We start from the raw sequence: 42,881 nt of genomic DNA, 5'->3' as shown, positions 1-42,881 counted from the left end.
CGACTCGTTCTGTGGTCTTCTAATTTTTTTAAAACAAAAAAAAAACCAGCACCCCCACATCCCCTACGCCGCCCACTAGCCCCCCCGCTTTTTTGTTGTCCGGGATATCCGTTATCAGGCGATCAGCTGGCCAAAACGGTCGACTTCATCGGCTGTCGTCGCAAAGCTGGTGACGAAGCGGTAGAGCAACTCGTCCTCGCCGATGTGGCCGTCAAAGCCATGCGGCTTGTGCCAGTCGTAGAAGGCGGCCCCCGCGGCCTGCAGCCCCTCGGCCTCGGCTTTCTTGATCACCGCGAAAACCTCGTTCGCCTGCGGCAGCCATGCCAGCTTGGCCGTGGCCGAATCCTCGATCGCGGCGGCAAGGCGTGCGGCCATAGCGTTGGCGTGGCGGGCGGTGTCCAGCCACAGTCCATCCTTGAAATAGGCCTCGAACTGCGCCGCGACGAAGCGCGATTTCGAAAACAGCTGGGCGGCGCGCTTGCGCAGGAAGGCCAATTCCCTGGCACGATCAAGATCGAACAGCACGACCGCCTCGGCGCACCAGCAGCCGTTCTTGGTGCCGCCGAAGGAGAGGATGTCGACGCCGCGTTTCCAGGTCATTTCGGCCGGTGTCGTGTCGAGTGCGACCAGCGCATTGGCAAAGCGGGCGCCATCCATGTGCAGGGGCACCGAATATTGTTTGGCGATCGCGGAGATCGTCTCGATCTCATCCAGGCCGTAGATGGTGCCGACCTCGGTCGACTGGGTGATCGAAACGGCCATCGGCCGTCCCCAATGGACGATTTCCGGTGCGAAACGGCCGATGGTCCTTTCCAGATTGGGCGGATCGATCTTGCCCAGCGCGCCATCGATGTCATGCAGGCGAGAGCCGCCGGAAAAATACACCGGCGCGCCGCATTCGTCCTCGATGACATGCGATTCGCGATGAGCAAAGGAAATGCCGCCCGGCTTGTTGTAAGCGGTGAGCGCCAGCGAGTTGGCGGCCGTGCCGGTGGCCACGAAGAACACCGCGACCTCGCGTTCGAAAATCTCACTGAAGCGCTGGTAGACTGCCCGGTCGAGCGCACCGTCGCCATAGGCGGTGGAAAAGCCGCCGGCATTGGCCGACAGGCCGGCGGCAATATTGGGATGGGCGCCTGCCCAATTGTCGGAAGCGAAGAACATGCATCTGCCTATGTCTTGGGAGATCGGGGCTTTGGGGAAATCAGCCTGAAGTTGACCGGTTTCGCGAGCGGACCGCAAGGGGCCAGGCGCCGGAAAAATGGTAAAGCCAGCCAACCGACAAAGCCCAGGTCGAAGACTGAAGCTTACGTTTTTCCTCAACTTCACGACATTTTCTGTCGCGGAAAGCCCAAGTTTTTTGTGAATCGGTCTTGTGTGCGTCCCAGATTTCTGCGATAAAAATTTAGGACAGTAGTGCTGTCTTATTTTGTCGCACAAAACGAGCTGGATTGGCGTATCATTTGGGCCTCTCCGGCTGTTGCCGCGAGCGACAGGTGGACAGCCAGACTCTGGCCTGTACGATTACCAGATGCGATCCATGCGGAAAGCCGCCTGGTTCGGCAAGGATTTCGCAAGACGTGCCACAAGGATCAGGGTGAGCCAAGCGCTTGCCGAGGCAAACCAGCGCCTGAATGGCTGGGAATGGAGGACAGGAGATGACGGACATGACGCACTCTGCGACGAACGGCCAGGCCGCGCAGACGAAAGCGGCAACCGTCAAAACCATGTCCCGGACCGATATTGGCCGAACCGCCAACGGCCTTTCCGCCCAGGGCCTTTACGATCCTCGCAACGAGCATGACGCCTGCGGCGTCGGCTTCATCGTCAATATGAAGGGCGTGAAGTCGCATCAGATCGTCAAGGACGGGCTGGCTGTGCTCGAAAACCTGACGCATCGCGGCGCCGTTGGCGCCGATCCGCTGGTCGGCGATGGCGCCGGCGTGCTGGTGCAGCTTCCCGACCAATTCTTCCGTGAGGAGATGGCGGCCCAGGGCATCGACCTGCCGCCGGCCGGCCAGTACGGCGTTGGACACTGGTTCATGCCGCAGGACGCGGCCCTTCGCGCCCATATCGAGGACATCATTGCCGAATCGGCGCAATCCGAGGGGCTTCCGCTCATGGGTTTCCGTGACGTGCCCGTCGACAATTCGTCGCTGTCGAAGGCGCCTGACATCGTGGCATCCGAGCCGTTCCATCGGCAGATATTCATCGGCCGCACGCCAGACATTACCGATGACGAGGAATACGAGGCCAGGCTCTATCTGCTGCGCAAGGTGATATCGGGCCGCATCTACGCCGAGAACGACAACAAGGACATCGGCGCCTATTGCGTGTCGCTGTCGGCGCGCACCATCGTCTACAAGGGCATGTTCCTGGCCTACCAGGTCGGCGCCTATTACAAGGACCTGATCGATCCGCGCTTCGAGACCGCGCTGATCCTCGTCCACCAGCGCTTCTCGACCAACACCTTCCCGTCTTGGAAGCTGGCGCATCCCTACCGCATGGTCGCCCACAATGGCGAGATCAACACCGTGCGCGGCAACAACAACTGGATGGCTGCGCGCCAGGCGTCGGTCGATTCCGAACTGTTCGGCAACAACATCTCGAAGCTGTGGCCGATTTCCTATGACGGCCAGTCCGACACCGCCTGCTTCGACAATGCGCTCGAGTTCCTGTTCCAGGGCGGGTACAGGCTCAGCCACGCCATGATGATGCTGATCCCGGAAGCCTGGGCCGGCAACAAGCTCATGGATGCCGATCGCAAGGCCTTCTACGAATACCATGCGGCACTGATGGAGCCGTGGGACGGGCCGGCGGCGGTGGTTTTCACCGATGGACGCCAGATCGGCGCCACGCTCGACCGCAATGGCCTGCGCCCGGCACGCTACATCGTCACCGACGACGACCGCGTCATCATGGCCTCGGAAGCCGGCGTGCTGCCGGTGCCCGAGGAGAAGATCGTCAAGAAGTGGCGGCTGCAGCCAGGCCGGATGCTGCTGATCGACCTGGAGAAGGGGCGTATCGTCTCCGACGAGGAGCTCAAGTCGGAGATCGCGACCAAGCATCCCTACAAGACCTGGCTCGCCAACACACAGCTCATCCTCGAAGATTTGAAGCCGGTCGAGCCGCGCGCGCTGCGCAAGGATGTCAGCCTGCTCGATCGCCAGCAGGCGTTCGGCTACAGCCAGGAAGACACCAAGCTTTTGATGTCGCCGATGGCGACAACAGGCCAGGAGGCGGTGGGCTCGATGGGCACCGACACGCCGATCTCGGCGATGTCGGACAAGTCGAAGCTGCTCTACACCTATTTCAAGCAGAATTTCGCCCAGGTCACCAATCCGCCGATCGACCCGATCCGCGAGGAGCTGGTGATGAGCCTGGTGTCCTTCATCGGGCCACGGCCCAACATCTTCGACCTGGTCGGCAATTCGCGCCGCAAGCGGCTTGAGGTGCGCCAGCCGATCCTGACCAATGGCGATCTCGAAAAAATCCGTTCCATCGGCCACACCGAGGACCGCTTCGACACCAAGACGATCGACATCACCTATGGCTCGGCCGAAGGGGCCGCGGGCATGCAGGGCGCCATCGACCGGTTGTGCGAGCGGGCGGAGGCGGCGGTCGCCGGCGGCTACAACATCATCATCCTGTCCGACCGCCAGGTCGGGCCGGACCGCATCGCCATACCGGCGCTGCTGGCTACGGCTGCGGTCCATCATCACCTCATCCGCAAGGGGCTGCGCACCTCGGTCGGGCTCGTCGTCGAATCCGGCGAGCCGCGCGAAGTGCATCATTTCTGCTGCCTTGCCGGCTATGGCGCCGAGGCGATCAACCCTTACCTTGCCTTCGACACGCTGCTCGACATGCACAAGCGCGGGGAACTGCCGAAGGAGGTGGACGCCTACGAAGTCGTCACGCGCTACATCAAGTCGATCGGCAAGGGCATCCTCAAGGTGATGTCCAAGATGGGCATCTCGACCTATCAGTCCTATTGCGGCGCGCAGATTTTCGACGCCATCGGCCTGAAGACCGATTTCGTGCAGCAATATTTCACCGGCACCGCGACGCTGATCGAAGGCGTCGGGCTGGACGAGATCGCGGCCGAGACGCTAAGCCGCCACAATGACGGTTTCGGCAACGACCCCGTGCTGCGCAACAGCCTCGAGGTCGGCGGCGAGTACATGTACCGCATGCGCGGCGAGGCCCATATCTGGTCGCCCGACGCTGTCGCCACCTTGCAGCACGCCGTGCGCCAGGGATCGTGGGAAACGTTCAAGGACTATTCCGCCCAGATCGACAGCGAGACGGCCCGCGCCCAGACCATTCGCGGCCTGTTCAAGATCAAGCTGGCCGGAGAAACCGGCCGCAAGAAAGCGGCGCTCGACGACGTCATGTCAGCGGCCGACATCGTCAAGCGGTTCTCGACCGGGGCGATGTCGTTCGGTTCGATCTCGCGCGAAGCGCACACGACGCTGGCGCGCGCGATGAACCAGATCGGCGGCAAGTCGAACACCGGCGAGGGCGGCGAAGAGGCCGACCGCTATCTGCCGCTGCCCGGCGGCGGCAAGAACCCCGAACGCTCGGCGATCAAGCAGATCGCCTCGGGGCGTTTCGGCGTCACGGCCGAATACCTCGTCAATTCCGACATGATGCAGATCAAGGTGGCGCAGGGCGCCAAGCCCGGCGAGGGCGGCCAGTTGCCCGGCCACAAGGTCGACGCGACCATCGCCAAGGTCCGGCATTCGACGCCGGGCGTCGGCCTGATCTCGCCGCCGCCGCATCACGACATTTATTCGATCGAGGATCTGGCACAGCTGATCTACGATCTGAAGAACGTCAATCCGGCGGCCGACGTGTCGGTCAAGCTGGTGTCGGAAGTCGGCGTCGGCACGGTTGCGGCGGGCGTTGCCAAGGCACGCGCCGACCACATCACCATTTCGGGCTATGACGGCGGCACGGGCGCCTCGCCGCTGACCTCGCTCAAGCATGCCGGCAGCCCTTGGGAAATGGGCCTTGCCGAGACGCACCAGACGCTGGTGCTGAACGGCTTGCGGTCGCGCGTCGCGCTGCAGGTCGACGGCGGCTTGCGCACCGGGCGCGACGTGATCATCGGCGCGCTGCTCGGCGCCGATGAATTCGGCTTCTCGACCGCGCCGTTGATCGCGGCCGGCTGCATCATGATGCGCAAGTGCCATCTCAACACCTGCCCGGTCGGCGTCGCGACTCAGGATCCGGTGCTGCGCAAGCGCTTCAAGGGCACGCCCGAGCATGTCATCAACTTCTTCTTCTACGTCGCGGAAGAGGTCAGGGAGCTGCTCGCCGAGATGGGCTACACCCATCTCGACCAGATCATCGGCGACACCGATCTTCTGGAAAAGCGCGACCTGATCGTGCACTGGAAGGCACGCGGGCTCGATTTCTCGAAGATGTTCTTCAAGCCGGATGCGCCGCATGAGGCCGTGCATTGGACCGAGCGGCAGAAGCACCCGATCGACGACGTGCTCGACCGCAAGCTGATCGAGCTGGCAAAGCCGGCGCTCGAGAGCAAGCTGCCGGTCAAGATCGAGGTCGATATCCGCAATGTCGACCGCTCGACGGGCGCCATGCTGTCGGGTGAAGTGGCCAAGCGCTTCAAGCACAAAGGCCTGCGCGAGGATACGATCCAGGTGAAGCTGACCGGCACCGCCGGCCAGTCGTTCGGCGCCTTCCTGGCGCGCGGCATCTCGTTCGAGCTTGTCGGCGCCGGCAACGACTATGTCGGCAAGGGCCTGTCGGGCGGACGCATCATCATCCGGCCGCCGGAAGGGGCCAAGATCGTCGCGGCTGAGTCCATCATCGTCGGCAATACGGTGCTCTATGGCGCAACCGAGGGCGAGGCCTACTTCGCCGGCGTCGCCGGCGAGCGTTTCGCCGTGCGCAATTCGGGCGTCGCCGCCGTCGTCGAAGGCGTCGGCGACCATGGCTGCGAGTACATGACCGGCGGCATCGTCGTCGTCATCGGCCAGACCGGCCGCAACTTCGCCGCCGGCATGTCTGGCGGCGTCGCCTATGTGCTCGATGAGGCGGGTGATTTCGCCGAGCGCTGCAACATGGCGATGGTCGAGCTGGAGCCGGTTCCGGAAGAAGACGATCTGATGGAAAGGCTGCTGCACCATGGCGGCGACCTCGATCACAAGGGCCGCGTCGACGTCTCCGGCGACATGACCAGCCATGACGAGGAGCGGCTTTACCAGCTGATTTCCAACCATGTGCATTACACCGGGTCGGTACGTGGCCGCGAGATCCTTGACGACTGGACGACATTCCGGCCGAAATTCCGCAAGATCATGCCGGTCGAATACCGCCGCGCGCTGATCGAGATGGAACGCATGCGCATGGGCGTGGCGGCGGAATAGATTTGGAATTGCCGGGGGGCCCAGGTTTCCCGGCCCATCTTCATCGATAGTTTGACCTCGTGCGAAAGGTTGCCATGGCTGCCTCAAGGGGTTAACGGGTGCGGCGAAAACCGTACCATCTGGACAGCAGGAACTGGACTATGGGCAAGGTAACAGGCTTTCTCGAAATCGACCGGCAGGTGCACAAGTACCAGCCGGCCTCCGATCGCATCCGGCATTTCCGCGAATTCACGCTGCCGATGTCGGACAAGGAGGTCGAGAAACAGGCCGCGCGCTGCATGGATTGTGGCATTCCGTTCTGCCACGGGCCGACCGGCTGCCCCATCCACAACCAGATCCCAGACTGGAACGACCTCGTCTACAATGGCGACTGGGACAACGCGATCCGCAACCTGCATTCGACCAACAATTTCCCGGAGTTCACCGGCCGCATCTGCCCCGCGCCCTGCGAGGAAGCCTGCACGCTGAACCTCGAGGACATTCCCGTCGCCATCAAGACGGTCGAGCAGGCGATCGCCGACAAGGCCTATGAAACCGGCCATATCAGGCCCTATCCGCCGGAAAAGAAAACCGGCAAGCGCGTCGCCGTCATCGGCTCCGGCCCTGCCGGCATGGCGGCGGCCCAGCAGCTTGGCCGCGCCGGCCACGATGTTCATGTATACGAGCGCGAAAGCCGGCCCGGCGGGCTGATGCGCTACGGCATTCCCGACTTCAAGATCGAGAAGCACTATATCGACCGGCGCATCGAGCAGATGCAGGGTGAGGGCGTGACCTTTCATTGCGGCGTCAATGTCGGCGTCGACAAGCCGGTTGCCGAGCTGCTCGCCGAACATGATGCGGTGCTCTATTGCGGCGGATCGGAAACGCCGCGCGCGGCCGGCATTCCCGGCGACGATCTCGGCGGCGTGCATGACGCGATGCCCTATCTGGTGCAGCAGAACAGGCGAGTCGGCGGCGAACCGATCCAGTCGGTGGCGTGGCCGTCGCATCCGATCATCGCCGGCGGCCAGCATGTGGTCGTCGTCGGTGGCGGCGATACCGCGTCCGACTGTGTCGGCACGGCCTTCCGCCAAGGCGCGGTGCGTGTCACCCAGCTCGATATCCGCCCGCAGCCGCCGGAGAAGGAAGACAAGCTTTCGGTCTGGCCGTATTGGGCGACCAAGATGCGCACCTCGTCTTCGCAGGCCGAAGGCGCGGAGCGCGAATTCCAGGTGGCGACGCTCGAATTCATCGGCGAGGAAGGCCAGCTGACCGGCGTCAAGTGCTGCGAGGTCGACGACAAGCGCAAGCCGATCGCCGGCACCGAATTCGTCATTCGTGCCGATCTCGCTTTCATCGCCATCGGCTTTGCCGGGCCGGCCGCGGCCGGTGTGGCGGGAGAATTGGACGGGCAGATGAAGATCGCCACCGACAGCCGCCGTTCCAGGAATGTCGAGGCCAATGACCGCGACTACAGGACCAGCGTCGACAGGCTCTATGCGGCCGGCGACGTGCGTCGTGGCCAGTCGCTGGTCGTCTGGGCGATCCGCGAGGGCCGCCAGGCGGCGCGTTCGATCGACGAGGCGCTGATGGGGTCGAGCGTCCTACCCCGCTGAGCCCATTTGAAAACTCTACTCCTGCGGCCATCTGAAGGCGTTTTCTGCGCTTCCGGTGCTCGCGTACTCAAATGTACGCTCCACTCCGGTTCTCGCAAACACCATCATATGACTCGCAGGAGCAAGTTTCGAAACGGCCTCAGAGCCGCTTTGCGATGCTAACGATTGATCGCGGTCGTGGTGTCGGTGGTGGCTGCGGCCTTCGGCGGCCAGGAGAAATCGTCGGCGCGGCCGGGCGATGCAATCGGTGCCTTGCCCTCGACCACAAGCTTTTCACCGGGCAGGTCCGGATTTGCCTTCGCCGGCGGTGCCGCGCCCAGCAGTTCGGAGCCACCGTCGAGTGCCGGATCGCTGAGCAGCATCGGCGCGGTGCGGTCGATGACGATGGGGGCCGCGGCCGGCGCCGGCGCCTCGACAGGGGCGCCCGCCGGAGCGGACGGCGTAACCACGCTTCCAGGCGCGGTCAGGCCGAGGATCTTCAGCAGCGGTTTTTCGGTGTAGAAGGCGAGCTTGCGCTTGCCCGCCCTCGAGACGTTGATGCCGTCATCGGCGCGCAGCCGCACCGGCTGGCCGTTGATGTCGGGGCCGCTGGTGACGAAAGCACCGTTCTCATCGACGAAGCCGTCCCAGACGTCGACGAATTCACCGCCATGGCTTTCAGCGGCCTGATGGTAGATGTCGTTGAAGGCCAGCATGTCGGAGGTCATCTTCGGCACCCGGAACGCCGGCATGCCGACCCATAGGAAAGGTACCTTTGCCTCCGCCATAGCTTTGCCGAACGCCTCGGTCCGGCGCTCATATTCCTTGGTCCAGGTTTCAGAGCGGGGTTGTTCGCGCACGTCACCCACCTTCATCTGCTGGCGGTCGTTGGAACCCAGCATGACGATCACGGCGGCAGGTTTTTCGGTCTCGATCAGCGATTTGATCTGTTCGGGCCAGTTGTAGAAGTCGTCGCGTACGAAGCCGGACGAGCCATTGCTGCGAACGACGATCCTGACGCCGGTATTCTCGGCAAAGGCGGTGTCGAGGCCTTCGGCGAGGCCGGCCGCCATGAAGTCGCCGACTACCAGGACGGTGCGGGCGTCCGGTGCCTTGTCGACCACCGGGATTTCCGGTTCCGCGGGCGGGCGAGGGGCGCGGGGTTTTTTCGCCTTGGGCCTGGGCCTTGCTTTCTGGATGTCCTGCGGCGGCTCGATGCGCTCGCTGCGGCGCGGGAACAGAAGGTCGCGCAGCGACCAGCCGCGGTTTTGCTGCTCCTGCGCCATGGCGGGCGCATGAAAGGCGCCAGCCACACCGACGGTGAGCACGATCACGGCCAGGATGAGCACCGGCATGCGACGAACAAGCCCTGCGATGCGCGCAGCCGAAGCCAATCGTTTCCTCCATCCCTTGGCGCAGCCCTTTTTTTGAAAAGTCGTACTTTTCAAACGGACTTTGCGCCAACCAGATTGCTACAGCGTCCTTTGCGCGGCCGAAAGGCCGCGCGGCACCGCAGGCGGCTCTATTTCTGCCGGAGCCACTTCAGCACTTCCATGCTCGGGTAACCGTCCTGGGTCAAGCCGGCCTTGGCCTGGAAAGCCAAGATGGCTGATTTCGAGCCGTCGCCTATCTTGCCGTCGAACTTGCCGTCATAAAGGCCATGTTGGGAAAGCCGCTGCTGCAGCTCCTGCCTTTCCTCGAAAGTGAGCTTGGTGAAAGGCCGCTTCCAGTCCTGCACGAGACCGCTGGAGCCGGCGATTTCGTCGGCAAGAAGGCCGACGGCAAGCGCATATTTGTCGGCATTGTTGTAGGCTTTGATGACCGTGAAATTCTTGATCATCAGAAAGGCCGGCCCGTTGCGGCCGTCCGGCACCTTCAACGTCGCCTTGTCTGAGCCGTTCTTGAACGGCTTGCCGTTGGCCCTGACGACGCCCAGCGCCTGCCATTGCGACAGCGTCTTGGACCCGGCGGGAAGTTTGCCGGCCGGCAAGGCGACCTCATAGCCCCAGGTCTTGCCGGCCTGCCAGCCATTCTTCTTCAACAAATTGGCTGATGTCGCCAGCGCATCGGGGATCGAATTCCAGATGTCGCGCTTGCCATTGCCGTCCATGTCGACGGCATAGTGCAGATAGCTGGTCGGAATGAACTGGGTGTGGCCCATGGCGCCGGCCCAGGATCCGCTCAGATGGCTTTCGTCGATGTCGCCGGTCTGCAGGATCTTCAGTGCGGCGACCAGCTGGGTGCGGGCGAATTTCGCCCGCTTCGGATCGGCATAGGCCAAGGTTGCCAGCGAGCGCACGACATTGCGCATGATGTCGTCGCGCTTGAGGATCTCGCCATAGTTCGATTCCATCGACCAGATGGCCAGGAGGATGTAACGGTTGACGCCGAACCTGGCCTCGATCCGATCCAGCCACGGCTTCCATTTCCTGGCCATCTGCTGGCCGACGGCGACCGACTGGTCATGGACGCGGTTGTCGAAATAGTCCCAGGCAGGAGCCGTGAATTCAGGCTGCGTACGCGCCTTTTCCAGCACCACCGGATCGATATCCCTGATGTTCCTGAAGGCCTGGTCGTAGAGGGCGCCGGAAACGCCGCTCTGCACGGCGGTGGCGCGGAAGCCGGCGACCCACTGCCGGAAACCGGCATCGGCGAAAGCGGGGCCAGGCATCAGCAGAGCGAGCGATAGGCTGGCTGCCGCTATGACGCTGGTAAAACGTTTTGCGGCATTGCGAACGGACATCTTTTCCTCCTTCTCTGTCTCAGGAAAGACCATTCATCGCCGAACCAGGTTAGGAATTAGTTTACCATAGGCGCCACCGGGAACGAAAAGACGCTTCGAAGCTTTACCGGTGGACATTCCTCTCAGTTGCCCAGTAGTCCCCAATTCCGGCGTGAAAATGTCTTGGAACGGGGATTGCGGAGCTGGCCCTCAAACGGATAATTGAAAGCATGAAGAGAGTTCGCAAGGCAGTCTTCCCGGTCGCCGGTCTCGGCACACGGTTTCTCCCGGCCACCAAGGCTGTCCCCAAGGAAATGCTGACCGTCGTCGACCGGCCGGTGATCCAGTATGTGGTGGATGAGGCGCGCGAGGCCGGCATCGAGCATTTCATCTTCGTCACCGGCCGCAACAAGGCCGTCATCGAGGACCATTTCGACATCCAGTTCGAACTCTATGACACGCTGGCCCAGCGCGGCAAAGACGACCAGCTCGCCCGCCTGCAACGGCTGCAGCCGGCGCCGGGGCAGACCAGTTTCACACGCCAGCAGGTACCGATGGGACTTGGTCACGCCGTCTGGTGCGCCCGCGAGCTCGTCGGCGACGAGCCCTTCGCGCTTTTGCTGCCCGACATGATCATGCAGTCGGAGAAGAGCTGCACGAAGGCAATGGTCGAGCTCTACGAGGAGACCGGCAACAACATCATCGCGGTGCAGGAATGCGCTCCCGCCGAAGCCCACAAATACGGCATCGTCGGCCGCGGCGAGGACACGCATCACGGTTTCCGCATCACCGAGATGGTGGAAAAGCCGAAGGCCGGCACCGCGCCGTCCAACCTTTACATCAACGGCCGCTACATCCTGCAGCCGGAGATATTCAAGATCCTCGAAGGCCAGGAAAAAGGCGCCGGCAACGAGATCCAGCTCACCGACGCCATGCTGAAGCTGGAAAAGCAGCAGCCCTTCTACGGCTACCACTATCGAGGCCGCACGTTCGACTGCGGATCGCCGGAAGGCTTCGTCGAGGCCAACGTCGCCTTCGCGCTGTGGCGCAGCGACATGAATGAGAACATGGCTGGCGTCATCCGCACGCTTCTCGACGAGCTGAAGCCGTCTGAGCGCCGCGGCGCTGCGTTTTAAGGTATTCTAGCGAGCGGCCGGATGTCGTTGGTGCGGCCGTTCAGCGCTGCACCTTCACGCCGAGGAAGATGCTGTTGGCGGTGTAGTCCCGGCCCGGCAGATTGCTGGTCAGCTTCTCGGTCCTCACTCTTGTGGTCAGGCCGGCGTAGCGGTTCAGCCACCAGGTCAGTCCGGCCTCGGCGCTCAACACCCTGTCATGGCCGTCGATGCCGATGTAATCACGCCAGTCGAGGCCCAGAGCCGCATTGGCGGTGAGGTTGGCGCGAATCTGGCGCTCGCCGGTCAGGCGACCGGAATAGAGGATGTCGCCGCTTTCGCCCGATGTGGTCGTGGGCTCGACGGTAGTCCGCCCGGTCAGGCCGATCGTTGTGCCGCGCTCGGGTGACCATTTGAGGTCGGCGTTGACGGTGGCACCAGAGATCGCGTCAAGGTTTTTGTCGTCGATCGCTTCCCTGAGCCAGCCGGCCGAGAATTCGCCCGACAGCTTCTCACCCATGTCGAGTGCAAGGCCAGCGCGGGCGCCGAGCCGCGTCGACGAGCGCTCGAAGCCTTCATTGTCGATGCGTTGATCATAAGTCCGGTGGCCGACCTCGATTTCGGTGAAAGGGGTCAGGGCAGGGGAGATCTCGTAGCCGGTGCGCAACGTCGCCGTGTAGAGCGTGGAGTCCTGATCCTTCTGCGACAGCGAGGTGCCGTCCGAGAGCTTGGCGTCGCCGTAGAAGTCGTGCGAGACCGCGCCGGTCAACGTGTACTGCATCTTGCCGAGATGCTTTTCGACGGCGAGGCTGCCATCGATGGTCTGCCGCAGCGGCTGCTTGCTGACGCCCGCGATGGCGTCCGGCGATGATGCCGATTCCGGCACGGCCTCGTAGCCGAGCTTGGCGATGGCGCGCAACTCATTGTCGAGGTCGACATTGAGCTGGCCTTCGATGCGCCCTTGCTCGTCGTGAACCGGGTAACCCGAGACAGTCTCGCGAAAAAGGCCATAGCCGTCGATCGTGGCTGAGTTCTCGCGCCAGTCGGAGGCGGCGGAAAAGCGCAGCGCCGTCTCGGACAGCAGCGCCGACGTGCCGGCACTGCTCGAATCACCGTTCGAGGTGGCGGTCAGGCCCTGTTCGATCGTCGGCCGGATGACGAACGAGCCCCATTTGACGCCGGTGGCAGCAAACGGATCATCCTCCGGCTTCTTCTTCTGGCCTTCGATGGCGTCCGTGCGCTCTGCGCCTGGGTCGAGCTTCTGCCTGTCGGCACTGTCGATGGTGAGGGCGCGGCGGTTGGCCGTGTCCGCATCGGTCTCTGCACCATCGGCGGCGTCCGTCGTGGAGGCCGTCGTGGAAGCGGTGATGTCGGAGGTGTCGGCCGTCGATTTCTTCTTCTTTTTCGACTTGTCGGCAGCCTTGTCCTTGGCCTGGTCAGCAGCATTCTGCCTGGCGGTCGATGAGCGGCGGCGAGGCTTGGGCGGCGCCGCAGTGTCGGCGGACATGTCGTCAGTGGCTGCGGGCGGGTCGAAGAGGCTGCCGGTCGCGGTGGCGTCGCCAGTGTCGGCGTCGTCAGGCACGGCACCGGCGCTGGCCGGCAGGTAGGTGCGGGCCGGCGCATTGTCCTGCGCGGCATTGGCCGGCTGTTGACCCTGCGCTGCCAGGGCCAGCTGTCTCGCCTTGCGCTGCTGGTCGGACAGGATCGCCGATTCCGAAACCTCGCCGCGCAGTTCGGTTTCCTGGGCATGGAGCGCCGTCGGGCGCAGCAAGGCAAACATGCTGGTTGCCAGCAGCAAGGCGCAGACCGCCTTGCCCCCACGTCCTGTCGAATTTTCTGGCTGGGCCCCGGACATCGCCACCACTGCTTGCGCGGCGCACGCGCGCCATACTTACCGAACCGTAAATGGGGATGGTTAACGGAGGGTTGAGGCGGCGGCCCGTCAGCCGCCTGAAGCGCTGATTTCCAAAGGCATTCATACCGCGTGCGTCAAGCCTTTGGTTTTCGCCTCTACCGTCGTCAAAAACCACCGCACACGTTCGGGCAACATGCCTTGGGCCATTTCTGTTGGACAGCGCGCCGGCAAAGCGCTAATCGCATCAGCCATGCATGCGGGATCCATGGATAAGAAACCTTCGGACAGGCAAGCCTCGATCGCTTCGGCGCTGAGGACGGTGGCGACAGAACAGGCTGGGGTTGCAGCCCTTGCCGAGGCCTTGGAGAACGGATTGGCCGCGCCTTTCGCGCAGGCGGTCGAGATGATCTCTGGGATTGAAGGCCGGCTCATCGTCACCGGTGTCGGCAAAAGCGGCCATATCGGTTCGAAGATCGCCGCGACGCTGGCCTCGACCGGCACGCCGGCTTTCTTTGTCCATCCCGCAGAAGCCAACCACGGCGATCTCGGCATGATCGCCAGGGACGACGCCATCATCGCCATGTCGTGGTCGGGCGAGAGCAAGGAACTGATGGGCATCGTCGCCTATTCCAGGCGCTTTTCCATTCCGCTGATCGCCATCACCGCCGGAGAGACATCGGCGCTGGCGCGGGCGGCGGACGTGGTGCTGCTTTTGCCGCGCGCTCCGGAAGCCTGCCCGCACGGCCTGGCGCCAACGACATCGACGCTGCTGCAACTGGTGATGGGCGACGCGCTGGCGATCGCGCTGCTCGAAGCACGCGGCTTCACGCCGGATCATTTCCGCACCTTTCACCCGGGCGGCCAGCTCGGCGCCAACCTGACGCAGATCCGCGAGATCATGCATGTCGGCGACAGGCTGCCGCTGGTGGTCGCGGGCACCGGCATGCAGGACGCGATCCTGGAACTGTCGCGCAAGGGGTTTGGCTGCGTCGCTATCACCGACGCCGACGGCGCGCTGGTCGGCATCATCACCGATGGCGACATCCGCCGTCACATCGGCAGCAATCTGCTGGCGATGACGGTGGATCAGGTGATGACAAAAGGCCCGAAGACCGCGACGCCGGACACGCTGGTGGCAACGGCGCTGCAAACGATCAACAATTCAGCCATCACCAGCCTGATGGTGGTGGAGGGCCGGAAACCAGTCGGCCTCATCCACCTGCATGACCTGCTGCGTATCGGCGCGGCCTAAGGCGCGTCGATATTCAGGTGATGCCGGCCTGACCCGGATCTCGACACACTCTTAACGCCGCTCGTTCAGACCGCCTCGACGGTCAGTTCCAGATCCGTATCGGCTGCGCCCGTCACGCGCACTTGCGTGCCGGCCGGCAAATCCGGGCCGGAGACACGCCACAGCGTATCGCCCAGCTTGATGCGGCCGCGTCCGTCCCGGATCGGCTCGGCAAGTGTCGCCATCCTGCCGACCATTTGCGCGCCGCGCCGGTTGAGCAGCGGCTGGTCGGTCGGGTCGTTGCGGCTGCCGACCAGCTTTTTGCCGACATAGGCCGAGACCAGCGACAGCGCCAGGAAGGCGAGGACCTGAACCTGCCAGGTCCAGAAGCCGGCGTCCCAGATCAGCAGCGACACGGCGCCGATGATCAGCGCGGCGATGCCGATCCACAGCATGAAGATACCCGGTGCGATGATTTCCATCACCAGCAGCACGAAACCGAGTACCATCCAGTTCCACGGGCCGAGTTCGGAAACGATGCGGTCGATCATTGGTTTCGACCTCAGTTGTCGGTTGGGCGAACGACCGGCGGGCGCGCGGCCTGCCTTTGCGAGCCGGTGGTGCCTTCGCTGCGGAAGACTTCCTTGGCGATCTCGCCGATGCCGCCGAGCGAGCCGATCAGCGACGACGCCTCGAAGGGCATCAGCACGATCTTGCTGTTGGTGGCCGTGCCGATCCTGCCAAGCGCTTCAGTGTATTTCAGCGCTACGAAATAGTTCAGCGCCTGCACATCGCCTTTGGAGATCGCTTCCGACACCACCTGGGTGGCGCGGGCTTCCGCCTCGGCCGAACGTTCGCGCGCCTCGGCATCGCGGAAGGCGGCTTCCTTGCGGCCCTCGGCTTCGAGGATCTGCGACTGCTTGAGGCCTTCGGCGGCAAGGATCTGCGCGCGCTTGTTGCGTTCCGCCGTCATTTGCCGGCCCATCGATTCGATAAGGTTGGCCGGCGGGTTGATGTCCTTGATTTCGACGCGGGTGATCTTGATGCCCCACGGATGGGCCGCCTCATCGACGACGCGCAGCAGGCGCTCGTTGATGGCGTCGCGGTTCGACAGGAGTTCATCGAGGTCCATCGAACCCATGACGGTACGGATGTTGGTCATCGTCAAATTGAGGATGGCGTTCTGCAGTCCGGAAACCTGATAGGCGGCCTGCGCTGCGTTGAGGATCTGGAAAAAGGCAATGCCGTCGACACCGACGATGGCGTTGTCCCGGGTGATGATTTCCTGGCTCGGGACGTCGAGCACCTGCTCCATCATGTTCATCTTGGCGCCGATGCGGTCGATGAACGGGAAAATGAAATTGAGGCCTGGGCTCAGTGTCTTGGTGTAACGGCCAAAACGCTCCACCGTATAATTGTAACCTTGCGGGATTGTCCTGATGCCTTTGATCAGCAGCACCAATACCAGAAGTGCAAGTGCACCAACCGCAATATCGAAACCACTGAAATCCATTTGGCTCTCCCTCAGACGAAGGCCGCTCAAGCCATTCTCGCGCAGCCGACTTCACCAAAGACTTAAGTGTATTTCAGATGCGTTACAATCAGGTGATGATGGATTGTTTATAGGGTTGCACTCAGCGGTTGAAGGCAAACAACCTTGCATCCGTGTCATCCAGCCCGTTGATCGAAGCCGGGACAATCTCGGAAGCGATCTGCGAGAAGGTGATGCCGTTGCCGCCGTAGCCCAGCACCGCATGGATGCGCGGGTGGCGGGGAATGCGCCGATATAAGGCAGGCCGGTGGTCGTGGTGCCGAACGAGCCGGTCCAGGCAAAATCGGGTCTGGTGTCGAGATGCGGAAATATCAGGCCGAGCTTCTCGGCGATGCGTGTGCTCTTGTCGGCGATCAGCTCGTCGCGCCGCGCTTCGTCGATAAAATCCTCGTCCTCGCCGCCGCATATGACCCGGCCGTCGACCGTCGTGCGCATATACAGATACGGCTCCGACGCTTCCCAGATGAACGCTGCGTCCGGCCAGAGCTTTCGCGGTTGCGGGCGTGTCGCAATCGCCCATGTCGAGATGATCCGGTGGGCCGCGGCCGGCACGATGTCTACAAGTTCGTAGCCGGTGGCCAGAACAACATGTCGTGCGGTTATGGTCGGGCCATCCCTGGTCGCGACGACAACAGCTTCGGCGCTGTCCTCGATCATTGTGGCTTCGACGGGGGCATAGAAGCGTGCCTTGCGCTCCAGGGATTTCAGCAGCAGCCCAGCCGTCAGCTTGCGCGGGTCGAGCGCGATGTTGCCGTGGCCGAGAATGGCGCCTTCGCGGTCGATGCCGAATTTCTCGGCTAGCTGTTGTCGGGTTAAGCAGATGGCGCCGATGCCGGCTAGCCGACGTGCCTCGGCCTCGTCGCGCAGTTCCGACGGACCAAGCATCGTGCCGGCCAGATAGAGTGATGGCATGCGCCTCAGGCCACAGTTGATGCCGAGTTCGGCAATCCGTCCGGCGAGATTGGAAACGGCGAGCCGCGAGCGTCGCCAGGCCTGCTGGGCCGAGGCTCTGCCAACTATCTTCGCGAGCGTGGAGAGAGGCTGGTCTATTTCGAATGCCACCAGTGCGGTGGTTGCGGCCGTCGAGCCCTTCAGCGGGCCGCGCCGGTCGATGCAGATCACCCGATGGCCATCGGCCGTCAGCGCCTCGGCCATCATGGCGCCGCTGATGCCCATGCCGACGATCAGCACATCCGTCTTGACATCTCGGGTCAGACTGTCCGTCGGCACCGCAGGCGCCCGATAGGCGGACCACACGGGCCGGCCACTACTGAGGTCGAGTTTGCGGGACATCGAATTCTCCGGAGGGCGCGCCTTAACGCCTCGGAGCAGGCGTTGTTCCGGTTCAGACCCAGCCGGACAGTTCGCGCCGCACCATGGCCTCGATCACCGCCATCCCTTCCGCGCTATCGTTGAGGCAAGGGATATGGGCGAAATTCTTGCCGCCGGCATGGTGGAAGGTTTCGGCCGCCTCGCGGCCGATCTCGTCCAGCGTCTCGATGCAGTCGACGGAAAAGCCGGGATTGACGATGGCGATCGACTTGACGCCGTCCTGCGCGAGTTTTTCCACCGTCTTGTCAGTATAGGGCTGCAGCCATTCCTGCGCGCCGAAGCGCGACTGGAAGGTGATGATCAGTTTCTTGTCATCCCAGCCAAGCCGTTCGCGCAGCAGCCGCGTCGTCTTCTGGCAGTGGCAATGATAGGGGTCGCCCCTCTCGAAATACGGTTTTGGAATGCCGTGATAGGAGGTGATGACCACCTCCGGCTCGAAGTCCAGCGTCGCCAGATGCCGTTCGATCGAGCGCGCCAGCGCTTCGATATAGACCGGTTCGTCATAGTAGGGCGGCACGCTGCGGACGGCCGGCGCACGGCGCATTTTCATCAGCGCGCGAAACAGCTGGTCGTTGGCTGTTGCCGTGGTCGTCGCTGAATATTGCGGATAGAGCGGGAAGGAAAGAATGCGGTCGCAGCCCTGGTCGACCAGACGCTGGGCAATGCTGGCGGTTGAAGGGTTGCCGTAGCGCATCGCCCAGTCGACGACGACATCAGGCAGGTCGCTCAGCGCGTCGGCCAGCTTTTCGGCCTGGGCGCGGGTATAGGTGCGCAGCGGCGACTCGTTCTTTTCCCGGTTCCAGATCCGTGCGTAGTTGGCGCCCGACTTCTTGGGCCGCGTGGTGAGCACAAGGCCATAGAGGATCGGATACCAGATTGCCCTGTTGAGTTCGATGACGCGCGGGTCGGACAGGAATTCACGCAGATACCGCCACATCGGCTTGAAATCGGTGCCGTCGGGCGTGCCGAGATTGACCAGCATGACGCCGATCTTGCCCGCCTTGACCGGCGGATGCCCAGCGGGCAACGGGCCGAGCGCCTTTGCGGCCTTGGGTTCGGCAGGGGTGGGAAGCGTCATAAGGGTTCTCCGGAAGACGCGAACCTAACCATCTTGCGCGCGCATTCAATGCAGCGTCTGGCCGCACCTTAAAGCGGATTGTCTGAATGGATTCAGACGACCCGCTTTAAGTCTTTGTTTTTATGCATGTCGTTCTCCCAAAACCGAGTTCACTTTTGGGCGACATGCATTAGCCCGAAAACAGGACGCCCGTCCGGTTTTCGGGGGGGCGGCGTCATTCAGGCATCTAAGCGAGGCTATTTCGGCGGGATGGTCAGCGTTGCGCCGACCGGAAGCCGGCGCGGCTCATAGCCCTTGTTGGCGCCCGAAATGACCTTCCATTTGGCGCCGTCGCCATAGGCCTTCTTGGCCAGATCCCAATAGGTGTCGCCGGCAACGATGACATGGCTGGCTTCGGCCGGCGCCGCGTCGGCCGGCTTTGCCGGCTCGGCCGGTGCCGGCGCGGCTGGTGGCGCTGGCGGGGGAGGTGCTCCTTCCGTCGATATGCCCGGTGGTGTGTTGGCGATATCGCCCGAGTTGGCCGGCAACTCAGGCATTGCAGGCGCTTCAGCAGGCTTGGCGGCTTCAGCCGGATCGGTTGCCGGGGCCGCAGGCGCCGCGGCGACGGTCGCGGCTATTTCGGTGATGCGGCCGTCGAGCTTCGGCGTGTAGGGTCGGTGGGCACCGAGATAGTCGGCAACCACCTGTTCGAGGCCGGGGCCGTAATCGTAGGCATTCTTGGCCTTGTCGGCGAAGATCTTGTAGCCGTCGCCGCCCTGGCGGACATAGTTGTTGGTTGCGACCAGATAGTCCTTGTCCGGCTTGATCGGCGTCCAGGCGCCGCCTTCCATGACTTCCACCGACTTGACGCGGCCGGCATTGGGCGCGACGGATTTGTCGAAGGAATATTTCAGGCCGGCGACCTGGGGGAAGCGCCCGGCGCCGTCCTCGACCTGGCTGAGGCCGCCCTCGAGGCCGGCCACCAGATCCTTGCCCGAAATCTGGAAGGTCGCCAGCGTGTTCTGGAACGGCAGCACGGCCAGCACCTCGCCCATGGTGACGGTGCCCTTGTCGATCGAGGCGCGCAGGCCGCCGCCATTGGAGATGACGATTTCGACGCCCTGTCCCTTGACGCGGTCGAGGACGGCGTCGGAGACGAGATTGCCCATCGCGCATTCTCGGGTGCGGCAGCTCTCACGACTGCCGTCGATGACGTCGGTGGTTTCCGCCACTTCCTTGTTCTTCAGCGCCTCGATCGGCGCGCCAAGTTCCTTGATGCGGGCGAGCACGGCCGGGTCGGGGGTGATCGACTTGTCGAGATAGATTGGGTCGCCGCTGGCCGATTTGACGACGCCATTGTCGTCGAACACCACCTTGAACTCACCGAGATATTTCGAGTAGGACGCCGCCTGCACCACCGGCACCTTGTAGCCGTCCGGATTGTCGACCATCGTCGGGTAGGGGCCTTCGGCCTTCGGATCGGTGTTCGACAGCAGGGAATGGCTGTGGCCGCCGACGACGACATCGATGCCCGGGATCTTGGCAATGACGTCGCGTTCGCGCCTGTAGCCGATATGGGTCACGGCGATGATCTTGTTGACGCCTTCGCCCTTGAGCTTCTCGACCTCGGCGGTGATCGACCTGACGTCGTCCTCTATAGTGACGTTGGGTCCGGGGGAAGCGAGGTCCGGCGTGTCGTTGGTGATCGCGCCGATGATGCCGATCTTCTGGCCGCCGACCTCGACGACCACAGACGGCTTGATGCGGTCGCCGAGCTTGGATTGCGCGTTGGCCTTCACATTGGCGCCGAGCACCGGGAACTTGATCATGTCGAGGAACGGCGCCAGGGCCACTTCGCCGTCGTCGAATTCATGGTTGCCGAGCGCCATGGCATCGAACTTCATCTCGTTGAGGAATTCGCCTTCGACCTTGCCCTTGTAAGTGGAGTAGAACAGTGAGCCCTGGAAATTGTCGCCTGCGCTGAGCAGCAGCACGTTCTGGCCTTCCAGCTTCTTGCGCTCCTGGGCGATCGCGGTGATCAGCCGGCCCGCGCCGCCGATGCACTCGCCCTTGGTTTCCTCGTCCGCCGAGCAGGTCGATTCATATTTGTTGTTGCCTTCGATGCGGCTGTGCCAGTCGTTGATATGCAGGATGTTCAGCGTGTAGTCGGCAAAGGACGCGCCGGCCGACAGACCGAGTGCTGAGGCTGACAGGGCAGCAATGGCGGCAAGCTTCTTCATCTTCGTCTCCCGGAAAGCTGGTCAGAGGCCACTAGCGCTCTTGTTTGACTGGAACATTACAGCCGGCGCTTCGGCCATGTTCCCATCGCGTTCCGGATGACGCAAGCGGAATCCGGGACCCTTTGCCGGCACAAAAAAGGACGGCGGCCAACCGGCCGCCGTCCTTAAAAAATGAATGGTCGTGGGTTCAGACGCGCCTTGTCAGCACGAAATTCTGACCGCTGGAGCTCGTGCAGTTGAGCTGGCTTGTCGATACCATCAGGCAGTTGAAGCTGACCGCGGTCTGGCGGATCAGCGAGGTGCCGCTGATCTGCACCGATGTGGCGCCTGTCATCGTATAGCTGCCGTCGGCAAGCTTCTGGCCGGTGTCGGTGGCGACCGTCGTGAAAGTACCGCCGGCGAAGGTCGACAGGCCGGTGCCTTTGGCGTCGATCCAGGAGCCCTCGACGCCTTTCGGCGCCGCCGCCATGGGCGGCTCATCGGGACCGCTGGTCGCACAAGCAGCAAGCCCGGCCAAGGCTGCCGCCGCTACGCTCATCGAAAGAACTTTGCGCGCAATGTTGTTCATATGAAAATCCTCTCCTCAGTCCGCATCCCTTCAATCGCCCGATTTCCGGGCGATTGCAAGGCAGTGAGGCAGGTAGGCGGTGCTGCTATCGCACAAGGATGTTGCGGAACTGCCACGGGTCGTTGCGGTCGAGGTCTTCCGGGAACAGGCCGGGACGGTTATCGAGCGGCGTCCAGTCGGTGTAGTAGCCCTTGACCGGTCCGAGATACTGGGACTGCACTTCCAGGCACCGCCTGTAGTCCATCTCGTCGGCTTCGACGATGCCGGCCTCGGGGTTTTCCAGCGCCCAGACCATGCCCGAGAGCACCGCCGAGGTGACCTGCATGCCGGTGGCGTTCTGATAGGGCGCCAGCTTGCGCGCCTCGGCGAGCGACAGCTGCGAGCCGTACCAGTAGGCATTCTTGTCGTGGCCGTAGAGCAGCACGCCGAGTTCGTCGACGCCGTCGATCAACTCGTTCTCGTCGAGCACATGATGCACCGGCTGAGGCTTGCCGGCGGCGCCGAACATTTCGTCAAGCGACAGCATCGCGTCGTTGCAGGGATGGTAGGCATAGTGGCAGGTCGGGCGGTAATGCACCTTGCCCTTCTTGGAACGCACGGTGAAGAAATCGGCGATCGAGATCGCCTCATTATGCGTCACCAGCAGGCCGTATTGCGCGCCGGGCGTCGGGCACCATGAGCGCACGCGCGTGTTGGCGCCCGGCTGCTCCAGATAGATGGCTGCCTTGGAGCCATGCTTGTGCTTCTTGGCGTTCTTCGGCATCCATGTCTCGTGCGTGCCCCAGCCGAGTTCGGCAGGCTGCAGGCCCTCGGAGATGAAGCCTTCTACCGACCAAGTGTTCCAGAACACATTCATCGGCTTCGGCTTCTTGGTGCGCTGGGTGTCGCGTTCGGCGATGTGGATGCCCTTGACGCCGGCCTTCTTCATCAGCTTGGCCCAGCCCTCGCGGTCGTCCTGCGCGGGCTCCGAGAATTCCAGGCCAAGATCGGTGGCGAGATTGACCAACGCCTGCTTGACGAACCACGAGACCATGCCTGGATTGGCGCCGCAGGTGGAGACCGCCGTAGCGCCGCCGGGCTTGTCGTGCTTTTCCTTGAGCAGCGACTCTCGCAGCGCGTAATTGGTGCGGCTGGCGTTGTCCGCCTTGGCGTCGAAATAGAAGCCGAGCCACGGCTCGACGACGGTGTCGATGTAGAGCACACCGAGCTTGCGGCAGAGCCGCATCAGATCCACCGAGCCGGTATCGACCGACAGGTTGATGCAAAAGCCCTGGCCGCCGCCATTGGTCAGAAGCGGGGTCAAGAGCTTCTTGTAGTTCTTCTCGGTCACCGCTTCCTGGACGAAGGCGATGCCGCGCTCGTCGAGCAGCTTGCGGTCGGTGTCGCGCGGGTCGATGACCGTCATGCGCGACTTGTCGAACTTGAAATGGCGTTCGATCAGCGGCAGCGTTCCCCGGCCGATCGAGCCGAAGCCGATCATCACGACGGGGCCGCTGATCTCACCGTAAACGGGCCAGTTTTCATTCGCCATTTTATCGAGCACTCCTTCAAAACCCAGGAAACTGGGAAAACACGCGCAAAACCGGGAATTTCTGCCCGGCGGCCATGCGCTACATCATAGATCATTGTCACAAACCAGCGAAAAGCGCCAACCAGCGGCTACGCTGCGTTGGCTACGTGGTTAAGGCCGAAACCGTGGATGAGTGGCTCTATCCGAGCCTGAGCTTGCCCATTCGCCAAGCGCACCGGTTTAACGGATTTTTGCCCTCGGCGCGGCTGTGGACGCCCGAACCACCAGTTCCACGGGCAGAACGACTTGGCGGGGCGGTTGATTGTCAAGAACCATGCGGGCGGCGAGCCTGCCTTTTCCGATCACGTCTTGCGCGACAGTCGTCAACGGAGGCGTGGTGCGTGCGGATTCGGCAGTGCCATCGAAGCCGATAACCGACACATGGCGCGGCACCTCTATGCCACGACGAACCGCCTCGTCGAGTATTGTGATCGCTTGCCAATCCGACATGGTCAGGATTGCGGTTGCTTCGGGCACATTGTCGAATACCACCGCCCCAGCAGATGGATCGCCCGGCGTCGTCTCGATGATCGGAACATCGTCGATCGACAAGTTCGCCTCCGCCAAACCCTGTTTGAAACCGTCGAGCCTTTCGTCGTCGAGTGAGAAGCCGGCTAGAAGCGGGCGCTCTGCCTGTCCGGGCATGTGCACGATCGGAGGGCCTGGAGTCCTCCGTATGGAAAGGATGGCAAAATGCCGGTGCCCTAACCCGGTCAGATGCCGGACGGCGGCGACCGCGCCACTTCTGCCGTCGATCTTTATCGAATTGATGTCGGGACCTGCGTCATTTTCGAGAATGACGAAGGGCAGGCGCCGTCGTTGTGCCGATGTTATGAGACCGATGTCCCCGCTGTGACCAAGGATGAAGCCGTCAACGAGGGCCTCGCGGATGCTGGCGAAGCGGGTATTGTCGGTGCCGTTTACAAGGCTGAGCGTCGTTCCGGCCTCGTCGCAGGCGAGCGAAACGCCCAGCACCAACTCGCGGCCATAGGGGCTTCTCATCACCTCGGCGATGGCGTAGGCGCCAGGTGGCATGAACCCGATGGCATTGAACTTGCCATCCCGCAGCAATCGTCCTTTCGGGTCGGGGCCGCCAAATCCGAGCGCTCTCGCGGCCGCTTCAACACGTTGGCGCAATTCAGGCCTGACCAGTTCCGGCCGGTTGAAGACGTTGGAAACAGTGCCCCGGGAGACACCGGCAGCCTTGCCCACATCGGCTAGCGTTGGCATTGTGATTCACCCATTTCCCTTCAGTTAGACCATTTTTTGGAGCGCTCCAAGAATTTCGTTGACTCGAAAGTGAAAAAGGGGGATCGTATCACTTGGAGCGCTCCAAATAAACATATCTGCTATATTTCGCGTCTGAAACAACGGAGATTGTCAAAAGGCTTGGTCACAGCGGCGGCCATGCCCAAGGAGAGAGTCATGGCAGAAACCAATGTTTTTCCAGCCTCGCTTGTCGGTAAGTCTTTCGACTGCGTTTTCGGCCCGTTCGTACCCCGGCTGACGTTTTTCTCGCCGGAGGAATTGCATGTGCAGGCGTCGATCGGTGCCACCGAAATTGACGAGATGGTCAAGATCGACATGACCAGCGTACGCCCGAACCTCGTTCTCATGAGCTGGACGGAGCAGAGCGGCAACTTCATCGTGCAGTTGCAGGATCATGAAAACGGGATCGTCCATAATTATGCGCGTCTGGCCGATGGGCAGCTCTTCTGTGCCCAAGGTGCCATTCAATCCGTTGCGGTGGCGTGACACTGCCGCGTCTTGGCCCGGCCGACCGCGTGCGGCCGGACTCCGATCTGCTGAAGTGCCTGTCATCGATTTCCCTAATGGAGGAGGAAAGTGCGATGGAACTCGCTTACGACAGTCATCTGCTTGCCCGAATTCTGTTGAGCGTCGGGACCGTGGGCTACGGTGTGGTGACGATCAAAGCCGACCTCAACGCCACCCACGCCACCAATCCGCTGTGGACCCCGCACGCCCGGTTTCACGTCGTTTGGCAGGTGCTGAGCTACACCGGAGTTGCGCTGATTGCGCTGGGGCTTATCTGGATCGAGGGGCCACTCGAAGCCGAGCGGCTCTATCTCGCAGGGGGATTGGGCGTCGCTATGTACGGAGCGTTCTTCGTGGCAATGCTCTCACGACCGATTTATGGCGGCGTGCTCTACGACGAGAACGGCTATCTGCCATTCCGACCGCCGTTCGGACCGGCGGGTTGGCGGTGGGATGTCAACGTCACCGTCTTTAGCGCGATGTCCGCGATCCTGCTGCTGGGCCTAGCCGCGATTTAGGACAGCGCCAGCGCCCCGAGCCGGTCGACTAGCCGATCGCGGTCTGATGTCAGGCCCTTGTAGTCGAGATGCGCGAGATCGAGCGCCTTGAGCTGGGCGGCGAAAGACGCCGCGAGCTTCGCCCGATCAGGGTGCCTGGCCAGCACGGCGAGCGGGTCGAGATGGATGCGGATGGTGAACAGGATATCGCGTGAAACAGGCAGTTTGCGCAGGGTTTGCCGCTCGACGCGGATGAAGGCATGGGCGTCGATGTCGCCATCGGGAAAGCGCGACCGCCGATTTGTAGCGCGGTCGATGCGCTGCAGGTCGGAAAGCGGATGGTAGAGCGCGTTATCGGACTGGATCGACCAGTTGTAGCGCTCGACGGCCTGCCCCTGGAGGCCATCGAACATCCGGTTGATGAGTTCCGCCGGACGCGTGCCCGGGCCGAAACCCGGCACCGGCGCGTGGATGTCGTGCAGCGGCTTGCCGAATTTTTCCAGGAGCGACCAGGACGAGGGAAAGCACAGCGAGCCGGCAACGAGACTCCAGCCATTGTCGCCGCGGCGCATCAGGATCAGGTCCTCCTGGATGAGCTGTGAGGCCTTGGCCAGCGGAGCCTCGGCGAGGGAAGCAGGCAGACGGCGCGCCGCGCCCACCACCTCGACGCCTGATCCGATGCACCGATAGATTTCTGGAAACCTGTCCAACAGATGCGCACTGAGCAAGTCGAGCACCTCCTGCTGAGCGTCCCGCGTGCCGTCCTCCTCGACAAAAACCCGCTCGGGGATTTCGGCATAGAGCCGGTACTTCTCGGCGAGATACGGCAGCAGATGGTCGTCGATCTCGATCCAGTCCGCCGGATCGAGCGGCTTCAGCCCGATGCTGAAGAGTTTCGACGAGCCGTCATAGGGCGTGTGGGTGGGCAAAGAGGTCATGCTTCAGATCAGTCTCGCAGGGATTAGTCCGCGCAGCGAATTGCCGACAAAAAGTGCTTTGGCCGACTTCAGGTCGCTGTAGCTGTAGACGGCTTCACGGGCGCGGCCTTCATCCAGAAGCTGCGCGCGCAATACACCAGGCAGCAGGCCGCAGTCGAGCCGGGGTGTGGCCAGCACGCCGTCGCCGAGATCGGCAAAGACATTGGTGATCGTGCCTTCACAGATCTCGCCGCGCTCGTTGGCCATAAGCACCTCGTCGGTCTGGGTGACGAGATATTCGGCGCGGGCATGCGTGTAGAGCTGTCGTCGGCTGGTCTTGTGGCGCAGCAGCGTGTCGTGCGAATCGAGCCTCGTCCGCGCCAGCCGCAGCGTCCAGACCTTGTCGGCGGCGAGCGGTTCATAAGGCTGCGCCGAGGCCGCCACCTTACCATCATGCGACAGGACGAGCCGCGTGCGCATGGCAACGCCGGAACCGCTGACCGCGCTGCTCAGCGCCTCGCCGACCGTGCCTGGATCACAGCGGAAGCCGAGCTCAGCCGCCGAGCCGTAGAGGCGCGCAAGATGGCGATCGAAGCGCAGGAAGCCCGGGCGGGGTTCCCAGCGCATGGTCTCGATCAACTGAAAGTCGGCGGTGTTCCCGTCGCGAAGCGCGCTTTCAGCAGACACTCCTGATACTCCTCCTGCGCCGTCGAATCGAAGACGACGCCGCCTCCGACATTGTAGACGGCCTCGCCGCCCGAAAAGAGCGAGATGGTGCGGATCGCCACGGAAAAGCGCATCGGGCCGCCGGGCGCGATCCAGCCTATGGCGCCGCAATAGGCATCGCGGGGCGTGCCTTCCAGATCGCGCAGGATCTCCATGGCACGGATCTTAGGCGCGCCGGTAATCGAACCGCAAGGAAACAGCGCCGCGAAGATCTGGCGGATAGAGAGACCCGGCAGCAGTCTGGCCCTGACGTCGCTTACCATCTGGTGCACGGTCGGGTAGGTCTCGATGCGGAACAGCGCCGGCACGTCCAGCGTGCCCACCTCGCTGATCAGCGAGATATCGTTGCGCAGGAGATCGACGATCATCCGGTTTTCGGCCTGGTTCTTCTCGTCATTGCGCAGGAAGATCTTCTGCCGTTCGTCCTCGGCTTTGGTGGCGCCGCGCGGCGCCGTTCCCTTCATCGGATGCGTCTCGATCATGCCCTCGGCGTCGATCTCGAAGAACAGTTCAGGCGAGCGCGACAGCACGATGGGTTCACCGAGCGCGATCAGCGCGCCGTATTTCACCGGCTGACGTTCAGTCAATGCATTGAAGGCGGCCAGCGGCTCGCCCGACCACTGCGCATGCACGGGAAAGGTCAAATTGCCCTGGTAGCAATCACCTTGCCGGATGTGCTGGTGCAGCCGCGAGAAGCGTTTTTCATAATCCTCGGGCGACCACGTCGCACGGGCGTCGAAGATCGGGCCGTTGGTCGCCGTGGTGTCGCGCGGCGGCACCGCCTCTTCGACCGGGGCATCGAAAACCCCAAGGCACACGAGTGGGGAGCGGCGTCCGTTAGGCAGCAGGGGAACGAGCTTGGGTTCGAGCAGGTAGCCCGCCTCATACGAGAAATAGCCGGCAAGCCATTTGCCTGCATCATGCGCGGCTTGTGCTGCTTCCAGAGCCGGCCCGAAATCCCCTGCTTCGTGCGCCACGATGATATCGGCCGGCCGGTCGAAAACGAGCTGGCGCGCGCTTTTGTCATTGCGAAAAATTGCGGCGGGCAGGGACATGGGCACCGAATGCTGCGGTCAATGAAGCCATCAACCGCTCTATATGGGGTGCCGCCCGCGCGCAATCGAGGGAACGGCACGCTGCCTCTTAAAGCCGACCTTAGGGCCAACTCAGGAACCAAGAGCAAACGGCGGCGCCGATATGGCGCCGCCGCTTGCAATCTTCAATATTCGCCAGCGATCAGCTGTTGCCGGTGGTTCCGGCTGTTGGAAACTGCTTGGCGAATTCCTTCTCGTTGCCGGAGGCGAGCAGCTTGGCCTGCTCGATCCAGCGTTCGCGCGCGATACGGCCGTCGAAATTCATGACGTCCTCGATCCGTTTGATATCGGCCGCGGTCCAGGACGCGATCTGGGCGAAGTTGGTGACGCCTTGCGCCTTGAGCAGCTTCTCGTTGACCGGACCGATACCGATCAGCCGGCGCAGATTGTCGGGCTTGCCGGATGCTGGGCCGGCTGCTGGCTTGGCTGTTGTTGCAGGCTTGCTCGTCGCGGATTTGGCTGGAGCCGAGGCTTTGGTGGCGGCGGGTTTCGCCGCCGGCTTGGCAGAGACCGCCTTGGCAGAGACCGGCTTGGCAGAGACCGCTTTCGCAGCGGCGGCCGGTTTAGCCGGCGCGGGCTTTGTGGCGGCGGATTTGGCCGGCGCGGGGGTCGACATCAGGGCCGCCGGCGCCTGGCTTGCCGGCTTTGCCGCGCTGCTTCCGGCGGCAGGTGCGGCCGGCGCGTCGCGCAGCCGGCGCTCGAGGTCGGCGCGGGTCTTGCCGCATGCATCGAGTTCGCCGGTCAGGCGGTCGCTGTCGGTGCGCAGCCTGTCGCGTTCGCTGCGTGTACGGTCGAGGTCGCCGCGCAAGCTGTCGAGTTCACCGCGCAGGCGCCCCCAAAGGAACCAACCGACCAACACGCCTATCAGGAACGCCAGGACCACGTAGAAAAAAGTGCCCATTGTCTCTCTCCAGTCAGATCCGTCTGCCGTGGGTCATGACCTTCGGCGAAGGACTACTCTTGGTGGTTCCGCGGTAAGCAGAACAGCCGGCTTCGGTTCGAGCTGCGGCGATCGGCTTTGCTTGCCCATGGCCAACGGCCGTTGTCGCGTTCGCCTGAGCGCCACGGCCGGCTGAGATTTCTCCTCGCCGATCCGCATGCGCTCCGGCTGAGCTTGGAGCGAAGGCTATCATAGAGCTTGTGGAAAGCTATCGGAAAACTTCGGTGGAGAGTACTTCAAGAACAGATATTTAGGGCGATAGTAGAGCTGTCCCAACATGCATTCCGGCTAAACTGTTAGAGCGACGCCTGAGGGACGCATCTCAGGTGTCGAGCGCTTCCAGCTCGTCGATCAGGCCACTGATGACGCCAAGTCCGATCTGCCAGAAGGCGGGATCGGTTGCGTCGAGCCCGAAGGGTGCCAGAAGCTCGGAATGATGCTTGGTGCCGCCCGCGCGCAGCATTTCGAAATACTTGTCCTGAAAGCCGCGCTCGGCGTTCTGGTAGACGGCGTAGAGCGAGTTCACCAGGCAGTCCCCGAAAGCATAGGCATAGACATAAAAGGGCGAATGGATGAAGTGCGGGATGTAGGTCCAGAACACCTCGTAGCCTTCGCGCAGTTTGATAGCGGGACCCAGACTTTCGGCCTGCACTTCGAGCCAGAACTGACCGAGCCTGTCGGAGGTCAGTTCGCCGTTCTTGCGTTCGGCATGCACCTTGCGCTCGAATTCATAGAAGGCGATCTGGCGTACGACCGTGTTGATCATGTCCTCGACCTTCTGGGCGAGCATGGCCTTTCGCTCGCGCCGGTCGGTGGTCTGGTCGAGCAGCGAGCGGAAGGTCAGCATCTCGCCGAAGACCGATGCCGTCTCGGCCAGCGTCAGCGGCGTCGAGGCCATCAGTGCGCCCTGGCCGCCGGCCAGCACCTGATGCACCCCATGGCCAAGCTCGTGCGCCAGCGTCATCACATCGCGCGGCTTGCCCATGTAGTTGAGCAGGACATAGGGATGCGCCGACGGTACGGTCGGATGCGCGAAGGCGCCAGGCGACTTGCCGGGCCGCACCGGCGCGTCGATCCAGTTGCGGTCGAAGAAGGTTCGTGCGATCTCGGCCATGTCGGGCGAAAAGCGCTGATAGGCGGACAGCACCGTGTTCCTGGCCTCGTCCCAGCCGATGATCGCCTGGGGCGTATCCGGCAACGGCGCGTTGCGGTCCCAGTGGTTCATCACCTCCATGCCCAGCCAGCGCGCCTTCATCGCGTAATAGCGGTGCGACAGGCGCGGATAGGCATCGCGAACGGCGGAAGCAAGGGCGTCCACCACGCTGCGCTCGACGCGGTTTGCGAGATGGCGTGAATCGGCGATGTCCTCGAAGCCGCGCCAGCGGTCGGATATTTCCTTGTCCTTGGCCAGCGTGTTGGTGATCAGCGTGAAGGTGCGCAAATTTTTGCGGAAGGTCGTGGCCAGCGCCTCGGACGCCCGGCGGCGCACCTCGCCGTCGGCATCCTGCAAGCGGTTCAGCGCCGGCTCCAGCGTCAGGTCCTCGCCGTCGATGTCGAAGCGAAGGTCGGTCATCGTCTCGTCGAACAGGCGGTTCCAGGCGCCGCGCCCAGTGATCGACTTTTCGTGGAAGAGCTGCTCGACGCGGTCCTCGAGCTGGTAAGGCTTGTCCTTGCGCAGATCGAGCACCCATGGCCGGTAGTGACCGAAGGCGGGGTCGCCGGCGAGCGCGCCTTCGATCGACGCATCGTCTATCAGGTTGAGTTCGAGCGCGAAGAACAGAAGGTGCGCGCTGGCGTCGGTCATCTTCTCCTGGACGTCGCCATAGAGCTTGGCGCGCTGGGGATCAGCGGTGTTTCCGGCATAAACCAGTCCCGCATAGGAGACGATGCGGCCGATCAGTTCCTCCAGCGCCTCGTAGGCGACAAGCGCCTCGCCCAGCCTGCCGGCGCTGCCGCGCCCGGCCTCGGCGGCCAGTGTGCCCTTCCAGCGGTTCTCGAAGGTGGTCGCATCAGTCGCGGCCTTGGCGATGTCGCGCTTCAGTTCTGGCGCGTCCATGCCGGCATAGAGGTCGGCAAGGTTCCATTCCGGCAGGTCGCCCAGCTCGGCCGCGCCCTGACCGGACGCCGGCGCCGTCAGCCGCCGTGCGGAAACCATGTGCCCAGAATCCTTATGCATTGCCGACACCTTCCGTGGCCAAGGTTCGAGGGGAAACGAGAAGCCGGTCAAATCCTAAGGAATTCATTCACCGGGTTTTTTGAAACCTTATTTAGAACCCTGTGCCAAGATGGTCCACAGGGCAGAATTCCTCGGGCGGGCAGTCATACCAGTCATGACAGGTTCCATACTCATAGTCGATGACGATCCGGTGCAACGCCGGCTGCTCGAAGCGGCGGTGACGCGGTTCGGCTACAGCGCAATCGTCGTCGACGGTGGCGCGGCCGCTCTCGATATCCTCGATGGACCCGGCGCCCGCGAGGTGTCGGTGGTCATCCTCGATCTGGTCATGCCCGGTCTCGACGGTATCGGCGTGCTGAAGGCGATGCGCGAGCGCGACATCCACGTGCCGGCCATCGTGCAGACCGCGCAGGGCGGCATCGAGACCGTGGTTTCGGCGATGCGTCACGGTGCCTTCGATTTCGTCGTCAAGCCGGCGTCTCCCGACAGGCTCCAGGCGTCGATCGGAAATGCGCTCAAGGTCGAGGCCGTCGAGGGCGAGGTCAAGCGCACGTCGCGCCGGCGCGGCGGCCTCCTGACCTTCAAGGACATGATCACGCACAGCCCGGCCATGGACAGGGTGATCCGCCTTGGCCAGAAAGCGGCGGCATCCAACATCCCGATCCTGATCGAGGGCGAGTCCGGCGTCGGCAAGGAACTGGTGGCGCGCGCCATCCAGGGCAGTGGCGACCGCCGTTCGAAACCCTTCGTCACCGTCAATTGCGGCGCCATTCCCGACAATCTGGTCGAATCGATCCTGTTCGGCCACGAGAAGGGTTCGTTCACCGGCGCCACCGACAAGCACACCGGAAAATTCGTCGAAGCGCATTCGGGAACCCTGTTTCTCGACGAGATCGGCGACCTGCCACTCGACGTCCAGGTCAAGCTGTTGCGCGCCGTGCAGGACGGTGAGGTCGACCCGGTCGGCGGACGCTCGACCGTCAGGGTCGACATCAGGCTAATTTCGGCGACGCACCGCAACCTCCTGCAGCAGGTCAAGGACGGCAAGTTCCGCGAGGATCTGTTCTATCGGCTGAACGTCTACCCGATCTTCGTGCCGCCGCTGCGCGACCGCCGCGACGACATCCCCTACCTGGTCACCCATTTCATGGAAAAGGTGGCGCCGGCCGACCCGCGTCATCGCCTGCAAGGCATTTCGGCCGCAGCGCTCGCCGTGCTGCAGGCCTATGACTGGCCCGGAAACATCCGGCAGCTCGAAAATGCCGTCTTCAGGGCGTCGGTGCTTTGCGAAGGCGATGTGCTGACCACGGAGGACTTCCCGCAGATCCGGGCGCAGGTGGAAGGCACCGTCAACCTCGATACTGACGGCGGTGTGCTGTCGCCGTCCCTGTCTCCGGAGGGTCGCGATGAAGAAGCCTTGCCCGGCGAGGGTAGCCCGGCAACCGCGTCCGATCCGCCGGCCCGGCTGCAGCCTCGCTTCGGCACGTTGCGGGCGCTCGACGAACGCGGCAATGTGCGTGCGCTGGCCGATGTCGAACTCGAAATGATCAAGCTCGCCATCGATCACTACAACGGCCAGATGAGCGAAGTCGCCCGTCGACTCGGCATCGGTCGCTCGACGCTCTATCGCAAGCTCAAGGAATACGGCATCGACCCCGAAACCGGCCGCGTCGACCGACTCGCTTCCTGAGGCACAAGGCCGGCGCCAGCTTGCAATGCCACAACAGGCCGTATACCGGGCCTTTGGCGGATTGTGGCGGGCCTATGGGCGGCTCTGTTCACGCATTAAGGCTAACGGTAACAGATCGTGTTCCGAACGAAGGCGGAAACATGATCTAAACCAGCGGTTTACCAAGAAACCCTGTGAACAATTTTTGACTGGATATCGCCACGGTGTTACCGCATTTCGGCTTCAATAAGCGATGATTAACCATTAGGATCGATATTCGGATGTGATAACGACACATCCGTTTGGACAAATCCGGGGACAAACGGCAGCCTGCAGGGCCTTTTGATTTGAACAGAATCGAACGACACACAAACGGGCGGCATCATCATTTGAGCGTCTGGCCGAAATGGCTGGCGGTGTTGATTGTCGCTTTTGGTTTTGTTGCCGCGGCCGCGACCGGAGCCAGCGCCGAAACACGTTCGCTGAAGCTCTATCACCTCCACACCCACGAGAAGGCCGAAATCGTCTACAAGCGCAACGGCCGCTACGTCCCCGAGGGTCTCAGGAAGATCAACATCATTCTGCGCGACTGGCGCCGCAACGAGCCGACCAAGATGGATCCGCGTCTGCTGGATCTGGTCTGGGAGGCGTACCGTGAAGCTGGCGCTACGGACTACATCCAGGTTGTCTGCGGCTATCGCTCGCCGTCGACGAACTCGATGCTGCGCAGCCGCAGCAGGGGCGTCGCCGAGAAGAGCCAGCACATGCTCGGCAAGGCGATGGATTTCTACATTCCCGGCGTGCCGCTGAAGAAGCTGCGCAACATCGGCCTCAAGATGCAGGGCGGTGGTGTCGGCTACTATCCCTCATCCGGCTCGCCGTTCGTCCATATGGATGTCGGCAATGTTCGTCATTGGCCCGGCATCAGCCGCCAGGAACTGGTCAGCCTGTTCCCCAATGGCAAGACGCTGCATGTGCCGAGCGACGGCAGGCCGCTGCCCGGCTTTGAGCAGGCGCTCGCCTCCTACAAGGCGCGCAAGGGTTCGGGCTCGCCGGCCATCGAGTTGGCCAGTGCCGGTGGCAGCGGCAAGAAATCAGGCGGGTTCCTGTCGGCCTTTTTTGGCGGCGGCGACGACGAGGCCGACGACAGCGCCGATGTCGAGACCGCTTCGGCTGCGCCTCCGCCCAAGGCGAGAAACCTGAAGCCGGCCGCGGCAGCCAAGACCAGCAACCTCCCGGGCATCGCCATCGTGGCGCCGGAGAACGCGCAGCGCGCCGAGATTCCGCAAATTGCCGAGGAGCAGGCTCCGGAGCCGGAGCAGGATACGCCGGAGACGATCATCGCGGCGCTGCCGGCACGCAGCATTCCGCTGCCTGATTTCGCACCGCGGCCGAAGGCCGACGTCGGCGCCCAGCCGCCTGAGAACGTTCCTTTTGCGATGGCCGATGCGACAGCCACCACCGAGCAGGCCGTGGCGACCGCGCATGCGCCGGCGAACGTTCCTTTCGGCATGGCCGATGCAACGGCTTCGGCTGATCCGGCCCAGGTGGCGGTCAACAACGTACCGTTGCCGACATGGCGTCCCGACGATTCGCTGCCAGCCGCTCTGGCTGCGCCGCCCAGCAAGGACGTGCTGATGGCACTGGCCGAGACGGCTGATCACGGCAAGACCGCGACCGATGCGTTCTCGGTGCTGCCGACGGCGCGCCCCGAGATGGCCAGGCCGGACGAGGTCAAGGCCGTGCTCGACGAGGCCAATGCCCAGGTCGGCGCGGCCGATGCGTATCAGGTTGCTTCCTTGTCCCAGTCCGAGCCGCGTTCGGCCTTCAACGATCCGTCGGGCACTGATGCCGCATCGCCGCGCGGGGCTGTCGTTGCCCGCCCGGCCGGCTCCGATCCGGCCGCCGCGATCGGCGCCGGCGTGAAGACGACCCGCAAGGAATCGAGAGCCACCGCGCGCGACCTGAAGCCAGGCCCCAAGGCCATGGTGGTTGCCGCCGCACCGCAGGCCGCCCGCTGGGCGCTGACCAGCGGCGAGCATGTCGCCACCGTTTCCAGCGCGACGACGGCGCCGGGCTACGCCTACAGCATCGTGCACACGGCGCCGAGCGAGGTCTACACGGCCGGCTTCCAGCCGAGCAACCAGGTGGCCGACGCCAACCGCTTCACCGGCAACGCCGTCAAGTTCATGTCGGTCGCCCGCTTCCAGACCAAGTAAGCGACCAGCCAATCGACAAAAGCCGCGCCGGGCAACCTGCGCGGCTTTTTGCTGTTCTCCAGACCGATCCCGATCCGGGAGATCACGCGCGGCTGAACTTCTCGTGAAGCCGGAACGGCCTGCCTATTACCGGGTTAGTACTGGTGCGTTCAAACCCGGGGATATCCATGAAGAACATTCTATTGGCATCGGTCATTGCGTTGGCAACCGCTTCGGCGGCCCTCGCTCCCACGCAGGCCGCGACCGTTGTCGTCAAGACCAACGACCATATGCATATCAAGAAGCACTGCCGGACCAAGGTGGTCACGACCTGGAAGCACCACCACAGGGTGGTTGAAAAGGTCCGGGTCTGTAACTGATCAGGTTCGAAGCTGATTTGGCAAACCCGGTCGACGCAGGTCGGCCGGGTTTTTTCATGCCGCGACGAAGGCCTTATTTCGCCAGCTTGCTCGCCGCGCGCGCCAGGGCTTCGATCTCGTCCCATTTGCCGGCCTTGACCATATCGTCCGGCGCCACCCAGGAACCGCCGACGCAGACGACGTTGGGCAGGCTGAGATAGTCGGTCGCGTTCTTGCCGGTGATGCCGCCGGTCGGGCAGAATTTCACATCGGCGAGCGGCGAGGCGAAGGCCTTCAGCGAAGCGATGCCGCCCGACTGCTCGGCCGGGAAGAATTTGAGAAAGCGCAAGCCGGCTTCCCGCGCCGCCATGATCTCGCCTGGCGTGATGGCGCCGGGCAGCAGCGGAACATCGCTGTCGGCGGCTGCCGCCAGAAGCTCGCGGGTGATGCCGGGGCTGACGATGAATCGCGAGCCTGCGCTCGCTGCCTCTTCGAACTGCCTGATATCGAGAATGGTGCCGGCGCCAACGATGGCTTCCTCGACCTCACCAGCCACACGCCGGATCGCTTCCAGTGCATCGGCGGTCCTCAGCGTAATCTCGATCGCCGGCAGGCCGCCACGCGCCAGGGCGCGGGCCAGCGGCACGGCGTCAGCGACATTGGCGATCTTCAGCACCGGGATGACCGGCTGGCCGTTGAGGAGCGACAGGAGGGTTTCGGTCTTGCTGGGCATCTGTCTCTCCATATCCTAGTGCATGTCGCCCAAAAGTGACCCGGTTTTGGGAAACGACATGCATAAAACCAAGACCTAAAGCGCGGCGCATGAATCCGTTCCGGCGCGCCGCGCTTGAGGACAATTCAACCGATTAGCAGACAGGTGTTTTTCTGTCCATGAAACGAAGCGTGTCGCGATGTCACGCGCAGTCGACGCTTGCCGGGATTCCGGCTCTGCCTTGAATCGGCTTGCGTGAGCGTTTAGTGGCTTCGGCAATGACATCACTTCAACCCCTTCGCGTCGCCGCGCTCTACCGGTTTGCCCGGCTCGACGCCTTCGAGGAGCTGCGCGCGCCGCTCGCTGCCTTCTGTTGCGGGCGCGGCATCAAGGGCACGCTACTTCTGGCGCATGAAGGCATCAACGGCACCGTCGCTGGCAGCGAAACGGCGATTGCCGAACTGATCGGGTATCTCGAAGCCATCGAAGGGCTCGCCGGCCTCGAGGTCAAATACAGCGTAGCTGCGGAAATGCCGTTCCACCGCATGAAGGTGCGGCTGAAACGTGAGATCGTCACCATGGGCGTCGCGGATATCGATCCGGCGACGAGCGCCGGCACCTATGTCGCGCCCGCCGATTGGAACGCGCTGATTTCGCAGCCCGATACTGTTATCATCGACACGCGCAACGCATACGAGGTGTCTATCGGCACTTTCAGGGGCGCGATCGACCCAGCCACCGCAAGCTTTCGCGAGTTCCCGGCCTGGGTGGAAGCGCACCGGGCAGAGCTCGAGGGCCGCAAGGTCGCGATGTTCTGCACCGGCGGCATACGCTGCGAAAAGGCGACGGCCTATGTCAAGTCGCTCGGCTTCGAGGACGTGTTCCACCTCAAGGGCGGCATCCTAAAATATCTGGAAGAGGTTCCCTCCGAACAGAGCCTCTGGCAAGGCGAGTGCTTCGTCTTTGACGAGCGCGTTTCGGTGTCGCACGGCCTCGCCGAGGGCGAAGCGGAACTGTGCCGGGCCTGCCGCCGCCCGCTGACGCCGGGCGACCTGACGTCGCCCAAATTCGCCGCCGGTATTTCCTGCCCGCATTGCTTCGATGCCCGTTCAGACGAGGACCGCCAGCGTTATGCCGAGCGTCAGCGGCAGGTCGAGCTTGCGCAGGTGCGGGGCAAGGATCCGCACATCGGATCCTAGGTTGGCTCCGTTATCGACAGCTGCGGCAAAGCGACGGTTTGTCATTGTAATGCCAGGGTTCGGGACCTACGTCTTCGACGTCGAAACCTGCCCGTTCGGCCGGGCAAATCCTGGAGGCACTGAATGTTCGATCCCAAGAAGCTTCTCGACGATCTGCTCGGTTCGCAAATCCCCGGCACAAGCGGCACCGTCCGCGACAAGGCGGGTCAGGCCGTGCAGATGGCCAAGGACAATCCGCTGGCCGCTGGAGCGCTCGCTGCAGTGCTGCTCGGAACCGGTGCCGGCCGCCAGGTGACGGGAACCGCGGTGAAGCTAGGTGGATTGGCCGCGATCGGCGGCCTCGCCTACAAGGCCTACCAGAACTATAAGGCCGGCAATGCACCGGCCGAAGCGCCGGCAGCCGGCGAACCGGAATTGCTGCCGCCGCCCAAGGATACCGCCTTCCACCCATCGCAGGCGCCACAGGGCGAGGACGAATTCACGTTGACGCTGGTGCGGGCGATGATCTCGGCGGCGAAGGCGGATGGCCATATCGACGATGACGAGCGCCAGAAGATCGCCGGCAAGCTCAGCGTGGCCGGCATAGGCTCCGATGCCGAAAAATTCCTGATGGCGGAGTTGGCAAGCCCGCTCGACCTCGACACGCTGGTGGCCGGCGCCAAGACCGATGCTCAGAAGCTCGAACTCTATACAGCGTCGCGCCTGACCATCGATCCCGACACCCGCGCCGAGCGTGGCTATCTCGACCTGCTCGCCGGCCGGCTCGGTCTGCCGGACGCGCTGGTCGACCATGTCGAGGCGACGGTTTCGGCCGCCAAGGTGCCGGCCAAGGCTGGGACTTCGCCCAATCCGCGCTGGTAACCTCAAGCCAAAACGGCACAGGCGGCCTCTTTGGCATTAACCTTTCGTTAACCCAGCAAGCGCATCATTCTAGACAGTCGGATCGGCTTTCCTCCTCCCAAGCCCGGTTCAGATCAGGGCGGTCGCCAATGACCGCCCTTTTTGTCGGCACGATCTGCTCGCCTGAGCATGATCTCCAGCAAGAACCGGATTCCAATTTTCGGGATCATGCTTTGGTGCTTCGGCTTGCCATCGCCGCCGTCATTTGCGATGCCTTTGCTTCTTGCGCCAACCCCAAAAAATAGAGCGCGCGGCGCTGCCGGAGGACAACAGCCATGACCGAACAAAGAACCGCCATCGTCACCGGCGCCGGCACCGGTATCGGCAGGAGCGTCGCCACGGCACTGCTCAAGGCCGGCTGGAACACGGTGTTCTGTGGACGCCGCAAGTCGGTGCTGGATGCCGCGGTCGCCGAGGCCGGCCGCACCGACGCCAAGGCATTGGCGGTTGCCTGCGATATCAGCAAGGCCGGCGAGGTCGACGATCTGTTCGAGACGGTGGCGGAGGCCTTCGGCCGTGTCGACCTGCTCTTCAACAATGCCGGCATGGGCTACAAATCGACGCCGATCGACGAGATCCCGGTCGAGGTGTGGAACGATATCGTCGGCGTCAATCTCACCGGTTCGTTCCTGTGCGCTCGCGCCGCCTTCGGCGCCATGCGCAAGCAGAAGCCGATGGGCGGGCGCATCATCAACAACGGCTCGGTGTCGGCCTACGCGCCGCGTCCGGGCTCCGTGCCTTACACCGCGACCAAGCACGCCATCACCGGATTGACGAAGACGCTGGCGCTCGACGGCCGTCCCTATGACATTGCCTGCGGCCAGATCGATATCGGCAATGCGCTGACCGACATGGCGCAGCCGATGACGGTCGGCGTGCCGCAGGCCAACGGCTCCATCGCCGCCGAAGCGGTGATGGATGTTCAGCGCGTTGCCGACGCCGTCGTCCACATGGCCAGCCTGCCGCTCGACGCCAATGTGCTGTTCATGACGGTGATGGCGACCAAGATGCCGTTTGTCGGGCGTGGGTAGTTATTTCCCTGCCAGCGGCACGCCGGGCTTGAAGAGCAGAATGGGCCTGATCTCGTAAACGGCGGTAGGATTGACGCGGCGAAGGTCGCGGGCGATCGCGATGGCGTCGTCTCTCGTGGTGCAGTCGACCACATAGAGGCCGAGCAACTGTTCCTTGGTTTCAGCGAAAGGGCCGTCGATGATCATGCCGTCGCCAGGACCGCGCAGCGTGCAAGCATCCATTGTGGCCCCCAGGCGCGCGGACGGTCCGAGCGTGCCTTCCTCATGAAGCCGGGTGTTGATCTTCAGCAGGTCGGCCATCAGTGCCGCATCTTCCTGCGGCGTCAGCGCCTTGATGGCATCTTCCACGTGATAGGCAAGGATTGCATAGAACATCTGAGGCACCCGCTTCGATCCTGATCCAGGGGAGCGTAGCTGTTCCCAGCACGCACGCCCAGCCCTAGCCGTGCGTCTCCGGACGGATCATGACACCATCATGGTCGCCAGTCGCAACAACCGGAAAGAGGCCACCGGCGCGCTGTGACGCTCACTTCGCCAGGAACGCTCCGATCCGCTCCAGCGCGCGTAAAATGTTCTCCTCGGAATTGGCGTAGGAGAGCCTGATATAGCCTTCGCCGAGAATGCCGAAATCGGGACCGCCGATCAATGCCACGCCGGCCTCGTCGAGCAGGGCCGAGGCGAGCTTCTTCGCTTTCCAGCCGGTCTTCGAGACGTTGGGGAAGGCATAGAACGCGCCCTTGGGCGTGATGCAGGAAATGTTGGGCAAAGCATTCAGCCCTTCGACCACGATCTTCCGGCGGCGGTCGAAGGCCCGCATCATCTTGTCGACGTCGTCCTGCGGGCCGTCGATGGCCGCGATGCCGGCAAACTGGCTCGGCGCGTTGACGCACGACCAGCAATTGACAGCCAGCTTGCGCACCTTGTCGTAGAGATGGGCGCCCTTGTCGCCATTCGGCCAGATCGACCAGCCCATGCGCCAGCCGGTCATCGCCCAGGTCTTCGACCAGCCGTTGAGCACGATCAGCCGGTCGCGGATCTCGGGAAAGCCGAGCAGCGAGCAATGCGTCTCGCCGTCATAGGTCATGACGTCGTAGATCTCGTCGGAGAGGATGGCGACCTGCGGATGCTTCTCCAGCCCCTTGACCAGTTTCTCGATCTCGGCGCGCGGGGTGACACCGCCGGTCGGGTTGGCGGGCGAGTTGAGGATCAACAGCCGGGTCTTCGACGTGATCAGCGCCAGCGTCTCCTCGGCGGAGAAGGCAAAGCCGTTTTCCTCGCGCATCGGCACGGGAATAGGCGCTGCACCGGTGAACTCGATCATCGAGCGGTAGATGGGAAAGCCTGGATCGGGGTAGAGGATCTCGGCGCCAGGTTCGCCGAACATCAGGATCGCGGCGAACATTGTCGGCTTGCCGCCGGGCAGGATCATCACCGTTTCGGGCGATATTTCGACACCGGTGGTGGTCAGCGTGCGCCGCACCACCGCCTCGCGCGTTGCCAGCAGGCCATTGGCCGGCGTGTAGCCGTGGTGGCCGTCGCGCAGCGCCTTGATCGCCGCCTCGACGATGTGCTGCGGCGTCTTGAAGTCCGGCTGGCCGATGCCGAGATTGACGATGTCGCGACCTTGTTGGGCCAGTGCTGTGGCCCTCGCGAGCACGGCAAAGGCGTTTTCCTCGCCGAGACGGTCGAAGGCCGAAATCGTGTGGAGCATTTTTCCCGTCCGTGTGGTTCTTACTGTTGGGTCGCGTTTTTGTGAGCCTCAGGCCGCAAAAGTCAAACGGATTGGAGCTTTCGGTGTCGGAAAATCTCAAGGACTGGCAACCGCGCCCGCGGCCCGAGCGCAAGGCCATCGACGGAAGCTATGTCCGGCTCGAGCCGCTGAGCGCTGCAAAACACGGCGACGGTCTTTACGAAGCGTCCTCCGTGTCCGATGTCGACGGCCGCTTCGCCTGGTTGCCCGATTATCCGCCGGAGACCCGCGCCGCCTTCCAGCCATGGCTGGACAAGGTCGAGGCCAGCGAAGATCCGCTGTTCTTCACTGTCATCGACAAGGCCAGCGGCAAAGTCGCCGGCCGCCAGACGCTGATGCGCATCGATCCGGCCTATGGGGTCATCGAGATCGGCAACATCTATTGGGGACCGCTCATTTCGCGCAAGCCGGGAGCGACGGAGGCGCAGTTCCTGTTCATGAAATATATCTTCGACGAGCTCGGCTATCGCCGCTACGAATGGAAGTGCAACAACCGCAACGAGCCATCGAAGCGGGCCGCGGAACGGTTCGGCTTCAAGTTCGAGGGCATTTTCCGGCAGCATCTCATCGTCAAGGGTGAAAACCGCGATACGGCATGGTACTCGATCATCGACAAGGAGTGGCCGGCCTTAAGCAAAGCCTATGAGGCGTGGCTCGATCCGGCCAATTTCGATGGCGACGGCCAGCAGAAGCGACGGCTCGAGGATTTTCGCGCAAAGTTTGGCGCGTGAGATCAGGCGCGTAACGGGAGTTTGCCATTGGCGCATACCCACGATCACAGCGGGCATGATCACACTGGGCACGATCATGGGCCCGGCCATGTCCATGGCTCGACCGACAAGAAGCGCGTGCTTGTCGCGGCCTGCCTGACCGGCGGCTTCATGATCGCCGAAGCGCTTGGCGGCATCCTCACCGGGTCGCTGGCGCTGCTGGCCGATGCCGGCCATATGCTCGCCGATTCGATCGCGCTCGGCCTTGCCTGGTATGCGTTTCATCTTGCGGGGCGGCCGGCGACCGTTCGCCTCACCTACGGCTTCGGCCGGGTCAAGACGCTGGTGGCTTACACAAACGGCATTGCCATCTTCGTCATCGCGCTGTGGATTGTCTACGAGGCCTGGGGGCGCCTGCAGGCGCCGGCACCGGTGCTGGGTGGACCGATGCTGGTGGTGGCGATCCTCGGCCTGCTGGTGAACATCGGTTCGTTCTTCGTGTTGCATGGCGGCGATCGCGAGAACCTGAACATGCGCGGCGCGATCCTGCATGTGCTGGGCGATCTGCTCGGCTCGGCCGCGGCCATCGCGGCGGCGCTGGTCATCCTGGCGACCGGCTGGACGCCGATCGACCCGATCCTTTCGGTCCTGGTCTCGCTGCTGATCCTCTACACGGCGTGGTCGCTGATGCGTGAAGCCGCCCATGTCCTGCTCGAGGGTGTGCCGCCAAGCCTCGACCGCGATCTGATCGCCAGGGATATCGAGGCGACAGTCCAGGGTGTGCGCGAAGTGCACCACATGCATGTCTGGTCGCTCGATGGAACCAGCAACATGGCGACGCTGCATGCCTGTCTCGACGAGCGCGTCGATGCGCATCAGGCGGTGAGTGCCGTCAAGAAGCGGCTTGCCAGCGAGCACGGCATCAGCCATGCCACCGTGGAACCCGAATTCGGACAGTGCGCCGACGATGGCGACGAGCACGAGCACGAGCACGAGCATGATGCGGCCGCGCATCACGA

At 63.1% G+C, this 42,881-nt stretch carries 34 protein-coding genes and 1 pseudogene (1 of these 35 only partly in view); 15 read left to right on the top strand and 20 right to left on the bottom strand.

Annotated features, from left to right (window positions below; translation table 11 throughout):
• Window positions 1-114: 114 nt before the first annotated feature.
• Entirely contained in the window at window positions 115-1,164 is a 1,050-nt protein-coding gene (locus NKI21_RS18330) for a threonine aldolase family protein (RefSeq protein WP_352441859.1), read from the bottom strand.
• Window positions 1,165-1,658: 494 nt separating this feature from the next.
• Between NKI21_RS18330 and gltB the strand changes: the two genes are divergently transcribed.
• Both gltB and NKI21_RS18320 read left to right on the top strand, forming a co-directional pair.
• Window positions 1,659-6,395, top strand: a complete 4,737-nt coding sequence (gene gltB / locus NKI21_RS18325; protein WP_352441860.1) for a glutamate synthase large subunit — start codon at window positions 1,659-1,661, stop codon at window positions 6,393-6,395.
• 140 nt (window positions 6,396-6,535) lie between these two features.
• Entirely contained in the window at window positions 6,536-7,990 is a 1,455-nt protein-coding gene (locus NKI21_RS18320; protein ID WP_352441861.1) for a glutamate synthase subunit beta, read from the top strand.
• A 158-nt stretch (window positions 7,991-8,148) separates the two neighbouring features.
• On the opposite strand, the gene NKI21_RS18315 is transcribed toward NKI21_RS18320, so the two are convergent.
• Entirely contained in the window at window positions 8,149-9,363 is a 1,215-nt protein-coding gene (locus NKI21_RS18315) for an SGNH/GDSL hydrolase family protein (protein ID WP_352441862.1), read from the bottom strand.
• A gap of 128 nt (window positions 9,364-9,491) precedes the next feature.
• Window positions 9,492-10,712: a lytic murein transglycosylase gene (locus NKI21_RS18310; protein ID WP_023810071.1), complete on the bottom strand. Its 1,221-nt coding sequence runs from the start codon at window positions 10,710-10,712 to the stop codon at window positions 9,492-9,494.
• A gap of 209 nt (window positions 10,713-10,921) precedes the next feature.
• Between NKI21_RS18310 and galU the strand changes: the two genes are divergently transcribed.
• Entirely contained in the window at window positions 10,922-11,827 is a 906-nt protein-coding gene (gene galU, locus NKI21_RS18305) for a UTP--glucose-1-phosphate uridylyltransferase GalU (protein ID WP_023810070.1), read from the top strand.
• 40 nt (window positions 11,828-11,867) lie between these two features.
• On the opposite strand, the gene NKI21_RS18300 is transcribed toward galU, so the two are convergent.
• Entirely contained in the window at window positions 11,868-13,658 is a 1,791-nt protein-coding gene (locus NKI21_RS18300; protein WP_352441863.1) for an outer membrane beta-barrel protein, read from the bottom strand.
• 250 nt (window positions 13,659-13,908) lie between these two features.
• Here NKI21_RS18300 and NKI21_RS18295 point away from each other — a divergent pair, with 250 nt between their 5' ends.
• A complete protein-coding gene (locus NKI21_RS18295; RefSeq protein ID WP_352441864.1) occupies window positions 13,909-14,910 on the top strand; it encodes a KpsF/GutQ family sugar-phosphate isomerase in 1,002 nt (333 codons plus the stop codon).
• 65 nt (window positions 14,911-14,975) lie between these two features.
• Here the strand turns inward: NKI21_RS18295 and NKI21_RS18290 are convergent, their stop codons facing one another.
• The 8 genes and pseudogenes from NKI21_RS18290 to NKI21_RS18255 form a co-directional block, all read right to left on the bottom strand.
• Window positions 14,976-15,440 carry an NfeD family protein gene (locus NKI21_RS18290; RefSeq protein WP_023810067.1) on the bottom strand — a complete coding sequence of 155 codons (465 nt, stop codon included), beginning with the start codon at window positions 15,438-15,440 and terminating at the stop codon, window positions 14,976-14,978.
• A gap of 11 nt (window positions 15,441-15,451) precedes the next feature.
• On the bottom strand, window positions 15,452-16,402 hold the full coding sequence (locus NKI21_RS18285) for an SPFH domain-containing protein (RefSeq protein ID WP_127809389.1): 951 nt from the start codon (window positions 16,400-16,402) through the stop codon (window positions 15,452-15,454).
• Between the two features lie 121 nt (window positions 16,403-16,523).
• A pseudogene (locus NKI21_RS18280) lies at window positions 16,524-17,734 on the bottom strand (NAD(P)/FAD-dependent oxidoreductase).
• A 52-nt stretch (window positions 17,735-17,786) separates the two neighbouring features.
• Window positions 17,787-18,851: a ferrochelatase gene (hemH, locus tag NKI21_RS18275; protein WP_352441865.1), complete on the bottom strand. Its 1,065-nt coding sequence runs from the start codon at window positions 18,849-18,851 to the stop codon at window positions 17,787-17,789.
• Between the two features lie 236 nt (window positions 18,852-19,087).
• A complete protein-coding gene (locus NKI21_RS18270; RefSeq protein ID WP_352866636.1) occupies window positions 19,088-21,070 on the bottom strand; it encodes a 5'-nucleotidase C-terminal domain-containing protein in 1,983 nt (660 codons plus the stop codon).
• Window positions 21,071-21,257: 187 nt separating this feature from the next.
• Window positions 21,258-21,638, bottom strand: a complete 381-nt coding sequence (gene omp10, locus NKI21_RS18265) for an outer membrane lipoprotein Omp10 (protein ID WP_031212818.1) — start codon at window positions 21,636-21,638, stop codon at window positions 21,258-21,260.
• Between the two features lie 85 nt (window positions 21,639-21,723).
• Window positions 21,724-23,169 (bottom strand): homospermidine synthase, encoded by a 1,446-nt coding sequence (locus NKI21_RS18260; RefSeq protein WP_023810061.1) that lies wholly within the window; start codon window positions 23,167-23,169, stop codon window positions 21,724-21,726.
• Window positions 23,170-23,388: 219 nt separating this feature from the next.
• On the bottom strand, window positions 23,389-24,420 hold the full coding sequence (locus NKI21_RS18255) for a LacI family DNA-binding transcriptional regulator (protein WP_164892874.1): 1,032 nt from the start codon (window positions 24,418-24,420) through the stop codon (window positions 23,389-23,391).
• Between the two features lie 213 nt (window positions 24,421-24,633).
• On the opposite strand from NKI21_RS18255, the gene NKI21_RS18250 reads away from it, so the two are divergent.
• Both NKI21_RS18250 and NKI21_RS18245 read left to right on the top strand, forming a co-directional pair.
• On the top strand, window positions 24,634-24,963 hold the full coding sequence (locus tag NKI21_RS18250; RefSeq protein WP_023810059.1) for a MoaF-related domain-containing protein: 330 nt from the start codon (window positions 24,634-24,636) through the stop codon (window positions 24,961-24,963).
• A 95-nt stretch (window positions 24,964-25,058) separates the two neighbouring features.
• Window positions 25,059-25,502: a hypothetical protein gene (locus tag NKI21_RS18245; protein WP_352441867.1), complete on the top strand. Its 444-nt coding sequence runs from the start codon at window positions 25,059-25,061 to the stop codon at window positions 25,500-25,502.
• Here the strand turns inward: NKI21_RS18245 and NKI21_RS18240 are convergent.
• From NKI21_RS18240 to NKI21_RS18220, 5 genes are all read right to left on the bottom strand, one after another.
• Window positions 25,499-26,419: a heme-dependent oxidative N-demethylase family protein gene (locus NKI21_RS18240; protein ID WP_352866631.1), complete on the bottom strand. Its 921-nt coding sequence runs from the start codon at window positions 26,417-26,419 to the stop codon at window positions 25,499-25,501. The genes NKI21_RS18245 and NKI21_RS18240 overlap by 4 nt on opposite strands.
• Window positions 26,420-26,422: 3 nt before the next feature.
• A complete protein-coding gene (locus NKI21_RS18235) occupies window positions 26,423-27,085 on the bottom strand; it encodes an aminotransferase class IV family protein (protein WP_023810056.1) in 663 nt (220 codons plus the stop codon).
• Complete coding sequence (locus NKI21_RS18230; RefSeq protein WP_352441868.1) at window positions 27,034-28,179, bottom strand: aminodeoxychorismate synthase component I; 1,146 nt, start codon at window positions 28,177-28,179, stop codon at window positions 27,034-27,036. The genes NKI21_RS18235 and NKI21_RS18230 overlap by 52 nt, the downstream gene beginning before the upstream one ends.
• Window positions 28,180-28,360: 181 nt before the next feature.
• A complete protein-coding gene (locus NKI21_RS18225) occupies window positions 28,361-29,119 on the bottom strand; it encodes a helix-hairpin-helix domain-containing protein (RefSeq protein WP_352441869.1) in 759 nt (252 codons plus the stop codon).
• 361 nt (window positions 29,120-29,480) lie between these two features.
• Complete coding sequence (locus tag NKI21_RS18220; protein WP_352441870.1) at window positions 29,481-31,313, bottom strand: M3 family oligoendopeptidase; 1,833 nt, start codon at window positions 31,311-31,313, stop codon at window positions 29,481-29,483.
• Window positions 31,314-31,488: 175 nt separating this feature from the next.
• Between NKI21_RS18220 and NKI21_RS18215 the strand changes: the two genes are divergently transcribed.
• From NKI21_RS18215 to NKI21_RS18205, 3 genes are all read left to right on the top strand, one after another.
• Complete coding sequence (locus NKI21_RS18215) at window positions 31,489-33,024, top strand: sigma-54-dependent transcriptional regulator (protein ID WP_352441871.1); 1,536 nt, start codon at window positions 31,489-31,491, stop codon at window positions 33,022-33,024.
• A 368-nt stretch (window positions 33,025-33,392) separates the two neighbouring features.
• Window positions 33,393-35,222 carry a peptidoglycan L,D-endopeptidase MepK gene (locus NKI21_RS18210; protein ID WP_352441872.1) on the top strand — a complete coding sequence of 610 codons (1,830 nt, stop codon included), beginning with the start codon at window positions 33,393-33,395 and terminating at the stop codon, window positions 35,220-35,222.
• Window positions 35,223-35,389: 167 nt separating this feature from the next.
• Window positions 35,390-35,581, top strand: a complete 192-nt coding sequence (locus NKI21_RS18205) for a hypothetical protein (protein WP_352441873.1) — start codon at window positions 35,390-35,392, stop codon at window positions 35,579-35,581.
• Between the two features lie 73 nt (window positions 35,582-35,654).
• Here the strand turns inward: NKI21_RS18205 and NKI21_RS18200 are convergent, their stop codons facing one another.
• Entirely contained in the window at window positions 35,655-36,293 is a 639-nt protein-coding gene (locus NKI21_RS18200; protein ID WP_352441874.1) for a 2-dehydro-3-deoxy-phosphogluconate aldolase, read from the bottom strand.
• Between the two features lie 257 nt (window positions 36,294-36,550).
• Here NKI21_RS18200 and trhO point away from each other — a divergent pair, with 257 nt between their 5' ends.
• From trhO to NKI21_RS18180, 4 genes are all read left to right on the top strand, one after another.
• Entirely contained in the window at window positions 36,551-37,471 is a 921-nt protein-coding gene (gene trhO / locus NKI21_RS18195; protein WP_352441875.1) for an oxygen-dependent tRNA uridine(34) hydroxylase TrhO, read from the top strand.
• A gap of 123 nt (window positions 37,472-37,594) precedes the next feature.
• On the top strand, window positions 37,595-38,332 hold the full coding sequence (locus tag NKI21_RS18190; protein WP_352441876.1) for a tellurite resistance TerB family protein: 738 nt from the start codon (window positions 37,595-37,597) through the stop codon (window positions 38,330-38,332).
• 128 nt (window positions 38,333-38,460) lie between these two features.
• Window positions 38,461-38,616 carry a hypothetical protein gene (locus NKI21_RS18185; protein ID WP_352441877.1) on the top strand — a complete coding sequence of 52 codons (156 nt, stop codon included), beginning with the start codon at window positions 38,461-38,463 and terminating at the stop codon, window positions 38,614-38,616.
• 30 nt (window positions 38,617-38,646) lie between these two features.
• The gene (locus NKI21_RS18180; protein WP_352441878.1) at window positions 38,647-39,402 is read left to right on the top strand and encodes an SDR family oxidoreductase; all 756 of its coding nucleotides are present in this window, start codon (window positions 38,647-38,649) and stop codon (window positions 39,400-39,402) included.
• Here NKI21_RS18180 and NKI21_RS18175 read toward each other — a convergent pair whose 3' ends face one another.
• Complete coding sequence (locus NKI21_RS18175; protein WP_352441879.1) at window positions 39,403-39,777, bottom strand: YciI family protein; 375 nt, start codon at window positions 39,775-39,777, stop codon at window positions 39,403-39,405. It abuts the gene before it with no gap.
• A 151-nt stretch (window positions 39,778-39,928) separates the two neighbouring features.
• On the bottom strand, window positions 39,929-41,113 hold the full coding sequence (locus NKI21_RS18170) for a pyridoxal phosphate-dependent aminotransferase (RefSeq protein WP_352441880.1): 1,185 nt from the start codon (window positions 41,111-41,113) through the stop codon (window positions 39,929-39,931).
• An 83-nt stretch (window positions 41,114-41,196) separates the two neighbouring features.
• On the opposite strand from NKI21_RS18170, the gene NKI21_RS18165 reads away from it, so the two are divergent.
• Both NKI21_RS18165 and NKI21_RS18160 read left to right on the top strand, forming a co-directional pair.
• Window positions 41,197-41,883, top strand: a complete 687-nt coding sequence (locus NKI21_RS18165; protein WP_352441881.1) for a GNAT family N-acetyltransferase — start codon at window positions 41,197-41,199, stop codon at window positions 41,881-41,883.
• A gap of 27 nt (window positions 41,884-41,910) precedes the next feature.
• Window positions 41,911-42,881, top strand: partial view of a cation diffusion facilitator family transporter gene (locus NKI21_RS18160; protein ID WP_352441882.1) — the 5' portion only. It continues 13 nt past the right edge of the window; 971 of the gene's 984 nt are visible here — the first part of the coding sequence; it begins with the start codon at window positions 41,911-41,913; its stop codon lies off the right edge, out of view.

The sequence above is a fragment of the Mesorhizobium sp. M0715 genome (genome assembly GCF_040320355.1).
Classification (GTDB): Bacteria; Pseudomonadota; Alphaproteobacteria; order Rhizobiales; family Rhizobiaceae; genus Mesorhizobium.
This window is presented reverse-complemented; position numbering and strand designations above follow the sequence as displayed.

What these genes read in the sequence shown, in the direction of transcription:
- NKI21_RS18330 (WP_352441859.1), bottom strand. Translation starts at nt 1,164, where the DNA reads ATGTTCTTCGCTTCCGACAATTGGGCAGGCGCCCATCCCAATATTGCC.
- gltB (WP_352441860.1), top strand. Translation starts at nt 1,659, where the DNA reads ATGACGGACATGACGCACTCTGCGACGAACGGCCAGGCCGCGCAGACG.
- NKI21_RS18320 (WP_352441861.1), top strand. Translation starts at nt 6,536, where the DNA reads ATGGGCAAGGTAACAGGCTTTCTCGAAATCGACCGGCAGGTGCACAAG.
- NKI21_RS18310 (WP_023810071.1), bottom strand. Translation starts at nt 10,712, where the DNA reads ATGTCCGTTCGCAATGCCGCAAAACGTTTTACCAGCGTCATAGCGGCA.
- galU (WP_023810070.1), top strand. Translation starts at nt 10,922, where the DNA reads ATGAAGAGAGTTCGCAAGGCAGTCTTCCCGGTCGCCGGTCTCGGCACA.
- NKI21_RS18300 (WP_352441863.1), bottom strand. Translation starts at nt 13,658, where the DNA reads ATGTCCGGGGCCCAGCCAGAAAATTCGACAGGACGTGGGGGCAAGGCG.
- NKI21_RS18295 (WP_352441864.1), top strand. Translation starts at nt 13,909, where the DNA reads ATGCATGCGGGATCCATGGATAAGAAACCTTCGGACAGGCAAGCCTCG.
- NKI21_RS18290 (WP_023810067.1), bottom strand. Translation starts at nt 15,440, where the DNA reads ATGATCGACCGCATCGTTTCCGAACTCGGCCCGTGGAACTGGATGGTA.
- NKI21_RS18285 (WP_127809389.1), bottom strand. Translation starts at nt 16,402, where the DNA reads ATGGATTTCAGTGGTTTCGATATTGCGGTTGGTGCACTTGCACTTCTG.
- hemH (WP_352441865.1), bottom strand. Translation starts at nt 18,851, where the DNA reads ATGACGCTTCCCACCCCTGCCGAACCCAAGGCCGCAAAGGCGCTCGGC.
- NKI21_RS18270 (WP_352866636.1), bottom strand. Translation starts at nt 21,070, where the DNA reads ATGAAGAAGCTTGCCGCCATTGCTGCCCTGTCAGCCTCAGCACTCGGT.
- omp10 (WP_031212818.1), bottom strand. Translation starts at nt 21,638, where the DNA reads ATGAACAACATTGCGCGCAAAGTTCTTTCGATGAGCGTAGCGGCGGCA.
- NKI21_RS18260 (WP_023810061.1), bottom strand. Translation starts at nt 23,169, where the DNA reads ATGGCGAATGAAAACTGGCCCGTTTACGGTGAGATCAGCGGCCCCGTC.
- NKI21_RS18250 (WP_023810059.1), top strand. Translation starts at nt 24,634, where the DNA reads ATGGCAGAAACCAATGTTTTTCCAGCCTCGCTTGTCGGTAAGTCTTTC.
- NKI21_RS18245 (WP_352441867.1), top strand. Translation starts at nt 25,059, where the DNA reads ATGGAACTCGCTTACGACAGTCATCTGCTTGCCCGAATTCTGTTGAGC.
- NKI21_RS18240 (WP_352866631.1), bottom strand. Translation starts at nt 26,419, where the DNA reads ATGACCTCTTTGCCCACCCACACGCCCTATGACGGCTCGTCGAAACTC.
- NKI21_RS18230 (WP_352441868.1), bottom strand. Translation starts at nt 28,179, where the DNA reads ATGTCCCTGCCCGCCGCAATTTTTCGCAATGACAAAAGCGCGCGCCAG.
- NKI21_RS18225 (WP_352441869.1), bottom strand. Translation starts at nt 29,119, where the DNA reads ATGGGCACTTTTTTCTACGTGGTCCTGGCGTTCCTGATAGGCGTGTTG.
- NKI21_RS18220 (WP_352441870.1), bottom strand. Translation starts at nt 31,313, where the DNA reads ATGGTTTCCGCACGGCGGCTGACGGCGCCGGCGTCCGGTCAGGGCGCG.
- NKI21_RS18215 (WP_352441871.1), top strand. Translation starts at nt 31,489, where the DNA reads ATGACAGGTTCCATACTCATAGTCGATGACGATCCGGTGCAACGCCGG.
- NKI21_RS18205 (WP_352441873.1), top strand. Translation starts at nt 35,390, where the DNA reads ATGAAGAACATTCTATTGGCATCGGTCATTGCGTTGGCAACCGCTTCG.
- NKI21_RS18200 (WP_352441874.1), bottom strand. Translation starts at nt 36,293, where the DNA reads ATGCCCAGCAAGACCGAAACCCTCCTGTCGCTCCTCAACGGCCAGCCG.
- trhO (WP_352441875.1), top strand. Translation starts at nt 36,551, where the DNA reads ATGACATCACTTCAACCCCTTCGCGTCGCCGCGCTCTACCGGTTTGCC.
- NKI21_RS18190 (WP_352441876.1), top strand. Translation starts at nt 37,595, where the DNA reads ATGTTCGATCCCAAGAAGCTTCTCGACGATCTGCTCGGTTCGCAAATC.
- NKI21_RS18185 (WP_352441877.1), top strand. Translation starts at nt 38,461, where the DNA reads ATGACCGCCCTTTTTGTCGGCACGATCTGCTCGCCTGAGCATGATCTC.
- NKI21_RS18180 (WP_352441878.1), top strand. Translation starts at nt 38,647, where the DNA reads ATGACCGAACAAAGAACCGCCATCGTCACCGGCGCCGGCACCGGTATC.
- NKI21_RS18175 (WP_352441879.1), bottom strand. Translation starts at nt 39,777, where the DNA reads ATGTTCTATGCAATCCTTGCCTATCACGTGGAAGATGCCATCAAGGCG.
- NKI21_RS18170 (WP_352441880.1), bottom strand. Translation starts at nt 41,113, where the DNA reads ATGCTCCACACGATTTCGGCCTTCGACCGTCTCGGCGAGGAAAACGCC.